Raw genomic sequence first — 55,603 nt, 5'->3', positions numbered from 1 at the left:
GCAGCCTGTTCGGCGACCATCACATGTACGGTCCGGAAGGCGTGCGTTTCTACACGCGCTCCAAGGCCGTGATGCAGCGCTGGCCGAACACGGCGAGCGCGGGCGCCGAGTTCGCCTTCCCGCAGATGAAGTAAGACGCGACGACAGGAAACGGCATGAATTGTTCATGCCGTTTTTTGTTTTTCCACACGGCGGGAGTTGCCGTTTGCTGGTGCAGCAATCGCAACATGTGGTGCAGCCGCTGAGGCACGCAGGCTAAAAATGCACCGCGATGTCGATGAAAAAATTTAAGCCCACGACTGGAGGGAAACGACGACAATCGCAAGGACGATATCCGCCCGCAAATACGGCGCCGATATCGCCGGCAGCAAAGAAAATCCGCATCGCCACCGCATGAACATACATCGGGGCAATGGAGCACGGATCGCAGCACCGCAGCAAAACAAAAGAGACATCGCATTTCACGGCCAGGAGGAGCCCGCCATGATCGTTCGCATCATGTCATGCCCGTTCGACCTCTCTTTATCCGCGATTTTCCGGCGGAGGAATCCGTTCGCCTTGCCGCCATGCCGGCGTCTCCTTGCGTTCGAATTTTCACTCTTGTTGGGCATGGAATTTGCGTTGAATGCCTTGAAGTTTTCACCGATGTCATCTGTCGATTTTTAATCCTGAGGGAGATGTGAATATGTTCAGTCGTCGCGATTTTCTGAAGCTGTCCGCACTGGCCGCGCCGGGGGCGCTGTCGTTCAACGAAGCGTTCGCGCAAGCCGATGCGATTTCATTCGGCTGCCCGGTGCCGATGTCGGGCCCGTTCGCGGCCAACGGCAAGTTCGCCGACATGGGCATGAAGCTGGTGCTGCAGAAATACGGCAAGGTGCTGGGCAAGAACACCAGCTACGTGACGCTGGACACCGAAGGCAAGCCGGCCACCGCGGTGCGCAAGATGCAGGAAACCATCGAGAAGGGCACGCGCTTCTTCGCCGGCGGCATCCTCTCCGGCGAAGCGCTGGCCATGGGCAAGGAAGCCGACAAGGCCGGCAGCATCTTCATCACCACCGCCGGCGCCGATGAAATCACCGGCACCGACTGCAACCGCTCTACCTTCCGCTGGTCGGTGCCGACCTTCGGCGCCATCGAGCAGACCGTGCGCCCGCTGCTGGAGAAGATGCCCAACGCCAAGCGCTGGTACACCATCACGCCGCAATACGTGTTCGGCGAAGGCCTGCTCTCCGCGGCCAAGAACATCTTCAAGGAAAAGGGCATCGAGCACGTCGGCAACAGCTACCACTCGCTGACCGAGAAGGAGTTCTCCGGCTACCTGACCAACGCCATGGCGGCCAAGCCTGACGTGCTGCTGCTGCTGAACTTCGGCTCGCAGTCGTCGGACACGCTGCGCCAGGCGGTCAGCTTCGGCATGAAGAACAACTGTACGATCCTGATGGCCTGGGCCTCGGGCCTGGAGCAGTTCGAGACCCTGGGCGCGGACATCTGCGACGGCGTCTACTTCGGCGCGCAGTACTGGCACGCGATCGATTCGCCGTTCAACAAGGAGTTCGTCAAGCTGGTCAACGACACGCTGAAGATCGACCCGAACTACAGCCTGGCCGGCTCCTACATCTGTACCAAGATCATGCTCGACGCCATCATCAAGGCTAACAGCACCGATCCCAAGGCGGTCATCGCGGCCATGGAAGGCATGAAGTACGAAGGCCTGACCGGCACCGAGGAAATCCGCAAGGGCGATCACCAGGTGATCAAGAATTACTACCTGTTGAAGGGCAAGGCGAAATCGAAGATGACCAACAAGAACGACTACGCAGACATCGTGTCTTCAGGGAAGTCGTTCCTGGCGTTGGACAAGACACAGTGCAAACTCTGAGCACGCATTAGTCCCTCCACCGTCGTCCCCGCGCAAGCAGGGACCCAGCGACGTTGACCGGCCGTCGAGACACAACGAAAGTCACTGGGTTCCCGCTTTCGCGGGAACGACGGGAAGGTGGTGGAAGGACAAGCGGCGGACCGGGCGACGGCGACGCCCGCTGCAAACCAAGCATTCCCGTATCGAGGTCCCATGAATATCTACCTGCTGCAGATCGCCAACGGCATCGGCATCGGCATGCTCTACTTCCTGTTGGCGGTAGGCCTGTCCATCGTGTTCGGCCTGCTGCGCTTCGTCAATTTCTCGCACGGCGCCTTCTTCCTGCTGGGCGCCTACCTGTGCTTCCAGATCGCCGACATGGGCATCAGCTTCTGGTGGTCGCTGCTGGTGGCGCCGCTGGTGGTGGGGCTGTTCGCCTGGGTGGTGGAGCGCTTCGTGCTGCGGCACGTGTATGCGCTGCCGCACCACTTCCATATCCTGTTTACGGTAGGTCTCGCGCTGGTGCTGCAGGAAGCCGTGATCTCTTACTGGGGGCCGCTGGGCAACAACGTCTCGCCGCCCGACATCCTGCAGGGCGTAGTGATGGCCGGCGGCTTCGTCTATCCCAAGTACCGCCTGTTCGTCATCGGCCTGACCGCGGTGATGGCGCTGATCCTGTGGTGGGTGCTGGAAGGCACGCGCCTGGGTTCCATCGTGCGCGCCGGCAGCGAGTCGACCGAGATGGTGTCGCTGCTGGGCCTGAACATCAACCGCATCTTCAGCCTGGTGTTCGCGCTGGGCGCGGCAACCGCGGGCCTTGCCGGCGCGCTGGCCGCGCCGATTCGCGGCGCCGATCCCTTCATGGGCGTGGAGGCGCTGGGCATTGCCTTCGTGGTGGTGGTGGTGGGAGGCCTGGGCAGCTTCTGGGGAGCGCTGATCGGCGGCATCCTGGTGGGCATCGTGCAAAGCGTGATGAGCACCGTGTGGTCCGAAGGCGCGCACCTGATGATCTATGTCGCCATGGCGGCGGTCATGCTGCTGCGGCCCAACGGCCTGCTCGGCCGGCCCGGCGCGGCGTGAGGAGGAACAGATGAAACAGATTGCGCATTTCCGCTATACCCTGCTGGCCGCCGCCGTGGCGCTGCTGCTGCCGCTGTGCCTGAGCTCGGGCACGCTGGCCACCGAGGTGCTGGTGTTCGCGCTGGCGGCGCTGGGCTGCAACCTGCTGCTGGGTTACACCGGCCTGATGTCGTTCGGCCAGGGCATCTTCTTCGGCGTGGGCAGCTACACCGCCGGCGTGGTGCTGCTGCAGCTGAAGCTGGCGCTGCTGCCGTCGCTGGCGCTGGCGGCGCTGGGCGGCGCCGTGGTGGCGCTGCTGGTGGGCTGGTTCTCGATCCGCCAGCGCGGCACCTACTTCGTGATGCTGACGCTGGCCTTCGCCCAGATGTTCTACTTCCTGGCCTACACCATGAAGAACGTCACCGGCGGCGACAACGGCCTGCTGGACATCCCGCGCCCGCCGCTCTCCGTGTTCGGCTTCACGCTGCTGCCGACCAATTCATCCTGGCAGTACTACACGGTGGTGGCGATCCTGTTCGTGCTGGTGTTCTGGCTGCTGCAGCGGGTGGTCGATTCGGTGCTGGGACGCACGCTGCTGGCGGTGCGCGACAACGAGGCGCGCGCCTCGGCGCTGGGCTATGACGTGCGCCTGCTGAAGCTGGCCGCCTTCGTGATCTCGGGCGCGGTGACGGGTCTGGCCGGCGGCCTGCACGCGATGATGACCGGCGTGGCGCCGCTGTCCAACATCGAATACCACACCAGCGAATCGATCCTGATCATGACCGTCATCGGCGGCACCGGCAACCTGTTCGCCTCGGTGCTGGGCGCGTCGTTCTACGTGCTGGCCGGCAACTGGCTCTCCAGCCTGTGGCCGCGCTGGCTGATGCTGCTGGGCTTCCTGCTGATCGCGGTCAGCCTGTACATGCAGAAGGGCCTGTTCGGCCTGGCGGTGAAACTGGTCGACGCGCTGCGTCCGGCCAGGGACGAAGCCGCCAAGGCCAAGGAAGTCATCGCCGAGGAGAAGCATTCATGAGCGCCCCCATCCTGCAGGCGGTGAACGTGACCAAGCGCTACGGCAAGTTCACCGCGGTCAACAACATCACGCTGGACATCATGCCCGGCACCGTGCACTCGGTGATCGGCCCCAACGGCGCCGGCAAGACCACGCTGTTCCACACGCTGACCGGCACCACGCCCATCACCGAAGGCAGCATTCGCGTCGAAGGCGAGGAGGTGGCGCACCTGCCCGGCTACAAGCGCGTGCAGAAAGGGCTGGCGCGCTCGTTCCAGGTGACCAGCCTGTTCCCCAACCTCTCGGTGCGCGAAAACCTGCGCCTGGCCGCGCAAGGCCGCGAGCCTCTGGCGGCCCTGAACCCGTGGCGGCGCGCCGAGCAGATCCATGCCGCCTGCGAACTGGCCGACGAGCTGGTGGCGCGCCTGTCGCTGCAGAACGTGGCGCTGCGGCCGTCGGCCGAACTCTCGCACGGGCAGCAGCGCCGCCTGGAAGTGGGCATGGCCATGGCGGGCCAGCCCAAGGTGATCTTCCTCGACGAGCCGACCTCGGGCATGGGCATCGACGACATCGCCGACATGAAGCGCCTGATCCACTCGCTGCGCGAGGACTACACGGTGGTGCTGATCGAGCACAACATGGATATCGTGATGGACATTTCCGACCGCATCACCGTGATGCAGCTGGGCCAGATCCTGGCGCAGGGAAAACCCGACGAGATCCGCAACGACGAGCGCGTGCGCCGCGCTTACCTGGGCAGCATGATTACCGGAGGCCGAGCATGATCCTGCAAGTGGAAGACGTTCACGGCTACTATGGCAAGAGCCACATCCTGCAGGGCGTGTCGCTGCAGGTGGATGCGGGCGAGGTGGTGACGCTGCTGGGCCGCAACGGCGCCGGCAAGACCACTACGCTCAAAAGCATCGTCGGCGTGGTGGCGCCGGCGCAGGGGCGCGTGCTGTTCGAGGGCAAACAGGTCAGCGGCCTGCCGCCGCACAAGATCGCCGCGCGCGGCGTGTGCCTGGTGCCCGAGCATCGCGGCATCTTCAAACTGCTGACGGTGGAAGAGAACCTGAAGATGGCCGCCCGCAAGGAGTCGGCCTGGGGCCTGGAGGACGTCTACAAGATCTTCCCGCGGCTCAAGGAGCGCCGCAAGAACGGCGGCGGCCAGCTCTCCGGCGGCGAGCAGCAGATGCTGGCCATTGCGCGCGCGCTGATGACGCATCCGCGCGTGATGATGCTGGACGAACCGGTGGAAGGACTGGCGCCGGTGATCGTCGACGAGATCGTGGCGCAGATCAGGCTGATCAAGGCCACCGGCATGTCCATCATCCTGGTGGAGCAGAACCTGGAAGTCTGCACCCAGCTGGCCGACCGCCATTACATCGTCGAGCAGGGGCGCATCGTCTACAGCGGCAGCAATGCCGCGTTCCTGGCCGACGACGGCATCAAGGACCGCTACCTGGGCGTGAACCTGGCGGCGTAAAAATCTCATGGCTCCCGTTCGACCTGAGTAGCTGCGCGGCAGCGTATCGAAGGCGCGCCGGCATCAAGGGCTGGAGAACCTCCGATACGGCCTGCGGCCTGCTCAGGCCGAACGGCAGTTGAAATATCGATCATCTGGTGTGAAGGAAAAACAATCATGGACATGAAAACCCAATCCGCCGCCCTGCGCATCGACGGCGACCGCCTCTGGAATTCGCTGATGGAACTGGGCAAGATCGGCGGCACCGCCAAGGGCGGCGTATGCCGCCTGGCGCTGACCGACCTCGACAAAGCGGGCCGCGACCTCGTCACCTCATGGGCGAAGGCCGAAGGCATGAGCGTGGTGGTCGACCAGATCGGCAACATCTTCATGCGCCGCGCCGGTCGCAACAACGCCCTGCCGCCGGTGATGACCGGCTCCCACATCGACACCCAGCCCACCGGCGGCAAGTTCGACGGCAACTACGGCGTGCTGTCGGGCATCGAGGTGATCCGCACGCTGAACCAGCACAACATCCAGACCGAGGCGCCCATCGAGGTCGCGGTGTGGACCAACGAGGAAGGCTCGCGCTTCGTGCCGGTGATGATGGGCTCGGGCGTCTTCTGCGGCGCCTTCACGCTGGAGCATGCGTACAACGCCACCGACATCGACGGCAAGAAGGTGAGGGATGAGCTGGAACGCATCGGCTACATCGGCGAGCAGACATGCGGCGACCATCCCATCGGCGCCTACTACGAGGCGCACATCGAACAGGGGCCGGTGCTGGAGAACGCCGACACCGTCATCGGCGTGGTGCCGGCGGTGCTGGGCCTGTCGTGGTACGACTGCACGGTGACCGGCTTCGAGTCGCATGCCGGCCCGACGCCCATGGAGATCCGCAAGGACGCGCTGCAGGTCTCGACCTACATCATGCAGGAGGTGGTGGCCATCGCCAACCGCTATCCACCCTATGGCCGCGGCACCGTCGGCCAGGTGCAGGTGATGCCCAACAGCCGCAACGTGATTCCCGGCCAGGTGAAGTTCTCGATTGACCTGCGCAACGTCAGCGACGAGACGCTCAACAAGATGCACGAAGACCTGGTGGCCTACCTGGAGGCGATGCGCCAGAAGACCGGCTTGTCGATCGAACTGGAGCGCGTGTCGTACTTCCCGCCCTGCCCCTTCCATCCGGATTGCGTGGGCAATGTGCGCGACGCCGCCGCGCAGCTCGGCTACAAGACCATGGACGTGGTCTCCGGCGCCGGCCACGACGCCATCTACGCCGCGCGCCTGGCGCCGGCGGGCATGATCTTCGTGCCGTGCAAGGACGGCGTCTCCCACAACGAGATCGAGGACGCCCAGCCGGCCCACCTGGAAGCCGGCTGCAACGTGCTGCTGCAAGCCATGCTGGCCAGCGCCGGCGTGGTCAACGAATAAAGCGACAAGGAATGCAATGAAGATCGTCATCGCCCGCATGAATCACGAGACCAATACCTTCTCGCCGATTCCCACCCCGCTCGAAGCCTTCGCCCCGCAATGGGACGAGGCCGCCTACCAGGACCAGAAGGGCGCGCGCACCGCGATGGGCGCCTTCCTCGACATCGCCGAAGGCATGGGCGCCGAGATCGTCACGCCGCTGGCGGCCTGGGCCAATCCCAGCGCCGCGGTGGCGGCCGACGCCTACACTGTGATGTGCGACGGCATCGTGCGCGCCATCGAACAGGGCTGCGACGCCATCATGCTCGACCTGCACGGCGCCATGGTGGCCGAGAACGCCGACGACGGCGAAGGCGCCCTGCTTGAACGCATCCGCAAGATCGCGCCCGCCACGCCGATGACGGTGGCGCTGGACCTGCACGGCAACGTGACGCAGAAGATGGTCGACAACGCCGACATCATCGTCAGCTTCAAGACCTATCCCCACATCGACATGTATGAAACGGGCGAGCACGCCGGCCGCCTGCTGGTCGAGCTGCTCAACGGAAAATCCAGACCGGTGGTGGCCTGGCGCCAGGTGCCGCTGCTCTCGGCCACGCTGACCAGCAATACCTCGGCCTCGGCCATGCAGCGCGCGGTGGAGGCTGCCAAGCAAGCCGAGAAGCAGGACGGCGTGCTGGCGGTGTCGGTGCTGGCGGGCTTCCCGCTGTCCGACTTTCGCGATGCAGGCATGTCGGTGGTGGTGGTGGCGGAGAACGACGCCGCGCTGGCCGACGTGGTGGCCGAACAGATCGGCCGCCAGATCTGGGCCGAGCGCGACGACTTCGTCTACGACAGCCTGCCGACCGGGGAGTCGCTGGCGCAGGCGAAACTGCGCAGCATCGGCGCCGGCAGCGGCCCGGTGCTGCTGCTGGACCACAGCGACAACGTGATGTCGGGCGGCACCTGCAACACCATGGACGTGCTGGAGGCGGCGCTGGAAGCCGGCCTGGACGGCATCGCGGTGGGCCCCATCAGCGACCCGGAGGCGGTGGCGCATATGGTGGAGGCCGGACTGGGCGCCACCGTCACGCTGGCGGTGGGCAACAAGGTGCAGCTGACGCAGCAGGGCATCAGCAAGGTGCCGCCGGTGCTGTCGGGCAAGGTGGCGGCCATCACCGACGGCAAATTCACCGTGACCGGGCCGATCTATACCGGTTCGACCATCAACATGGGGCGCAGCGTGCTGCTCGACATCGGCCGCGCCAGGATCGTGGTGACCGAGGAGCGCGTCGAACCCTATGACCTGGGCGTGTTCACCAGCCTGGGCCTGGATCCGGCGAAGGCATCCTTCCTGATCCTGAAGTCGCGCATGTACTGCCGCCCGGTGTTCGTGCCGATCAGCCGCGGGCTGGTGGAGTGCGACTCTGACAGCGGCGGCCCGACCAGCGCCAACCTGAAGCTGTTCCCCATCAAGAAGGTGCGCCGCCCGGTCTACCCGCTCGATAGCGCGATGAGCTGGTAAGCCTTTCATCAAAAAACAGATGCGGCCGTTCATCCGGCCCGCATCGGGAGACCATGCGCATGAGCGCCGCCCCGATTCCATCGACTCCGGCCCACGCTGCCCACGCCGGCCGTGCCCGCGCCTTGCTGTTGTTGCTGGGCGTGGTGTGGGGACTGAACTGGCCGGCGGTGAAGGTGGCGCTGTCGGGTGTTTCGCCCTGGGGCCTGCGCAGCATCGGCCTGGGAGCGGCCGCCTGCACCGTGTTCGCGCTGGGATTCGCGCGCGGCCGGCCGATGGCGGTGCGCGCCGGGCGCGACCGCCTGCACATCGCGGTGGCCGGCGTGCTCAACGTCGCCGCCTTCAACATCCTGCTGACCTTCGCCCAGCTGGGCGCGGCCACCTCGCGCGTGGCCATCATCACGTATTCGATGCCGCTGTGGGCGGTGCTGTTTGCGCGCATCGCGCTGGGCGAACGGCTGGACCGCGTGCGCGCCGCCGGCCTGCTGCTGGGCGCCTGCGGCCTGGCCGTGCTGCTGGCGCCGCTGGCCGAAGGCGGACTGCCGCGCGGCATCCTGTTCGCGCTGGCGGCGGCGCTGACCTGGGCCGCCGGCACCATCTACACCAAATGGGCGCGCATCTCGGTGGAGCCGCTGGCGGTGGCCGGCTGGCAGCTGCTGATCGGCGCGCTGGTGGCGCTGACCGGCCTGCTCAGTTTCGAGGGCATGCCGCACTGGCCGCAATGGAGCATGGTGCACCGCGAGGTGCTGGTGGCGGTGGCATATCACATCGTGTTCGGCATGGCGCTGGGCTACGTCCTGTGGTTCAACATCATCAACCGCATGCCGGCCGGCGTCGCCTCGCTGGGCACGCTGCTGGTGCCGGTGGTGGGCGTCACCGGCGCGGTGCTGCTGCTGGGCGAGCGGCCCGGCCTGTCCGACCTGGGCGGCTTCGCGCTGATCTTCTGCGCCGCGCTGTGCGTGCTGTTGCCCTCGGGCATCCCGCGACGCCGGCGCGCGCGCTGAGGCCGATACAACACATCCCCGCGCCACGCCGCATTGCGGCGTGCAAAGCGCCGGCGCTGTGTTAGGCTGGACGGCAGGCGGCGATATTGTTTATATCGTTGCCGCAATAACGATAGCTTGCGGATCATTGCATCAGGCGCGCCTACCTCCTCCAACAACAAACAAGACGGGCGCGCAGCCACGACAAAGGAGACGGGGATGAAGAACCTCAGGATAGGCGTGCGCCTTGGCATCGGTTTCGTTTCGCTGCTGGGGCTGATGGCCATCATGGTCGGGATCGCGATCTGGCGCCTGGAGGACATCGGCGACGCCACCGACGACATGGTGAGGGTGGCGCTGAAGAAGGAGCGCGACGCCGTGCAGTGGCACTCCACCATCAAGGAAAACGGGGTACGCACCTTCGCCGTGATGAAGAGCGACGACCCGGCATTCCAGCAATATTTCCAGAAGCAGATCGACGCCGAATCCAGCAAGGTCAGCCAGCTGCAAAAGCGCGTCGAGACCGCCATCTCCGATCCTGAAGAGAAGCGCCTGTTCGACGAGGTCGGCAAGCTGCGCGCGACCTATCGAGACACGCGGCAAAAGATCTTCGACATGAAGAAGGCCGGCGATGCCGAGCGCGCGCGCGAGATGACCGACTCCACGCTGGTGAAGATGATGGATGCCTATTCCGACAGCGTGCTGCGCTACGCGGACTTCCAGAAGAAGTTCATCGACGACGCCGCCGCCAGCATCGACAACAACTACCGCTCGGGCCGCACCCTGCTGCTGGCGCTGGGCTTGATCGAGCTGCTGCTGGGCGCGGCGCTGGCATGGATGCTCACGCGCAGCATCACGCGCCCGCTGAACCAGGCGGTGGCGATTGCCGAGACGGTGGCCGCCGGCGACCTGACCTCCACCATCACCAGCGACGCGCGCGACGAAACCGGCAAGCTGCTGGCGGCGCTGCGCACGATGAACGGCAACCTGCTCGACATCGTCGGCCGCGTGCGCAACGGCACCGACACCATCAGCAACGCCTCGCGCGAAATCGCCAGCGGCAACCTCGACCTGTCGGCGCGCACCGAACAGCAGGCCGGCTCGCTGGAAGAAACCGCCTCGGCGATGGAGCAGCTGACCTCGACGGTGAAGCAGAACGCCGACAACGCGCGCCAGGCCAACCAGCTGGCGGCGTCGGCCTCGGAGGTCGCGCTGCAGGGCGGCAACGTGGTCGGCCAGGTGGTGGAAACCATGGGCGCGATCCACGCCTCCTCGCAAAAGATCGCCGACATCATCAGCGTGATCGACGGCATCGCCTTCCAGACCAACATCCTCGCGCTCAACGCCGCGGTGGAAGCCGCGCGCGCCGGCGAGCAGGGTCGCGGCTTCGCGGTGGTGGCCTCGGAAGTGCGCTCGCTGGCGCAGCGCTCGGCGGCGGCGGCCAAGGAGATCAAGCAGCTGATCGACGATTCGGTGCAGAAGGTGGGCGACGGCAGCCGCCTGGTGGAACAGGCCGGCAGCACCATGAACGAGGTGGTGACCAGCGTGGCGCGCGTGACCGACATCGTGCGCGAGATCACCGCGGCCAGCCAGGAGCAGAGCGACGGCATCGAACAGGTCAACCTCGCCATCACCCACATCGACGAGGCCACGCAGCAGAACGCCGCGCTGGTGGAAGAAGCGGCGGCCGCCGCCAAGGCCATGCAGGATCAGGCCGCGTCGCTGACCGAAGCGGTCAGCGTGTTCCGCCTCGACAACGGCCCCCGCGCGCCGGCGCTGCCGGGCGCGTGAGCCGGCGCAGGAGCGGCCCCATCGGCGGCGCCCGCGCGCATCAGCGCGGGACGTCGCCCTCCACGGTGGTGCGGTAGAGCGTGCGGCGCAGGTGTTGCGGCGTGATCGCGGCGTAGTGCTGGGTGCTGCGGTTGTCCCAGAACACCATGTCGTGCGGCTGCCACTTGTGGGTGTAGACATTCTCCGGGCGCGTGATGTGTTCGTGCAGCTCCTTGAGCAGCGCGTCGCTCTCGTCGCGGGGAATGCCGACGATGTGCGACGTGAAGCCTTCGCTGACGAACAGGATCTTGCGCCCGCTCTCCGGATGCGTGGTGATGACGGGATGCTCGACCGGCGGCACTTCGTCGATCTGCTTTTGCGTCAGCTCCGGGCGCCACGGCGACAGCTTGCGCAGGCGCTCGTAGCGGTACACGTAGGAGTGCACGGCGCGCTTTCCCTGCAGCAGGGTCTTCACTTCGGCCGGCAGGCTGTCGTAGGCGTCGGCCGTGTTGGCGTACAGCGTGTCGCCGCGCTCGGCCGGCAGCTCCTGCGAATGCAGCAGCGCGCCCAGGCTGGGCCTGGGCATGTAGGAGAGATCCGAGTGCCAGTCGGCGCCGGCATCGACCAGGCCGATGGGCTTGCCGTCTTCCACCACGTTGGACACGATCAGGATCTCGGGATGGCCCTGCAGATGGAAGCGGTTGAGCACGTGCACCTGCAGCGGGCCGAAGCGGCGGCTGAACGCGATGTGCTGCTCGGGCGTCACGCGCTGGTCGCGAAACACCACCACGCCATGCCTGACGAAGGCGCTGCGGATGCGCGCCAGTTCGTCGTCGGCCAGCGGCAGGTTGAGGTCGAGCCCGACCACTTCCGCGCCCAGCGGGCCGCCGAAGGGACGGATTTCAAAGGATTGGCGCGCGGCCCGGGCGCGTTCCAGGGTATCAAGCGACATGTCTGCTCCTGAGCTTGCATCGAGGCTGCCGACGGTCCTTGCAAACAAGGCCGGCAGCGAAAAACATTGATTACACTCCCGGCGCCTCATGCCAACAACGAATAAGAACGCATATCCATATGCGGCCGGCGCGCAAGGCCGCGTACGCGGCGCCGTCGGCCGGGCCAGCATATAAAATGTGCAACATGGACAAACCCGCAAACGACAACAAACCGGAGCAAGAAGACCGCCCACAGCGCGTGCTGCCGCCTCGCCCGTCGTGGACGGCGCTGTCGGCGGAGCAAATCGCGGCCAGGAAGCTGGAGCAGGAGCGCCGGGATGCGCAGGTGCGCGGCGTGTCTTCCATACAGGAGATGCGCGATGCGATCCGGCAGGCCAGCCGCGGGCTGCCCGCCATCGCTTCGGTGCCGCGCATCGCGGCGCCGGGCGCTGCGGCGTTTCGCGCACAGGCGGCGCGCGGGTTGCCCTTCGTGATGACGGGCACGGTGGGCAAGTGGCCGCTGTCGGCCCTCACGCCGCAAACCCTGCGCGAGCACTTCGGCCGGCTGGCCGTGCGGGCGCGGGTGGGCGACTACATCAACACCGCCTTCGCGCCCGACCGGGCGATGGAGGACATGTCGCTGCTGGAATATCTCGACCGCGTCGCCGCCGAGGCCAGCGGGCTGCCGCCCTATCTCGGCAACCTGGAGCTGCGCGAGCTCAACGCGCTGTGCCACTGGCCGGGCTATTTCGACAAGATGGGGCCGCCGCGCTTCTGGATCGGCCCGGCCGGAACGGTGACGCCGCTGCATTGCGACTACGACGACAACATCTTTGCGCAGATCTGGGGCACCAAGCGCATCTGGCTGGCGCCTGCGCATCACGACGAGTTTCTCTATCCGAAGGAGGCCAACGCCATCCTGTTCGGCTCGCCCTTCGACCCCGACCGGCCCGACTACGAACGCTTTCCGCTGGCGCGCCAGGCGGCGCTGGTCGAATGCGTGATGCAGCCCGGCGAGATGCTGTACCTGCCGGCGGGCTGGTACCACCAGGTCCGCTCGCTGAGCTTTTCGCTGTCGGCCAACCGCTGGGCGCGGGGGATCCCGCTGGCGCTGGGCGCCACGGGGGCCACTGCCTGAGCGGCGAGGCCGCGCCGGCCGCCTGATTTTTCCTGCATCCTTATCTGAATTTTGCGCAGCACGGTCTGCGCCGGTGTTCTACACTGCGTTGGCGTTTCATCGGGTCACCTGTTTCATCAATGAGAAAACCAAGGAGAAGATCATGGCCGGAACCAGGACTGTACGCAGCGCATTGCTGGCTGCCTTGTTGTTGAGCGGCGCGGCGGCGATGGCGCAGACCGCCAGCGTCGAACTGAAGGGCGGCAGCGAAGTGCCCGCCAACGACTCGGGCGCGAGCGGCAGCGGCAGCATCAGCGTGGCGCCCGACAAGAGCGTCAGCGGACGCATCACCACCACCGGCATCGAAGGCCGGGTGGCGCATATCCATACCGGGGCGGCCGGCGCCAACGGCCCGGTGATCGTGCCGCTGGCCAAGGACGGCGACAACGCCTGGACCGTGCCGGCGGGCGCAAAGTTATCCGATGAACAATACGCGGCCTACGTGGCCGGCACGCTCTACGTCAACGTGCACAGCGCCGCCCATCCCGGCGGCGAGATCCGCGGGCAACTGCAGCCGAAGTAACGCCGGCGCAACAACCGGGCAATGGGCCACAGGGCCGCCGTCGATGATGGCGGCCTTTTTCATGGGCGAAGGCGCCGCCCGGCGGCCTGCGCGCATCGGATCTACAATAGCGCCTCTGCCCGGCGCGATTGCCCGGCGCCCGCCACACATGAGGTGCATGACCATGAACAAAGCCCTGAAGATCGACTTCGTCTCCGATATCGTCTGCCCCTGGTGCGCCATCGGGCTGGCGGGCCTCAATACGGCGCTCGAGCGCATCGGCCCGGAGGCGCGCGTCGAACTGGCCTTTCATCCGTTCGAACTCAATCCCGGCCTGCCCGCTGCCGGCCAGGTGCACCTCGAACACATCACCGAGAAATACCGCATCAGCGCCGACCAGGCGCGCATCAACCGCGAGCAGATCCGGGCGCGCGCCGCATCGGTCGGCTTCACCATGAACCGCGACGACGCCAGCCTCGTCTACAACACCTTCGACGCCCATCGCCTGATCGTCTGGGCCGGCGAACAGCATGCCCAGGCGGCGCTCAAAGCCGCGCTGCTGAAGGCCTATTTCACCGACGGCAAGAACATCGCCGAGCACGCCGTGCTGGCGGACATCGCCGCGCAGTGCGGCCTGGACGGCGCCGAGGCCGCCCAGGTGCTGGCCTCGGACCGCTTCGCGCAGGAGGTGCGCGATGAAGAAACGCTGTGGGCCCAGCGCGGCATCAACAGCGTGCCGGCGGTGGTGGTCAACGACCGCTACCTGATCTCGGGCGGGCAACCGCCGGAGGTCTTCGAGCAACAGCTGCGGGCGATCCTGGCCGACGAAGCGGGCGCCTGAGCTGACTGCGCCTGCAAGAAAAAAGCCCGCTGCAGCGGGCTTTTTTTTGGTCGCGCGGATCAGCCGGCGCGATCAGTCGAGCTTGAACTGCCCCACCAGCTGCGCCAGGTTGCCGGCCTGCCCCTTCAACGAGTCGGCCGCGGCGGCCGCCTGCTCCACCAGCGCCGCGTTCTGTTGGGTGGTCTGGTCCATCTGCGTGATCGCGCGGCTGACCTCGTTGATGCCGCTGCTTTGTTCCTGCGTGGCGGCGGTGATTTCGCTGACGATGTCGGTCACGCGCTTCACGCTGGCCACCACCTCGTTCATGGTCGACCCGGCCCGCTCCACCAGCTGGCTGCCGGCGCCGACCTTCTCCACCGAGTCGTCGATCAGTTCCTTGATTTCCTTGGCCGCCGCCGCCGAGCGCTGCGCCAGCGAGCGCACCTCGGAGGCCACCACGGCAAAGCCGCGCCCCTGTTCGCCGGCGCGCGCCGCTTCCACCGCCGCGTTCAGCGCCAGGATGTTGGTCTGGAAGGCGATGCCGTCGATCACGCTGATGATGTCGGCGATCTTGCGCGAACTCTGGGTGATGCCCTCCATGGTCTGCACCACCAACCCCACCACTTCGCCGCCCTGGCCGGCGATCTCGGAGGCCGATACCGCCAGCTGGTTGGCCTGGCGCGCGTTGTCGGCGTTCTGCCTCACCGTCGAGGTCAGTTGCTCCATCGCCGAGGCGGTCTCTTCCAGCGAGCCGGCCTGCTGCTCGGTGCGCGAGGACAAATCGAGGTTGCCGGTGGCGATTTCCTGCGAGGCGGTGCTGATGGTCTCGGTGCCGTGGCGCACCTCGCTGACGATGCCGCGCAGGCCTTCGCTCATCACGCGCAGGGCTTCCATCAGGCGGCCGGTCTCGTCGCGGCCGGCGGCGCGGATGCGCACCGTCAGGTCGCCCCGGGCCACGCGCTGCGCGACATCGACGGCGTCCTTCAGCGGGCGCGACACATTGCGCCCCACCACGACCGCAAACGCCGAGCCGATCAGCACGGCCGCGGCCAGCATGCCGAAGATCCACACCTGCGCCACGCCGAACACGTGCTCGGCGGCCTGGTCGGCCTGGGCGCTGCCGGCGCCGTTGATCTTCACGATGGCGTCGAGGTTGGCGACCATGCTGCGGTACAGCTTGCCGGAGTCGCCGTTGAACAGGGCGCGCGTCTCGTCGTATTGCTGGTTGGCGGCCATCTCGGCCAGCTGCTTGTCGAGTTCCACATACGCCGCCAGGCTCTTGGAGAACTGCGCGTACTGCGCCTTCTCCTCGGGCTGCGACATGCGCTTCTCATAGGCGGCGCGCTGCTTGGCGAGAATGTCCAGGCGCGCCTTGATGGCCTTGTTGGCGGCGTCGCGCTCGGACGGCTGCACCGCGGTCACCAGCTCCAGCTCGGCGATGCGCACCAGCGGCAGCGAGCCCTGTATCTCGCGCGCGGCGTCCATGGCCGGCATCCAGCGGCTGACGATCTCGGACGAGGCCTTGTTCACTTCCTTGAGCTGGGTGACGGCGAACAGGCCCAGCATCACGGTCAGGGCGATCACGACGGCGAAGGAAAAGGCCAGCTTTCTTGCGATGTTCAGATTGTGAAACCAGCTCATGTCGTCCTCGAATTCCGATTTATCTTGTTGGCGTGTGCTTCCGACTGCTAGGGCGTTCGCCATATCGAAATGCATATCGGCGCCGCCCGCGTCGAACCGGCACGCGCGCGTGGAAGCACGCGCCGAACCGGGTTCGAACGAAATCAGCATTTACGGCAGGGACAGGAAGAAGAGCCCGGGACCGACGCGAAACGCGGCCACGGATGCGAAGCAGGCCGCGATCCCGCGCCGGCCTGCGGCGCCCGCGGAATCCGGCTCCCAAGGCCGGAGGCGCTGCGCCGGAACATAGTCAACCGATGAACGAAGCGTCTTGCGCGCCCGCGCCCACCACTCCCTCATTCAACTGATGCAAGTAAATGGGCTGAATATTAAATAGTCGGCCATGGCGTTTCCAATGAATTAAATCGCGGGCGCAATCCGCTATTTGATATCAGTCGGCAACATGCGGGGCGCGTGCGCACCGCACGCCGCACACGACATGTTGTACAAGGTGCAAAGAAAAAAGGCCGCATCCGGAGATGCGGCCTTTCGCCTGCGGCAAACGGAAATGCGGCGATCAGCCCGCCAGCTTCTTGCGCAGCAGTTCGGTCAGCTGCGCCGGGTTGGCCTTGCCGCGCGTGGCCTTCATGGCCTGGCCGATCAGGGCGTTGATGGCCTGCTCCTTGCCGGCGCGGAATTCGGCCACCGACTTCTCGTTGGCGGCCAGCACCTGGTCGACGATGGCTTCCAGCGCGCCGCTGTCGGAGATCTGCTTCAGGCCCTTGGCTTCGATGATGTCGTCGGCCAGGGTTTCCTTGTCGGACCTGGCTTCCCACATGCCGGCGAAGACTTCCTTGGCGATCTTGTTGGAGATGGTGCCGTCGGCGATGCGCTTCAACAGCAGCGCGAACTGCACGGCGCCAACCGGGGCGTTGGCGATGTCGGTGTCCTCGCGGTTCAGGGTCGAGGCGACGTCGCCCATCAGCCAGTTGGCGGCGGGCTTGGCCTGTTCGCGGCCGGCGGCAGCGACCACCGCTTCGAAGTAGGACGCCATGCCCTTGGATTGGGTCAGCACCATGGCGTCGTATTCCGGCAGCGCATAGTCGGCCACGAAGCGCTCGCGCATCGCGCCGGGCAGCTCGGGCATGGTGGCCTTGACGCGCTCGATCCACTCCTGGGCGATGGCCAGCGGCGGCAGGTCGGGGTCGGGGAAGTAGCGGTAGTCCTGCGCGTCTTCCTTGCTGCGCATGGAGCGGGTTTCCTTCTTGTCCGGATCGTAGAGGCGGGTTTCCTGCACCACGGTGCCGCCGTCTTCGATCAGTTCGATCTGGCGGCGCACTTCGTAGTTGATCGCCTCTTCCAGGAAGCGGAAGGAGTTCAGGTTCTTGATCTCGCAGCGGGTGCCGAATTCCTTCTGGCCGACCGGGCGCACCGAGACGTTGGCGTCGCAACGGAACGAGCCTTCCTGCATGTTGCCGTCGCAGATGCCCAGCCACACCACCAGCGAGTGCAGCGCCTTGGCGTAACCGACCGCTTCGGCGGCGCTGCGCATTTCAGGCTCGGTGACGATTTCCAGCAGCGGCGTGCCGGCGCGGTTCAGGTCGATGCCGGTCATGCCCTGGTAGTCCTCGTGCAGCGACTTGCCGGCGTCTTCTTCCAGGTGGGCGCGGGTCAGGTTGATGGTCTTGAGTTCGGTCTTGCCGTCCTTCTCGACGGCGAAGGTCATGGTGCCGCCCTGCACGACGGGGATCTCGAACTGGCTGATCTGGTAGCCCTTGGGCAGGTCGGGGTAGAAGTAGTTCTTGCGCGCGAACACCGAGCGCGGCGCGATGGTGGCGCCGATGGCCAGGCCGAACTGGATGGCGCGTTCGACCGCGCCGCGGTTCAACACCGGCAGCACGCCCGGCAGCGCCAGGTCGACCGGGCTGGCCTGGGTGTTGGGTTCGGCGCCGAACTGGGTCGAGCTGCCGCTGAAGATCTTGGATAGTGTCGAAAGCTGCGTGTGCGTTTCGAGGCCGATGACGACTTCCCACTGCATGATGATGTCCTTGCTGATTCTGCGTTGATGTTGACTAAGGCGCGCGGCTTATGCCGGTTCGCGCAGGTGCCAGTCGGTCGCTTGCTGGAACTGGTGCGCCACGTTCAGCAGGCGGGCTTCGTCGAAATAATTGCCGATGATCTGCAGGCCGACCGGACGCTTACCGTTCTTCTCGCCCTGGCCGAAGCCGCAGGGGATCGACATGCCGGGCAGGCCGGCCAGGCTGGTCGACAGCGTGAAGATGTCGGCCAGGTAGTTGGCCACCGGGTCGTTGGTCTTGTCGCCCAGATCCCAGGCGACGGTGGGCGCGACCGGGCCCATGATGACGTCGCACTGGCGGTCCGGCCCTTCGAGCGCGCGCTGGAAGTCCTGCGCGATCAGGCGGCGGATCTTCTGCGCCTGCAGGTAGTAGGCGTCGTAGTAGCCGTGCGAGAGCACGTAGGAGCCGACCAGGATGCGGCGCTTCACTTCTTCGCCGAAGCCTTCTGCGCGCGACTTCTTGTACATGTCGGCCAGGTCCTTGTAGTCCGCGGCGCGATGGCCGTAGCGCACGCCGTCGAAGCGCGACAGGTTGCTTGACGCCTCGGCCGGGGCGATCACGTAATACACCGGGATCGACAGCTCGGTCTTGGGCAGCGAGATGTCCACCAGCGTGGCGCCCAGCTTCTCGAACTCGGAGAGCGCGGCGCGCACGGCCTGCTCGACGTCGGCGGCCAGGCCGGCGCCGAAGAATTCCTTGGGCACGCCGATGCGCAGTCCCTTGAGGCTGTCGTTCAGGGAGCGGTTGAAGTCTTCCTTCGGGCGCTGCAGGCTGGTGGAGTCGCGCTCGTCGAAGCCGGTCATGGCGTTGAGCAGCAGGCCGCAGTCCTCGGCGGTCTTGCCGATCGGGCCGCCCTGGTCCAGCGAGGAGGCGAAGGCGATCATGCCGAAGCGCGAGACGCTGCCGTAGGTCGGCTTGATGCCGGTCACGCCGCACAGCGCCGAGGGCTGGCGAATCGAGCCGCCGGTGTCGGTGGCGGTGGCCGCCGGCGCCAGGCGCGCGGCCACGGCAGCGGCGGAACCGCCCGAGGAGCCGCCGGGCACGGCCAGCGTGTCCCAGGGGTTCTTCACCGGGCCGTAGAACGAATTCTCGTTGCCCGAACCCATGGCGAATTCATCGCAGTTCACCTTGCCCAATGTAACAGTGCCGGCATTGTTGAACTGTTCCACCACGGTCGCATCGAAGGGGCTTACGTAGTTTTGCAGCATCCTGGAGCCGGCGGTGGTGCGCCAGCCGCGCGTGACGAAGATGTCCTTGTGCGCGATCGGGATGCCGGTCAGAGGACCGGCGTCATTGCCCGCCAGGCGCGCATCGGCGGCGCGGGCCTGGGCCAGTGTCAGGTCGCGATCCACGTGCAGGAAGGCGTTGAGGTCGCTGGCCTCGATACGGTCGAGGAACAGCGTCGCCAGTTCGGCGGCGGAAATCTTGCGCGCTTGCAGTTGCAAGGACAGTTCTTTGAGTGTGAGCTTGTGCATGGAGTTGTATTCGCTGCAGGTCGTACTGTGTTCTGGGTGCTTCTTGCGGTTCGGCCGGCGGCCGGCTTATTCGATGACCTTGGGCACCAGGTACAGGCCGTCCTGGGTCGCCGGGGCCGGTTGCTGGTAGTCTTCGCGGCGATTGGATTCGGTGACCTTGTCCTCGCGCAGGCGCAGCGCCAGCGCCGGTTCGATGGCGGCGATCGGGTGCGACAGCGGCTCCACGCCGGAGGTGTCGACGGCTTTCATCTGCTCCACCAGGGCGAAGATGCCGTTGAGCTTTTCCAGCGTTTGCTCGGCCTGGGCGTCGGTCAGCTCCAGGCGGGACAGGTTGGCGATGCGTTTGACGTCGGAAAGGGCTAGGGACATGGTCGAAAGGGCGCGCCGGGCGCGCTGCATGAAGTTGAATGGAGTCCGGCGCGGGCCGGCGCCGGGAGGAAGAGGGTTTCCGGTCGCCGCTGCGACCGCGAAAGCCTTCTTGCGGGAATAGTCTCCGGGGCCGGCGGCCTTGCAGTCGAAAAGACGGCAAAACCGCGCCAAATGGCCGCCAAATGGCCCCAAAGGGCTGGAATTTTTGGCGGTTCCGCGTGCTGGTTTCTGTGGAATTATAAGGTAGAATGTCGGATTAATGCCTTGCTGGCGCCGGTTTTTCGCGTCGCCGCGGTCATAAGCGGACACCCCCCCTATCAAAAAGCTAGGCGCCCCGTGAGGGCGCATCAGGACAATTCATGTTTGGATTTTTACGTAGTTATTTCTCGAACGACCTGGCGATCGACCTCGGTACCGCGAACACGCTGATCTACGCGCGCGGCCATGGCATCGTGCTGGACGAACCTTCGGTCGTCGCGATCCGCCAGCAAGGCGGTCCCAACGGCAAGAAGACCATCCAGGCCGTCGGCAAGGAAGCAAAGCAGATGCTGGGCAAGGTGCCCGGCAACATCGAGGCGATCCGCCCGATGAAGGACGGCGTGATCGCCGACTTCACCGTCACCGAGCAGATGCTGAAGCAGTTCATCCGCATGGTGCACGACTCCAAGCTGTTCCGCCCCTCCCCGCGCATCATCATCTGCGTTCCCTGCGGCTCGACCCAGGTCGAGCGCCGCGCGATCCGTGAATCGGCGCTGGGCGCCGGCGCCTCGCAGGTCTACCTGATCGAGGAACCGATGGCAGCCGCCATCGGCTCCGGCCTGCCGGTCTCGGACGCCACCGGCTCGATGGTGGTCGACATCGGCGGCGGCACCACCGAAGTGGGCATCATCTCGCTGGGCGGCATGGTCTACAAGGGTTCGGTGCGCGTGGGCGGCGACAAGTTCGACGAAGCCATCGTCAACTACATCCGCCGCAACTACGGCATGCTGATCGGCGAACAGACCGCCGAAGCGATCAAGAAGGAAATCGGCTCGGCCTTCCCGGGTTCGGAAGTCAAGGAAATGGAAGTCAAGGGCCGCAACCTGTCCGAAGGCATCCCGCGTTCCTTCACCATCTCCAGCAACGAAATCCTGGAAGCGCTGACCGACCCGCTGAACAACATCGTGTCGGCCGTCAAGAACGCGCTGGAACAGACCCCGCCGGAACTGGGCGCCGACATCGCCGAAAAGGGCATGATGCTGACCGGCGGCGGCGCGCTGCTGCGCGACCTGGATCGCCTGCTGATGGAAGAGACCGGCCTGCCGGTGATCGTGGCCGAAGACCCGCTGACCTGCGTGGTGCGCGGCTCGGGCATGGCGCTGGACCGTATGGACAAGCTGGGCTCGATCTTCTCGGCCGAATAAGTTGAACGCGGGCAGCCGTCAAGGCTGCCCGCGGTGCATTTACTCAAGCGGTTTGCTGTTGTCGAGCTCGCCGGCCGCCAGCGCTTCGGCGCAGGTCCGGTGGTAGGCGGCGGCGGTGAGCCGGTCCTGCTGATTGAAGGCGGCGTAGAACGCGACGGACTTGCCTTCGACGACCCGGGTGTAGTCGTAGCATTCGCCCGTGCCGTTCAGGATGCGCGTCTTGCGTTGCGGTTGCCCCGCCCTGGCCAATACCCTGGCCTTGGTGGGATCGGCATCGTAGGCGCCGGTGGCGTAGCCGTCGCGCAGCAGTGCCTTGTCTGCGGCGGTGAAGCATCCGCCCAGCGCCAGCAGGGCGACAAGCAGGACAGCCGAAGGTAGTACGGTTTTTTTCAAGAATTTCTCCAGGGTTTCGATTTCAAGGCGCCGGACACTTACCGGGCGCGCGATTTCGATGCAATTTGACGGCGCCTATTGCCAGGCGGCCGAAAATCTCCGGAAATTCGCGATATTTCTAAGATCAGACTGGAATGAAGGGTTGGTAGGCCTGCGCCAGCCGGATGCTCACGCATTGCGGCGCACCTGATGCGTTTATGGAAATTCCACCACTTTTCAAGCAGGGCGCCTCGGCCCGCGTACGCGTCACGATTTTCGCCCTTCTCTCCATCGTCATGCTGGTCGTCGACGCCCGCATGCACGTGCTGGGCACTATCCGCCAGGGCATCGGCGCGGCGCTCTATCCGTTCCAGACCGTGGCCATGGTGCCGCGCGACGCGGCCGCGAGCGTGGCCGACTACTTCACCTCGGTGTCGGCGCTGCAAAAGGAAAACCAGGGCCTGCGCCAGCAGCAGATCGTCAACTCCCAGCTGATGCAGCAGGAGCGCCAGCTGGCCGCTGAAAACGCGCAGCTGCGCAAGCTGCTGGACATGCAGCAGAAGGTGCCGGTCAAGTCCATCGTCGGCGAGATCCTGTACGACGCGCGCGATCCCTTCACCCGCAAGATCATCCTCAACCGCGGCTCCCAGCAGGGCGTGACCGCCGGCCAGCCGGTGATCGACGAGGTCGGCATCGTCGGCCAGGTCACGCGCGTGTTCCCGTTCACCTCCGAAGTCACGCTCCTGACAGACAAGGACCAGGCAATCCCCGTGCAGGTGCTGCGCAACGGCCTGCGCAGCGTGGCCTACGGCCGCGGCCAGACCGGCGCGCTGGACCTGCGCTTCATGCCGGCCAACGCCGACATCCAGAAGGGCGATACGCTGGTGACCTCGGGCATCGACGGCGTCTATCCGCCGGGCCTGTCGGTGGCCACCGTGGTGCTGATGGAAACCCGCTCGGCCGACTCCTTCGCGCGCATCGTGTGCCAGCCGCTGGCCGGCATCGACCGCCATCGCCAGCTGCTGATCCTGCTGGTGGAACAAACCCTGCCGCCGCGCCCGGAGCCGGAAGCCGTCGATGAGAAGTCGGCCAAGCTGTTCAAGCGCCGCCTGCGCGACAGCACCCGCGACACCTCGGCCGACGACGCCAACGCCACGCCCAAGGACAAGCCCGCCGACGAGCGCAAGGGCGCCGCCAACGTGACGCCGCCGGCCGCCAAGGAATCCGCACGATGAACGATCATTACATCCTCCTGCCGGCCAATCCGCTGTTCATCGCGTTCAGCCTGGTCATTGCCTTCCTGCTCAACCTGATGCCCTGGGGCCAGATGGTCGGCGTGCCCGACTTCGTGGCGCTGGCGCTGGTGTTCTGGAACATCCACCAGCCGCGCAAGGTCGGCATCAGCGTGGCCTTCCTGATGGGCCTGCTGATGGACGTCAATGAGGCCACCCTGCTGGGCGAGAATGCACTGGCCTATACCCTGCTCTCCTATTTCGCGATCATGATCCACCGCCGCGTGCTGTGGTTCCCGCTGCGCACCCAGGCGCTGCACGTGCTGCCGCTGCTGCTGCTGGCGCAGGCGGTGCAACTGGTGGTGCAGCTGCTGGTGACGGGCAAGTTCCCGCACTGGTTCTATTTCAGCGAAAGCCTCGTCTCGGCGGTGCTGTGGCCGCTGGTGAGCCTGCTGCTGCTGGCGCCGCAGCGCCGTGCGATCGACCGTGACGAAAACCGCCCCATCTGAGCATGACCGAGTTCAAGAACACCGCGCATGAGCTGAAGCTCTTCAGGCTGCGGCTGGTCGCCGTCAGCATGCTGGTGCTGATCTGCTTCAGCCTGCTGCTGGCGCGTTTCCTGTGGCTGCAGGTGGTGCGCCACGACGCCTACGCCGCGCAGGCCGAGGAAAACCGCATTTCGGTGGTGCCCATCGTGCCCAACCGCGGCCTGATCCTGGACCGCAACGGCGTGGTGCTGGCGCGCAACTACTCCGCCTACACGCTGGAAATCACGCCCTCCAAGATCAAGAACAACATCGACGACCTGATCGACGAGCTGGGCACGCTGGTGGAGATCCAGCCGCGCGACCGCCGCCGCTTCCGCCGCCTGCAGGACGAATCCAAGAATTTCGAAAGCGTGCCCATCCGCACCCGCCTGACCGACGAGGAAGTGGCCAAGTTCACCGCCCAGCGCTACCGCTTCCCGGGCGTGGAGGTGCAGGCGCGCCTGTTCCGCCAGTACCCCTACGGCAAGACGGCGGCGCACGTGATCGGCTACATCGGCCGCATCAGCGCGCGCGACGCCGAGCGCATCGCCGACTCCGACGACGAGGCCAACTACAACGGCACCGACTACATCGGCAAGGAAGGCCTGGAAAAGAGCTACGAGACCCAGCTGCACGGCACCACCGGCTACGAGGAAGTGGAAATCTCGGCCAGCGGACGCGCGGTGCGCTCGCTCTCGCGCACCCCGGCCACGCCGGGCAAGAACCTGATCCTCTCGATCGACATCGAGCTGCAGAAGGTGGTGGAAGAAGCCTTCGGTGACCAGAAGGGCGCGCTGGTGGCGATCAACCCGGCCACCGGCGACATCCTGGCCTACGTCTCGCAGCCGTCCTACGATCCCAACCTGTTCGTCGAAGGCATCGACCAGCAGAGCTGGGACGAGCTGAACAAGTCGCCCGACAGGCCGCTGCTGAACCGTCCGCTGTCGGGCACCTATTCGCCCGGCTCGACCTACAAGCCCTTCATGGCGCTGGCGGCGCTGGAGTTGGGCAAACGGCGGCCGCAGGATTCCATCCGCGACCCGGGCTTCTTCGTGCTGGGCAACCACCGCTTCCGCGACGACAAGGAAGGCGGCCACGGCGTGGTCGACATGTACCGCTCCATCGCCATTTCCTGCGACACCTATTACTACATGCTGGCCAACGACATGGGCGTGAACGCGATCCATGATTTCATGAAGCCCTTCGGCTTCGGCCAGATCACCGGCATCGACCTCGAGCACGAGAAGCGCGGCATCCTGCCCTCCACCGAGTGGAAGCGCACCGCCTTCCGCAAACCCGAGCAGAAGCGCTGGATCGCCGGCGACACCGTCTCGCTGGGCATCGGCCAGGGCTACAACAGCTTCACCCCGCTGCAGCTGGCGCAGGCCACGGCGATCCTGGCCAACAACGGCGTGGTGATGAAGCCCCACCTGGTCAAGATCATCGAGGACGGCGTGACCCACGAGCGCACCGAGACCGTGCCCAAGGAAAGCTACCGCATCCCGCTGAAGCAGGAGAACGTCGACTTCATCAAGCGCGCCATGGTGGGCACCGTCAAGGAAGGCACGGCGCGCGCCGCGTTCGCCGGCGCTCCCTACGACTCGGGCGGCAAGACCGGCACCGCGCAGGTGGTCAACATCGCCAAGAACCAGAAGTACGACTCCAAGAAGCTCTCGCGCATCTACCACGACAACGGCCTGTACATCGGCTTCGCGCCGGCCGACGCGCCGCGCATCGCCATCGCCGCGGTGGTCGAGAACGGCGGCTGGGGCGCAGGCGTGGCCGCGCCGCTGGTGCGCAAGGCGATGGATTACTTCATGCTGGGCAAGAAGCCCAACGAGCCGATCAAGTCGGTCGCCCCGAACGAAGCCGTCACCTCGGACGCGCCGGTCGAAGGACCGACTTCCGACGACAGCGGCAACACCCCCACCGTCCAGCCGGACGTGCAGGAGTGACGGTGCGATTCGTTTATCATTCCGGTGCGCGGCGCATGGCCGCCGGCGCACATGACCAGACCTGGGAGCCGGCATGAGCCTGCAACGTCCCCCTCTGTGGCAAATCATCAAGCCGCACCTGACGGTGTTCGACGGCGCGCTGTCGCTGATCGTGTTCCTGATCCTGTCGGTGGGCATCGTCACGCTGTATTCGGCCGGCATGAACTTCCCCGGCCGGGTCGAAGACCAGCTGCGCAATATCCTGATCGCCTTCATCGTGATGTGGATCGCGGCCAACGTCTCGCCGCAATTGCTGCTGCGGCTGGCGGTGCCGGTCTATACGATAGGAGTGACGCTGCTCATCGCGGTGGCGCTGTTCGGCATCATCAAGAAGGGGTCGCGCCGCTGGCTCAACATCGGCGTGGTGGTGCAGCCGTCGGAGATCATGAAGATCGCCATGCCGCTGATGCTGGCCTGGTATTTCCAGAAGCGCGAGGGCATGCTGCGCTGGGACGCCTTCCTGGTAGCCACGCTGCTGCTGGTGATCCCGGGCTTCCTGATCATCCGCCAGCCCGACCTGGGCACCGGCCTGCTGGTGCTGGGCGCGGGCTTCTACGTGATCTTCTTCGCCGGCCTGCCGTGGAAGATCCTGGTGGGCCTGTTCGTCGCCGGCGCGGCCAGCCTGCCGGTGGTGTGGTCCTTCATGCACGACTACCAGCGCCAGCGCATCATGATGCTGATCGACCCGACCTCCGATCCGCTGGGCAAGGGCTTCCACATCATCCAGTCGACCATCGCCATCGGCTCCGGCGGCGTCGCCGGCAAGGGCTGGCTGATGGGTACGCAAACCCACCTGGAATTCATTCCCGAGCGCACCACCGACTTCATCTTCTCGGTCTACTCCGAAGAGTTCGGGCTGATCGGCAACGTGGTGCTGCTGGTGCTCTACCTGCTGCTGATCGGCCGCGGGCTGATGATCGCCGGCAACGCGCCGACGCTCTTCACGCGCCTGTTGGCCGGCGCCATCACGATGATGTTTTTCACTTATGCCTTCGTCAACATGGGCATGGTCAGCGGCATCCTGCCGGTGGTCGGCGTGCCGCTGCCGTTCATGAGCTACGGCGGCACCGCGCTGGTCACGCTGGGCCTGGGCGCGGGGATCCTGATGAGCATCCAGCGCCATCGCAAGCTGGTGCAGACCTGAGGCGCTGCGCACACCGCCGCGCGGCGGCGGTGAACTTGCGCCACTGACGAGTTGTCAGCCATGCGGCGATGCACTCTGGTATCGTTGCGAAAAAATTCCGGCCGGATACAGCGGCCGCATTGCTTAGGACTGCGGATGCGACCATTATCAATCGAACAATACGGCAAGACGCTGCGCCTGGCGGCACTGGCAATCCCGGTGCTGCTGGCCGCCTGCAGCACCACCCCGCCGCCGGCGCGCCAGAGCGCGCAAGCGTCGACGCCGACCAAGGCGACCGGCTCCAGCCGTCCCAACAATGCGCCGGCGCTGCCGGCGGCGGGCTCGGGACGCGGCGGCTACTACAAGGATGACGGCCCGGGCGATCACATCCCCGACGGCCTGCTCGACGTGGCCGACGCCGAACCGCAGGTGGAGCCGCTCTCCAGGGCCGCCAGCAAACCCTATGTGGTGTTCGGCAAGACCTATGTGCCGGTCACCGACAACCAGCCCTTCATCCAGCGCGGCATCGGCAGCTGGTACGGCAAGAAATTCCACGGTCAGAAGACCTCGTCCGGCGAGCTGTACGACATGTACAAGATGACCGCCGCGCATCCCACGCTGCCCATTCCCTCGTACGCCCGCGTCACCAACCTGAAGACAGGCAAGCAGGTGATCGTGCGCATCAACGACCGCGGCCCCTTCCATTCCAGCCGCATCATCGACCTCTCCTACACCGCGGCCCTGAAGCTGGGCTACCTGAGCTCGGGCAGCAGCGAACTGGAAGTCGAACGCATCCTGCCGGAAGAAGCCCAGCGCATGGCCGATGCCCGCCGCAACGGCACCCAGCTGGCCGCCGCCGATCCGATCAACAACGCCGCGGAAGCCGGCGCCGGCGTGTCCACCGGCGCGGTGGCGATCAACTCGGTGAACGCGCAAAACCTGCCGCCGCAACCGACGGTGGCGGCGGTGCAGCCGATCAACGCCACCACCTCCAGCTCGGCCGACGGCGCCGGCATGGCGGGTGGCGGCGGCATCATCAATGCCGTGGCCAGCGGTTCGGCGCCGTCCCCGGCGCTGCCCCAGGCGGTGCCGCTGTCGGCCGGCTACTACCTGCAGTTCGGCGCCTATTCGCAGGAGACCAATGCCCTGCAGGCGCGCGACAAGCTGCTGCCCAGCCTGTCGGGCATCATCGACAACCTGCAGGCGATCCAGGTCAACGGCCTCTACCGCCTGTACGCCGGCCCCTACCCGACCCGCCCGGCCGCGCAGAATGCCGCGCTGCTGGTGCGCCAGCGCAGCGCCGGCACGCCGTTCGTGGTCGAGCGCTGATCCCCTTCTTTCCGGCGCGCCGCACGCGCGGGCGCCGGATTCCCGGATCCTCGGATTCCCGCCTGCCGTGCGTTGCCGATGTTCGCCGCGTTCGGAGCCGTCCCACCTTCATTCTCCGCGGAGCAAGCACATGCATCCTTATCTCGCCCTGGGCATCGCCATCGTTTCCGAAGTCATCGCCACCTCCGCGCTGCGCGCCTCGGACGGTTTCTCGCGCCTGTGGCCGTCGCTGATCGTGGTGGCCGGCTACGGGCTGGCGTTCTTCTTCCTGTCGGTGACGCTGAAATCGATTCCGGTGGGCATCGCCTATGCGATCTGGTCCGGGTTGGGCGTGGTGCTGATCTCGCTGGCGGCGTGGGTGCTGTTCGGCCAGAAGCTGGATGCGGCGGCCGTGATCGGCATGGGGCTGATCGTGGCCGGCGTGGTGGTGTTGAACGTGTTCTCGAAGTCGTCAGCGCACTGAGGCGCCGACGCGGGCGGGCGCCTCAGGCGCCGTCCTTGATTTCCAGCGCGCGGTCGTAGAGCGCGTTCTTCTTTTTTCCGGTGATCTGCGCGGCCAGCGAAGCGGCCTGCTTGACCGGCAACTCTTCCAGCAGGATGCGCAGCACGCGCTCGGCGTCGGCCTCGTCGCCATCGGTGGCCGGCGCGCCTTCCACCAGCACCACGAATTCGCCGCGCTGGCGGTTGGCGTCCTCTTCCAGCCAGGCCGGCGCTTCGCCCAGTGCGCAGCGATGGATGCTCTCGAACAGCTTGGTCAGCTCGCGCGCCAGCACCACGCGGCGCTCGGGGCCGAACACCTGCAGCATGGCCTGCACCGTCTCGACGATGCGGTGCGGCGCTTCGTAGAACACCAGCGCCGCCCGCATCGCGGCCAGCTCCTGCAGCGCCGTTTCGCGCTGGCGCGCCTTGCTCGGCAGGAAGCCGGCGAAATGAAAACGCTCGTCCGTCAGGCCCGAGGCCGACAAGGCCGTGACCGCCGCCGAGGCGCCGGGCAGCGGCACCACTTGCAGGCCGGCGGCGCGCACCGCATCGACCACGCGCGCGCCGGGGTCGGACACGGCCGGCGTGCCGGCGTCCGACACCAGCGCCACGCGCTGGCCGGCGCGCAGGCGCTCGACGATCTTGTCGGCGGCCTCGCGCTCGTTGTGCTCGTGCGCCGCCACCAGCTGCTTGGACAGGCCGTAGCGCTGCAGCAGCTGGCTGGTGTTGCGGGTGTCCTCGCAGGCCACGGCGTCGGCGATGGCCAGCACGTGGAGCGCGCGCAACGTAATGTCGCATGCGTTCCCGATGGGCGTGGCCAGCACATATAATGCCGACACCGGATAGTTTTGCTGGGCGGCATCAGACAGGATGGAAGCGGCTACGCTCGAATTCTGATTCATTGGAGGAGGCGGAATGTTCACTGGATTCAAAAAAATGGCCGCGCTCGGGGGCGTGCTGGGCGGACTCTGGTTCGCGGCATCGCCTGCGTCGGCAGCCGACAGTGTACCCCTGCTGGCCCAGGCCGCGCCGGTGATCCAGGCTCCGGCCGCCGATCCGGCGCCGCCGGCCGGGCCCGACGCGACGCAACCGCCGATGCAGCAGGCCGCCGCCGCGCCCGCGCCGGTCCGCATGGCGCTGCTGCTGCCCAACCGCGGCGGCATGTTCGGCGCCGCCGCCGACGCGGTGCGCACCGGCTTCCTGACCGCCTATTCGCGCCAGAAGGACAACATCCAGCTGGCCATCATCGAAACCGGCGACTCGGTGCCCGACATGCAGCGCGCCTACGACGACGCCTCGGCCAGGTTCGACATCCTGATCGGCCCGCTCTCGCGCAGCGCCGTCACCGCCGTGGCCCAGAGCGGTCGCGTCACCAAGCCCACCATCGCGCTGGCGCAGCCCGACCTGCCCGGCGAGACCGAGGCGCAGCTGCCGCCGATGATGCTGACGGTGGGCCTGTCCATCGACGACGAGGCGCGCCAGGTGGCCAACTGGGTCGAGAAGGAAAAGGCGCCCGGCAAGATCTTCGCCATCGCCACGCCGGTGGCCTGGCAAAAGCGCGCGGCGCGTTCCTTCCAGGCGCGCGCCCGCCAGCTCGGATTGCAGGCCGAGACGCTGGAGCTCTCCACGCCCGGCAATGCGCTGTCGGCGCCCGGCCTGGCGCAACTGGCCAAGCGCATCGAACAGGAAAAACCGGCGCTGATCTTCGCCGCGCTGGACGCATCCCAGGTGGTGCAGCTGCGCAGCGCGGTCGGCACCGAGCTGCCGATCTACGGCACCTCGCAGATCAATCCCTTCACCCTCAGCCGCGACAACCCCAACGACAAGCTGCCCGAACTGGAGGGCGTGAGGCTGATCGACATCCCCTGGCAGCTGGAGCCGGACAACGTCGCCGTCTCGCGCTATCCGCGCCCGGCCGGCAATGAAAACGACCGCCCCAATCCCGATCTGGCGCGCCTGTATGCGCTGGGCATCGACGCCTACCGCATCGCCCACGAAATCGCCCAGCGCCGCTCCGGCTTCGACCTGGACGGCGTCACCGGACGGCTGAACGTCAACATGATCGGCGGCGGCGCCACCTACTTCCAGCGCCAGGAAACCCAGGCGGTGTTCCAGAACGGCCTGCCCGTTCCCACCGCCGACCAGTACTGAGCGGTTGCGACGATGGGCTTGCTGGACGCCTGGCGACGCTCCCCGGCAGGGCGGGCAGACGATGCGGGCGACGCCCGCACCGGCCGCCAGCGCACCGGCGACGCGGCCGAGGATGCCGCGCTGGCGCACCTGCGCCGGCATGGCCTGGAGTTGGTGGAGCGCAATTTCCGCTGCAAAGGCGGCGAGATCGACCTGATCATGCGCGACGGCGCATCGCTGGTGTTCGTCGAGGTGCGGGCCCGCGCCGGCCGCACCTACGGGGGCGCCGCGGCCAGCGTGACGCCGGCCAAGCAGCGCCGCCTGATCGTGGCGGCGCAAACCTTCCTGCAACGCTACGGCTCGCCGCCGGCCTGCCGCTTCGACGTGGTCGGCTTCGACGGCGCCGGCCTGGAATGGCTGCGCAACGCCATCGAAAGCTAGGCCCGGGATGCGGCAAAAGCTCGTGCCGCGCGGCCCGCAGCGGTATCATGTCGGGGTCGCCGGCCCGAAACCTTTCTTTACGATTTGTACGGGCTGAGCCCGGTCCAACTCAACTATAATCCCAGCCACTATGACGAATCCTCGTATCCTCGCCCATTTCCAGGAAAGCGCCGACCTGAAGATGAAAGCAGCCAATGTGCTGGCGCAACCCATCGAGCAGGCTATTGAACTTATGTTCACGGCGCTGTCGAATGGCAACAAGATCCTTGCCTGCGGCAACGGCGGATCGGCCGCCGACAGCCAGCACTTCGCCGCTGAACTGGTCGGCCGGTTCGAACGCGAACGCCTGCCGCTGCCGGCCATGGCGCTGACCACCGACAGCTCCATCCTTACCGCGGTCGGCAACGACTACAGCTACCAGGAAATCTTCTCGAAGCAGGTCCAGGCCTTCGGCCAGGCGGGCGACGTCTTGCTGGCGTTTTCCACCTCGGGCAATTCGGGCAACATCCTGGCCGCCATCGACGTGGCGCACGAACGCGACATGCGCGTGGTGGCGCTGACCGGCAAGGGCGGCGGCAAGATCGGCAAGGTTCTGACTGACGCCGATGTACATATCTGCGTGCCGCATGAACGTACCGCGCGCATCCAGGAAGTGCATCTGGTGACCCTGCACTGCATTTGCGACGGCATCGACGTCGCGCTTTTTGGAGATGATGCGAATGAGTGAAGCACGATCGTTGTTGACAAGGATGCGCCGCCCGCTGGCGGCCGTGGCGCTGGGCGGCATGCTCGCCGTGAGCCTGCAGGGCTGTTTCGCGGTGTTCGCCGGCGGTGCGCTGGCCACCACCTTCGCGGCCACCGACCGCCGCACGCTGGGTGCGCAGACTGAAGACAAATCGATCGTGGTCAAGGGCGAGAACCGTATTCCGGGCGTTGTGGCCGCCGGCTCCCACGTCAACGTGACCGCCTTCAACCGCAGGGTGCTGCTGTCGGGCGAAGTGCCTGACGAGGCCTCCAAGGCCGCCGCCGAACGCGAAGTCAAGGGCATCGAGAACGTTGACACCGTGTACAACGAACTGGAAATCGCCCCCTCGTCGAGCTTCTCCTCGCGCTCCAGCGATGCGCTCACCACCAGCAAGGTCCTGGCCAGCCTGGTGGACGACAAGACGCTGTACTCCAGCGCCTTCAAGGTCACCACCGAGCGCGGCATCGTCTACATGATGGGCCGCGTGACCCAGCGCGAAGGCCAGCTGGGCGCCAAGATCGCCAGCGGCGTGTCGGGCGTGCAAAAAGTGGTCACCCTCTACGAGTACATCTCGGAAGAAGAGCTGAAGGATTACCAGCGCAAGCCGGCCAGCGAGAACAAGTCGACCAGCTGAGCGAACGTTCCTTCACCTGATGCAAGTCAAACCGCCGGCCCGTCCGGCGGTTTTCATATCCGGCCGCCGCCCGCAGGATCCGGCCGGGACGGCTATAATGGCCGGGTTTCCCGTCATGCCGCCGTGAGCGTATCCTGCGGCAGGACATCACCGTCTTCGGAGCCAACCCATGCAAGCACAGGCAACCTCCCCGCGCAGCGGCCTCTGGATCAAGCTGGCCGGCCTGGCCGTGGTCGCGGTCATCGCCGCGGTCGCCTTCTTCAAGGTCAACGCCGGCAATGCCGCGCCCGACGTCACCTTCACCAAGCTCGATGGCGAGCGCGTGGCGCTCAAGGACCTGCGCGGCAAGGTCGTGATGGTCAACTTCTGGGCCACCAGCTGCACCACCTGCGTGGGCGAGATGCCGCAGATGATCGAGACCTACAACAAGTTCAAGGACCGCGGCCTGGACTTCGTGGCCGTGGCCATGAGCTACGACCCGCCGAACTACGTGCTGAACTACACCGAAACCCGCAAGCTGCCCTTCAAGGTGGCGCTGGACACCCAGGACAAGCTGGCCAACGCCTTCGGCGACGTCAAGCTGACCCCGACCACTTTCGTGATCGGCAAGGATGGCAACATCATCAAGCGCTATGTCGGCGAGCCGCAGTTCACCGAGCTGCACCAGCTGCTGGAAAAAGCCCTGGCCGCGGCCTGAAGCTTGCCGCCCTGACATCGAACGCCGGCCATCGCCGGCGTTTTTTTATGGCCGCGCAGCATCGGAAAGATTTCCCCGCGGACACTTCCGAGGAACATCGCCGGCGCCACGGCAGTCCAACCGGCTCAGCTTGCCTGGATGGCAAGCCCTCTCACCGCAATGCCGCAATTGCGTGCCTGCAAACAAACCCACAACAGGAGGCTGCAATGAGATTCCGAACCGTTTTCCTGATCGTATTGCTGGTGCTGGTCGCCATCTTCGCCGCGGTCAACTGGACCGCCTTCACGGCACCCACCACGCTGTCGCTGATCTACTCCGACTTCCAGGCGCCGCTGGGCGCGGTGATGCTGGGCGTGGTGGTGGTGCTGACCGCCTTCTTCCTGCTCTACATCCTGGCGCTGCAGACCAGCGTGATGCTGGAAAGCCGGCGCCTGACCAAGCAGCTGGAGGCGCAGCGCGATCTGGCCGACCAGGCCGAGCACTCGCGCTTCAATGAGCTGCGCGGCTTCCTGAAGGCCGAACTGGAACAGCTGGCGCGCCGCCAGACCGAGCAGCAGACCCTGCTGGCGCAGCGGCTGGACGGGCTGCAAAAAGACCTGAGCCTGCGCGTGGAGCAGACCGAGAACGCCGTGGCGGCCCAGGTCGGCGAGCTGGACGACCGCCTGCAGCGCCACAGCGTGGCCGGCGTGATCAAGCCGCTCTGAATCCCGCTGCGGCGCGAAAAACAAAAAGGGCTGCATCTCCGGATGCAGCCCTTTTGCCTGAATCGCCCGGCATCGCCTGGCGCTTGCAGTGGATCAGACGCCGTAGCGCGTGCGGTAGGCGGCCACCGCATCCTTGTACTGGCTCAGGCGCGCATCGCCGCCGTTGGAGATGTACTCGAACAGGTCATTCAGGTTGCCGATGGAGATCACCGGCATGCCGTATTCCTTGGCCACTTCCTGCACCGCCGAATGCTCCGACAGCGCGCCGTCCTTGCCCGAGCGCTCCATGCGATCCAGCGCGATCAGCACCGCGCAGGGCGTGGCGCCGGCGGCGCGGATCATGTCCACCGACTCGCGCACCGAGGTGCCGGCCGAAATCACGTCGTCGATGATGACGACCTTGCCGGCCAGCTTGGCGCCGACGATGGTGCCGCCCTCGCCGTGGTCCTTGGCTTCCTTGCGGTTGAAGGCGAAGGGCACGTTGCGGCCCATGCCCGCCAGCGCGACGGCGGTGGCCGACGCCAGCGTGATGCCCTTGTAGGCGGGGCCGAACAGCATGTCGTATTCGATGCCGGAGTCGGCCAGCGTCTGCGCGTAGAAGCGCGCCACCTGGGCCAGCGTCGCGCCTTCGGAAAACAGGCCGGCGTTGAAGAAATAGGGCGAGGTACGGCCCGCCTTGGTGACGAACTCGCCAAAGCGCAGCACGCCGGCCGACACGGCGAATTCGATGAATTCTTGTCTCAAGTTGCTCAAAATGCATTCCCGGGGAAAAGTGTAACGAAGGCTGGCGCAGCGCATGCTTACCTGCCGGCAAGCACGGCGCGCAGCGAAATCAGACCGATATTTTAAATGAAACGCCCTATCGGTTATGCTACCGGCCTTACTTTGCAGGATCAGACCATGCCAAAAATCGTCTCCGCCAATCTCAACGGCATCCGCTCCGCGGCCAAAAAAGGCTTCTTCGAATGGCTGCAGAAGGAGTCGCCCGACTTCGTCTGCGTGCAGGAACTGAAGGCCCAGGCGGCCGACATGACCGAACAATTCCTGACCCCGCCCGGCTACGTCGGCCACTTCCACTATGCGCAGAAGAAGGGCTATTCCGGCGTCGGCGTCTACAGCAAGCGCGAGCCGGATGCGGTGCGCATCGGCTTCGGCAATACCGAGTTCGACGACGAAGGACGCTATGTCGAATGCGACTACGGCGACCTCACCGTGATCTCGCTGTACGCGCCCTCGGGCTCCTCCAGCGACGAGCGCCAGCAGGCCAAGTTCCGCTTCATGGAGGTGTTCCTGCCGCACCTGGTGGAGCTGGAAAAGAGCGGCCGCGAGATCGTGATCTGCGGCGACTGGAACATCGCCCACAAGGAAATCGACCTGAAGAACTGGAAGAGCAACCAGAAGAACTCCGGCTTCCTGCCGGAAGAACGCGCCTGGATGACACGCATCTTCGACGAGCTCAAGCTGGTCGACGTCTACCGCCTGCTGCATCCGGACACCACCGGCGACGCCTACACCTGGTGGAGCAACCGCGGCCAGGCCTGGGCCAACAATGTGGGATGGCGCATCGACTATCACGTGGCGACCCAGGGCATCGCGGGGCGCGCGCAGAGCGCGGCCATCTACAAGGAAGCGCGCTTCTCGGACCACGCGCCGCTGACTGTTAACTACGCGGGCTGAGCGCAGCCGCTCGGTCGCTACGGCCGCCAACGACGCTGGCTCCCCGCTTTCGCGGGGACGACACTGAGGCAGCGACCGATACATCCGTCGCAAGGACTGCCCCACTACCGTCGTCGCCGCGAAAGCGAGAACCCAGCGACGTTCGTCATGCATCAACCGCCGTTGCGCCACCCATGAAAAAACCCTCGCGATTCGCACCGCGAGGGTTTTCTCTTTGGGGAGCAGCCAGACTCAGGCGCTGGCCGTCTTCTTGGCCACCGCCTTCTTCAGCGGCGGCTTCTTCGCCGCAGCCGGTTTCTTGGCGGCAGCGGCCTTGGGCTTGGCTGCGGCCTTCTTCACCGGCTTGGCCGCGGCCTCGTCGGCGCCGCCTTCAGCGTCGGCTGCTGCAGCCTTGCTCTTGGCAGGCGCCTTGGCCTTGCGCTCCTCGAACTCGAAGCCGATCTTGCCGTCCTTGCCGCGCACCAGGAAGGCCTTGAACGGCCGGCGGGTACGCTGCGAGATGAAGCCCGGCAGCAGGTCGGTCTTGCCGTCGTTGAGCAGCTTGGCCATCTGCTCGGGCAGGATCTCCTGCTGCAGGATGATGCGGCTGCTGCGGAAGTCGCAGGCCTTGGGCTTGGCGACCGTCTTTTCGCAGACATAGGCCAGGCCCATCTCGTAGACGCCGGAAGCGCACTTCGGGCAAGGACCCAGCGGCGTCTGTTCGCTGAAGTCGACCGGCTCGCCGCCCTCGCCTTCGCCGTCGTTCTGGCCGAAGTCGAACTCCAGCTTGAAGTTCTTGATCTCTTCGTCGCGCGAAATCTTCAGGATCGCGGCGAACGGACGGCCCATCTTGGAGCGGAAGCCCTGCAGCGGACCGATGGTGCGGTTCTTCAGCAGCTCCTCCACCTCGGCGATCTCGAACTGGCGCCCGCCGGGCACCTTGGTCATCGAGAATTCGCACTTGGTGCAGGCGAAGCGGCGATAGTTTTCCTTCACCACGCCGCCGCAGTTCGGACATGGCGTGTGCAGCGTCGCGTAGTCGCCGGGGATGGTGTCGTTGTCGTATTCCTTGGCGCGCTTGACGATGATCTGGGTCATCTGCGCGATCTCGCGCATGAACTCTTCACGGCTGATCTTGCCGCGCTCCATCTGCGACAGCTTGTGCTCCCACTCGCCGGTCAGTTCGGGCTCGGTCAGTTCGTCCACGCCCAGGCCGTGCAGCAGCGTCATCAGCTGGAAGGCCTTGGCGGTGGGCATCATCTCGCGGCCTTCGCGCAGCAGGTACTTTTCGTTCAGCAGGCCTTCGATGATGGCCGCGCGCGTGGCCGGCGTGCCCAGGCCCTTGCCGGCCATCGCTTCGCGCAGCTCGTCGGAATCGACCAGCTTGCCCGCGCCTTCCATGGCCGACAGCAGGGTCGCTTCGGAATAGCGCGCAGGCGGCTTGGTGACCAGGCCGTTGGCGACGACCTTGTCGGTCTTGACCTTCTCGCCCGGCGCCACGGCGACCAGGTTGCCGCCGCCTTCCTTGTCCTTGTCATCTTCCTCGACCTGCTTGCCGTAGATGGCCAGCCAGCCGGGGTTGATCATGACCTTGCCTTCGCTCTTGAACTGGTGGCCCGACACTTCGGTGAAGCGGGTGGTCACCTGGAACTCGGCGGCCGGGAAGAACACCGCCATGAAGCGGCGCGTCACCAGGTCGTAGAGTTTCTGTTCCGGCTCCGACAGGTTCTTGGGCACCTGGGTGGTCGGGATGATGGCGAAGTGGTCGCTGATCTTGGTGTTGTCGAAGATGCGCTTGTTGGGCTTGACCCAGCCCTGCTTGAGGATCTGCTTGGAGAACTGGTGGTAATTATTGTTCTCCGACAGCGCCTCCATCGTGTCCTTGACGGTCTGCAGGTAGTCTTCCGGCAGGTGGCGCGAATCGGTACGCGGGTAGGTCAGCACCTTGTGCTTTTCATACAGCGCCTGCGCCAGGCCCAGGGTGTTCTTGGCCGAGAAGCCGAAGCGCGAGTTGGCCTCGCGCTGCAGGCTGGTCAGGTCGAACAGGCCGGGCGCCATCTGCGTGGTCGGCTTGGACTCTTCGGTGACGTTGCCGATCTTGTCGCGGCAGGCCGCCACGATGGAGTCGGCCGCCGCCTTGGCCCACAGGCGCTCGGGGCGCTTTTCGGGATCGTTCTCGTCCTTCTTGTGCGAGCGGTCCAGCCAGCGGCCCTTGTAGACGCCGGCGGCGCACACGAACTCGGCGTGCACTTCCCAGTAGTCGCGCGGGACGAATTTCTTGATCTTCTCTTCGCGCTCGACCACGATCGACAGGGTCGGCGTCTGCACGCGGCCCACGGTGGTCAGGTAGAAACCGCCTTCCTTGGAGTTGAAGGCGGTCATGGCGCGCGTGCCGTTGATGCCGATCAGCCAGTCGGCCTCGCTGCGGCAGCGGGCGGCATTGGCCAGCGGCATCATCTCGTCGTCGTCGCGCAGCTGCTTGAAGCCGTCGCGGATCGCGCCCGGCGTCATCGACTGCAGCCACAGGCGCTTCACCGGCTGCTTGGCCTTGGTGTATTGCGCGATCAGGCGGAAGATCAGCTCACCTTCGCGGCCCGCGTCACATGCGTTGATCAGGGTGGTGACGTCCTTGCGCTTGATCAGCTTGGAGAGCACCTTCAGGCGCGACTCGGTCTTGGCGATCGGGTTGAGCGCGAAGTGCGGCGGAATCATCGGCAGGTGCGTGAAGCTCCATTTGCCGCGCTTGACGTCGTATTCCTCGGGCACCGCGATTTCCAGCAGGTGGCCGACGGCGGACGACAGGATGTAGTCGTCGGATTCGAAATACTCATCGTGCTTGGTGAAGCCGCCGAGCGTCTTCGCGATGTCGTTCGCGACAGATGGCTTCTCGGCAATGATGAGGGTCTTGCTCATAGGTATGGGTCTCTAGAGAGAGGTCGGTTGCTGGAGTGCGTCGATGAATCGTCAGGCCCATCTGGGGCCGGGACCTCCCGAAACAACTCCATGTCGCCCGAAGCGCGCGAAAACCCTGCCTGCAGCCCGCGTGGCGTGCTGCCAGCGCTTTCATTGCTTCTGAACAACGGAATTTTTATATAGTAGCCAATATCGGGCCGATGCGGGGGAATGATAAGCGTGATGCAAATGAAACGGCAAGCCCGAAGGCTTGCCGGATCAGCGTTTCATGCAAGTTTATGTGGACAGGCTGGCAACGCTGCCCCAAATGCGCCGTTCAGTGCAGCAGGCGCGGTTCGTTCTCGTCCTCGTCGAGGAAGAGCTCTTCGAACATCAGGCCGTCCGGCTCCTTGCCCTGGCTCCACAGCACCATCAGCACGATGACCTTGAGCTTTTCGAGCGTGATCGGCACTTCGCCGGCCGCCAGCGCGCGTTCGACCACGATCTCGCGCTGCATGGCGTCGAGCATCTTGGCCGATTCGAGGAATTGGATGAAACCGATGGCTTCCACGCCCAGCACGTCGGTCTCCTGGCGCGCGTAGATGCGGGTGCCGAAAGAAAAAGCGGTTTGCTGGGGGTAGCTGTCGGCAAATTCGTGGTTGGCGACTTCAAGATCGGTCAGCCATCCGAGCGCCTGCGAGATTTCTTCTTCTTCAAAACCTATCGCGGACAACTTCTTGACCAGGGCCTCCGGTTCGGGGCAGGCATCCGGGCGATAGTAGGTTTCGTACAGGTAAACGAGGACATCAAACATAGGTCTACTCTATCGCGAAGGGTGTGAATACACAAGTCGGCGAGTCCAGTATGGCAGGATTTCGCCGATCGCGGTGCATAAATTTGATCACCCCAGGCGGCGGTAGCGCCCTCCCGGCAACACCTCGATCCGGCCCTCCAGCTCCAGCATCAGCAGCAGTCCTGAAAGCCGCGCCGCGTCAAGCTTGCAGCGCAACGCCAGGGTGTCGGAATCGACCGGGTCGAAGCCCATTGCATGCATGACAACTGCCGCTTCCGCATCGCCGTTTTCGACGCCCTTTTCGATGCCGGAACGACAAGCCTGAACCTCATCCGTTGCCATTGCAGCAACCGCAGGAATTCTCCGCGCCACCGGCATTTCTTCGAGGATGTCCTGCACGGTCTCGACCAGCTTGGCGCCCTGGCGGATCAGCTGGTGGCAACCCTTGGCCAGCGGTGAATGGATGGAGCCCGGAATGGCGAACACGTCGCGCCCCTGCTCGGCCGCCATGCGCGCGGTGATCAGCGAGCCCGATTGCGCCGCCGCCTCCACCACCAGCACCGCGCGCGCCAGGCCCGAGATCAGCCGGTTGCGACGCGGGAAATTGGCCGCCAGCGGCGGCATGCCCAAAGGGTATTCGCTGACGATGCAGCCCTGCTGCGCGATGCGCTGCGCCAGCGCGCGGTTGCGCAGCGGATAGTCGATATCGATGCCAGTGCCGATCACGGCCACGGTCGAGCCCGGGCCGCGCAATCCGCCCTCATGCGCCGCCGCGTCGATGCCCAGCGCCAGGCCGGAGACGATCGCCAGGCCGGCGCGGCTGGCCTGTTCCGAAAAGCGCTCCGCATGCGCCTGCCCCTGCGCGGTGGCATTGCGGCTGCCGACCACCGCCAGCGCCTCGGCGCGCAACAGCGCCGCGTTACCCCTCACGTAGAGCAGCAGGGGCGGATCGGCGATGTTGAGCAGGGACGACGGATACTGCGGATCGGCCAGCGTCACGATGGCGTGGCCGGGCTGCTGCGCCCAGGCCAGCGTGGCGGCGATGCGGGCCCGCTGCACGGCGCCGGGCGTGCCCAGCAACGCCGCTGCCGCGCGCGGCGTGACGACGGCTTCCAGCGCGGCGCGCCCGGCCTTCAGGACATGGCCTGGCAGGCCAAACGCGGCCAGCAGGCGACGTCCGCCCTCGGGGCCGATGCCGTCGGCCAGCGTCAGTCTCAGCCAGGCCTCAAGACTGGCCGGATCCCGGTCGTCGGCGCCGTGTTCATGCTGCGAAGAAATGTCCATACGCTGGTCCTCGATCTGTCGCGGCGGCATCAATTCCGGCGGCGGTGCAGGTCGCCGCTGTTGCCTGCCAGCGCCGCCGCAGGAGCCGAACGGCGGGAACGGCGGGAAAAGGGCCGTGCTGTGCTAAACTTTTTCATGCTTTCGGGGAAAAAAATCCAAGCACCCGCGCCTTGGCCGACATGCGGCTGCGACCGGGAACTGGGCACTGAATCGGATTGAATCGGATTGCCGCATGACAATCCGGCGGCAAAGCCGGTAATTCTGCCGCTGCCGCGCTTGAAGCGGCATCAACCAGCCCTATTTAAGAATCATTCCCGAAACGAATTTTCCAGGCTGCTCGCAAAACCGCGAGCGCCCATGCGGCGGAGCGCGAAGCGCTCCCCGGTTTTCCAAGATCGACACCGAGATTTACGCGTATGGCCCTGCTCAACATCCTCCGTTACCCCGACCCGCGCCTGCACAAGGTCGCCAAGCCCGTCACCGTGTTCGACGAGCGCATCAAGAAGCTGGCCGCCGACATGGCCGAGACCATGTATGCCGCGCCCGGCGTCGGCCTGGCGGCGACCCAGATCGATGTGCATGAGCAGGTCATCGTCATCGACGTCTCCGACGGCGGCAACGAGCTGCGCGTGTTCATCAATCCCGAAGTGCTGTGGGCCAGCGAAGAAAAGCGCGTCTACGACGAAGGCTGCCTGTCGGTGCCGGGCATCTATGACGGCGTGGAGCGTCCGGCGCGCGTGAAGGTGCGCGCCTTCGACGCCGACGGCAAGCCGTTCGAAGTGGAAGCCGACGACCTGCTGGCGGTTTGCATCCAGCACGAGATGGATCACCTGAAGGGCAAGGTCTTCGTCGAATACCTGTCGCCGCTGAAGCGCAACCGCATCAAGACCAAGCTGCAGAAGGAAGAGCGCGAGCTGAAGAAGAGCGCGGCCAACGGCTGACGCTTCTTCCTCGTCAAAAACGAAACGCCGGACATGTCCGGCGTTTTTTTATTGGGCCCGGGCGCTGCCCGGCGCGCATCGCTCAGGCGGCGACGAACCGGTAGACCTCATCCTCGCCCAGCACGCGCTTCAACGCGCCGTCGTACCAGAGCTTGTGCAGATGCGCGACCGCCTCGCCCAGCGCGAACGAGAGCTGGTGCGTGTCCAGCGGACGCTTGAACAGCACCGGCAGGATGTCCACGCCCGACTGCGGCGTCGCGCAGGCTTCCAGCACTTCTCCCAGGCGCAGGCGATGATGCTCGTCGAGCTGGGCGATGCGCGTATGCAGTCCGCGGAAAGGCTTGCCGTGCGACGGCAGCACCAGCGCGTCGGCCGGCAGGTGCGCGTATTTCTTCAGCGAGTCGAGGAACTGCTGCACCGGGTTGGCCTCGGGCTCGATGGCGAACACCGAGACGTTGGTCGAGATCCGCGGCAGCACCATGTCGCCCGAGATCAGCACGTTGGCGTCGCGGCAGTAAAGCGAGACATGCTCGGGCGAGTGGCCGAAGCCGGTGATGATTTCCCAGTCGCGCCCGCCGATGCGCACCGCATATTCCTCCTGCAGGCGGCGATAGGAGGACGGCACCGCCGGCACCAGATCGGGGTAGTAAGTATTGCGGCCGGCCAGCTTGGCGATGGTGTCCGGATCGGTCAGGCCGTGGCGGCGGAAATGCGGCGCGGCCGACGGCCCTTCGGCGCCGGGCAGCGCGGCCGACATCACGCGCGCGAACGCATAGTCGCCCGCGCTCATCAGCAACGGCGCCTGCCAGCGCCGGCACAGCCAGTCGGCCAGGCCGACATGGTCCGGATGGCAATGCGTGACCAGCACGCGCACGATCGGCAGGCCGCCGAGCTCGTCGGCGAAAATGCTCTCCCAGGCGTCGCGCGTGGCGTCGGTGGCGATGCCGCAATCGACCACGGTCCAACCGCGGCGCGGGCCCTGCGGCGTCTCGACCTCGTCTTCCAGCAGCCACAGATTGATGTGGTTCAGCGCGAACGGCAGCCCCATGCGCAGCCAGCGGATGCCCGGCGCGACCTCCATGGTGCGGCCGGTGTCGGGCATGGCGTCGCCGTAGGCGTAGTCGAGCTGGGATTCAAGAGCGTTCATGAAATACCTGGGCTATTGCTGCAAACGTGAAAACGGATCCGCCGGACATTGCTCCGGCGACAACAAGACATCCGGCCATCAAGGCTTGTGCATTTTCCGCTGGACGGACGGGCACAATATACTTTACGTTAACGTAAAGTGCCAGTTCCCGGAAGCAGATCTGCGCATCCGTTCCGCGCAGAGAGACATGCGCGGAACGGATGCGCAGATGACCGATGGAACCAGCTTAACCAATATTCCCGTTCGACGCAGACCAGGCCCACGTCCATGCCCACCTACACCATCACCGAACTGGCGGAAGAATTCGAGATCACGCCGCGGGCGATCCGCTTCTACGAGGACCACGGCATCCTCAATCCCAAGCGCGAAGGCGCGGGCGGGCGCAACCGCGTCTACCCCGCGCGCGAACGCACGCGCCTGAAGCTGACGCTGCGCGGCAAGCGACTGGGCTTCACGCTCTCGGAGATCAAGGACCTGATCGACATGTACGAGTCGCCCAAGGACACGGAAGTCCAGCTGCAGAGTTTTCTCGGCGTGCTGCGCCAGCATCGCGAAAAGCTGGAGCGCCAGCGCGAAGACCTGGAGCTGACGCTGGCGGAGATCGCCGCGCATGAGGACGAATGCCGGCGCCTGCTGGCCGACGGCAGGATCGAACCGAAGAAGAACGGCGCCGCCGGCAAGCCGCGGCGCAAGGCGGCATGAGGGCGATGCCCTCCGGCCGCCGCGATTGACGTAAACGTCAAATGCATCATCCATAACGGCACCAGACCAAGACAAACCCAATGAGGAGACAAGCATGATCCACCTGCCAGGCCTGAGCTTCGACCACGGCGAAGACATCGACGCGCTGCGCGCCACCGTGGCCGAATTCGCCAAGACCGAAATCGCCCCGCGCGCCGCCGAGATCGACCGCAGCGACCAGTTCCCGATGGACCTGTGGAAGAAGATGGGCGACCTGGGCGTGCTGGGCATCACCGCCAGCGAGGAATACGGCGGCGCCGACATGGGCTATCTGGCGCATATCGTGGCGATGGAGGAAATCTCGCGCGCCTCGGCCTCGGTGGGCCTGTCCTACGGCGCGCACTCCAACCTGTGCGTGAACCAGATCAAGCGCAACGGCAACGACGCGCAAAAGAAGAAATACCTGCCCAAACTGATCTCCGGCGACTTCATCGGCGCGCTGGCGATGTCGGAACCCAACGCCGGCTCGGACGTGGTCAGCATGAAGCTGCGCGCCGACAAGAAGGGCGACCGCTACGTGCTCAACGGCAGCAAGATGTGGATCACCAACGGCCCCGACGCCGACGTGCTGGTGGTGTACGCCAAGACCGACCTGGAAGCCGGCGCGCGCGGCATGACCGCGTTCCTGGTGGAGAAGGGTTTCAAGGGCTTCTCGGTGGCGCAGAAACTGGACAAGCTGGGCATGCGCGGCTCGCACACGGGCGAACTGGTGTTCCAGGATTGCGAGGTGCCGGAAGAGAACGTGCTGGGCGGCATCGGCCGCGGCGTGAACGTGCTGATGTCGGGCCTGGATTTCGAGCGCACCGTGCTCTCCGGCGGCCCGCTGGGCATCATGCAGGCCTGCATGGACGTGGTGGTGCCCTATGTGCACGACCGCAAGCAGTTCGGCCAGGCCATCGGCGAGTTCCAGCTGATGCAGGGCAAGCTGGCCGACATGTATTCCACCATGATGGCCTGCAAGGCCTACGTCTACGCGGTGGGCCAGGCCTGCGACCGCGCCGGCTCTCCCGAGAAGGTGCGCGCGCTGCGCAAGGACGCCGCCGGCGCCATCCTGTACTCGGCCGAGAAGGCCACCTGGATGGCCGGCGAGGCGATCCAGTCGCTGGGCGGCAACGGCTACATCAACGAATACCCGGTCGGCCGCCTGTGGCGCGACGCCAAGCTCTACGAGATCGGCGCCGGCACCAGCGAGATCCGCCGCATGCTGATCGGCCGCGAGCTGTTCGCCGACACGCTTTGACTCCACAGGACGAGGCCATCACACCATGAGCAATCCCATCGACTTCTACTTCGACTTCAGTTCGCCCTACGGCTACTTCGGCGCCGTCGAGATCGGCAAGCTGGCCGAGAAACACGGCCGCCAGGTCAACTGGCATCCGATTCTGCTGGGCCCGATCTTCAAGCAGATCGGCACCAACTCGCTGGTGCTGATCCCGGTCAAGGGCGAGTACTCGCGCCACGACATGGGTCGCACCGCGCGCTTCCACAACATCTACTTCAAGGAACCCGGCAACTTCCCCATCGGCACGCAGGTCGCCGCGCGCGCCGCGCTGTGGGTGCAGGAGCAGCAGCCGGCCAAGGCGGTCGACTTCATCCGCACCGTCTACAGCGCCTACTTCACCGAGGACATCGACATCAGCGTGGCGGCCAACGTGCTGCGCATCGCCGGCGACCTCGGCATCGACGCCGGGGCGTTGGAGGCGGCGCTTAGCACGCAGGAGATCAAGGACAAACTGAAGCAGGCCACCGAAGACGCGGCCCGCGCCGGCGTGTTCGGATCGCCCTTCGTGATCGTGGACGGCGAAGCCTTCTGGGGCTTCGACCGCTTCACGCAGCTGGACGCATTTTTACAAAACGGAAAGATCTGATGAGCAACAAGAAAGACAAGGCCGGCGCCGCATGCCCTTGCGGCAAGGGCGCATTCGCCGCCTGCTGCGGCCGCTTCATCTCGGGCGCGGAAGTCCCGGCCACGGCCGAGCTGCTGATGCGCTCGCGCTACAGCGCCTACGCGCTGCGCGACGAGGCCTACCTGCGCGCGACCTGGTTCCCCGAGACCCTGCCGGAAGAAGAGCTGACCGGCGAAACCGACGTCAACTGGATCGGCCTGGACATCAAGAAGCAGACCCACGTGGCCGGCAGCGACGAGGCCACGGTGGAATTCGTGGCGCGCTTCAAGGTCGGCGGCAAGGCGCACCGGATGCACGAGGTCAGCAACTTCGTGCGCCAGCCGGACGCCCAAGGCACGCCGCGCTGGTACTACGTCGACGGCGAATTCCCGGGCGACCGCTAGGCCGCCAGACCGGTCCTTGACGCCGGCAGCAGACAAAAGAAACTGAAGAGAGAGACGACATGCCGCAGATCGAAAGCAAGCTCAACCCGCGCAGCGAGGATTTCCAGAACAACCGCGAAGCCATGCAACGCATCGTCGACGACCTGAAGCAGAAGGTCGCGGCGATCGCCGAAGGCGGCGGCCAGGCCGCGCGCGACAAGCACATCGCGCGCGGCAAGCTGCTGCCGCGCGAGCGCGTGCAGATGCTGCTGGACCCCGGCACGCCCTTCCTCGAATTCTCGCAGCTGGCGGCCTACGGCATGTACCGCGAGAAGGACCGCGACGGCCACCTGAAGGACGCCGCGCCCTCCGGCGGCATCATCACCGGCATCGGCCGCGTGGCCGGGCAGGAATGCGTGATCGTGTGCAACGACGCCACGGTCAAGGGCGGCACCTACTATCCGATGACCGCCAAGAAACACTTGCGCGCGCAGGAAATCGCCGAGTTCAACCACCTGCCCTGCATCTACCTGGTCGACAGCGGCGGCGCCAATCTGCCCAACCAGGACGAGGTGTTCCCCGACCGCGACCACTTCGGCCGCATCTTCTTCAACCAGGCCAACATGTCGGCCAAGGGCATCCCGCAGATCGCGGTGGTGATGGGCTCCTGCACCGCCGGCGGCGCCTACGTGCCGGCGATGAGCGACGAATCCATCATCGTCAGGGACCAGGCCACCATCTTCCTGGCCGGGCCGCCGCTGGTGAAGGCGGCCACCGGCGAGGTGGTCACGGCCGAAGAACTGGGCGGCGGCGACGTGCATACGCGCCTGTCTGGCGTGGCCGACCACCTGGCGCAGGACGACACCCACGCGCTGGCGATCGCGCGCGGCATCGTCGGCCACCTGAACCGCACCAAGCCGCAACAGCTGGCGCTGCGCGAAGCCGTGGCGCCGAAGTATCCGGCGCATGAGCTGTACGGCGTGATCCCTACCGACACGCGCAAACCCTTCGACGTGCGCGAGGTGATCGCGCGCATCGTCGACGGCAGCGAGTTCGACGAGTTCAAGGCGCGCTACGGCACCACGCTGGTGTGCGGCTTTGCCCACCTGCACGGCATGCCGGTGGGTGTGATCGCCAACAACGGCATCCTGTTTTCAGAAGCGGCCGAGAAAGGCACGCACTTCATCGAGCTGTGCTGCCAGCGCAAGATCCCGCTGATCTTCCTGCAGAACATCACCGGCTTCATGGTCGGCAAGAAATACGAGAACGAAGGCATCGCCCGCCACGGCGCCAAGATGGTGACGGCGGTCTCCACCGCCAAGGTGCCCAAGCTGACCGTCATCATCGGCGGCAGCTTCGGCGCCGGCAACTACGGCATGTGCGGCCGCGCGTTCTCGCCGCGCTTCCTGTGGATGTGGCCCAATGCGCGCATCTCGGTGATGGGCGGCGAGCAGGCCGCCAGCGTGCTGGCCACCGTCAAGCGCGACGGCATCGAAGCGCGCGGCGGCAGCTGGAGCGCCGAGGAGGAAGCCGCGTTCAAGGATCCGATCCGCGCGCAGTACGAAACGCAGGGCCATCCCTACTACGCCTCGGCGCGCCTGTGGGACGACGGCGTGATCGACCCCGCCGATACGCGCACGGTGCTGGCGCTGGGACTGTCGGCCGCGCTCAATGCGCCCATCGAAGAGACGAAGTTCGGCGTCTTCCGCATCTGACGCCCGCGGCAAGAGAACAAGAGGAGACAACATGATCCATAAAATCCTGATCGCCAATCGCGGCGAAATCGCCTGCCGCGTGGCGGCCACCGCGCGCCGCATGGGCATCGCGACCGTCGCCGTGTATTCGGACGCCGACGCCGGCGCCAAGCACGTGCAGGCCTGCGACGAAAGCGTGCGCCTCGGTCCGGCGCCGGCCAAGGAGAGTTACCTGTGCGGCGACAAGATCATCGCCGCCGCGCTGGCCACCGGCGCGCAAGGCATTCATCCCGGCTACGGCTTCCTGTCGGAGAACGCCGACTTCGCCCAGGCCTGTGCCGACGCCGGCCTGGTCTTCATCGGCCCGCCCGCCTCGGCGATTCGCGCCATGGGCTCCAAGTCGGCCGCCAAGGCGCTGATGGAAAAGGCCGCGGTGCCGCTGGTGCCGGGCTATCACGGCGAGCGCCAGGAGAGCGAGTTCCTGCGCGGCGAAGCCGATCGCATCGGCTATCCGGTGCTGCTCAAGGCCAGCGCCGGCGGCGGCGGCAAGGGCATGCGCGTGGTCGAACGCTCGGAAGACTTCGCCGCCGCCCTGGCGTCGTGCAAGCGCGAGGCGATCTCCAGCTTCGGCGACGACCGCGTGCTGGTCGAGAAATACCTGACGCGGCCGCGCCATATCGAGATCCAGGTGTTCGCCGACACGCACGGCAATTGCGTCTACCTGTTCGAGCGCGACTGCTCGGTGCAGCGCCGTCACCAGAAGGTGCTGGAAGAAGCGCCGGCGCCCGGCATGACGGCCGAGCGTCGCGCCGCCATGGGCGAAGCGGCGGTAGCGGCGGCGCGCGCGGTGGGCTATGTCGGCGCGGGCACGGTGGAATTCATCGCGGACTATAGCAACGGCGAGGACGGCAGCTTCTACTTCATGGAGATGAACACGCGCCTGCAGGTGGAGCATCCGGTGACCGAGATGATTACCGGCCAGGACCTGGTCGAGTGGCAATTGCGCGTGGCCTCGGGCGAACCCCTGCCGTTGAAGCAGGACCAGTTGCGCATCGCCGGCCACGCCATCGAGGCACGCATCTATGCAGAAAATCCGGAGAAGGGTTTCCTGCCCTCGATCGGCACGCTGGCGCGCATGCGCACCGCGAGCGCCGTCGAGTTTCGCCTGCACCAGGGCGACGTGTCGCAGCCGGCCGCCGTGCGCATCGACTCCGGCGTGCGCGAGGGCGACGCCATCTCGCCCTTCTACGACCCGATGATCGCCAAGCTGATCGTCTGGGGCGCCGACCGCGAGGCCGCGCTGCGCAACATGTCGCGCGCGCTGGCGCAATACCAGGTGGTGGGCCTGGCCACCAACATCGGCTTCCTGCAGCGGCTGGTGGCGGGCGCCGCGTTCTCGCAGGCCGACCTCGACACCGGCCTGATCGAGCGCCATCACGAGACGCTGTTCCCAGCGCCCGCCGCGCCTGCGCTGGAGACGCTGGCGTTCGCCGCCGTCGCGGTGCTGAACGAAGAAGGCAGCAAGAGCGACAAGGCCGATCCATGGTCCTCGGCCAACGGCTGGCGCATGAACGGCAAGCTGCTGCGCGCGCTGGAGTTCGCCGGCGACGCCGGTGCGGCCAGACTGCAGCTGGAATACGCCGGCGACGGCAACAGCTGGACCTTGCTGACAGGGGGCGCATCGCACGCGTTGCGCATCGAGTCGGTGACGTCCGGTGCCTGCAGCATCACGCTCGACGGCCGCCTGCTGCGCGCCGACGTGGTGCGCGAGGGCGAACTGCTGCACGTGTTCGACGGCCGCGCGCAGCGCAGCCTGCGCTATGCGGATCCGATGGCGCACGCCGGCCACAGCGAGGCCGAAGGCGGCCGCCTGACCGCGCCGATGCCGGGCAAGATCGTGGCGGTGCTGGTCGAGAAAGGCGGCAGCGTCGACAAGGGCGCGCCGCTGCTGATCATGGAGGCGATGAAGATGGAACACACCATCGCCGCGCCCGCCGACGGCACCGTCGAAGACCTGCTGTACGCGGTCGGCGACCAGGTGGCCGAAGGCGCGCAGCTGCTCGAATTCAAAGCGGCCTGAAGTCCATGAACGCGCCCGCGCTGCAGGTGCCGCCGTCCATCCATGTGCTCGAGCGCGGCTGGCTGTCGTCCAACAATGTGCTGCTGTTCGGCCGCGACGAGGTGGCGCTGATCGACAGCGGCTACGTCTCGCACGCCGAACAGACGCTCACGCTGGTGCGCCACGTGCTGCGCGAGCGCGGCCGCGCCAAGCTGGACCTGCTGGTCAACACCCATCTCCACTCCGACCATTGCGGCGGCAACGCCGCGCTGCAGATTGCCTACGGCTGCCGTACGGCCATCCCGGCGGCGGAGGCGGACAAGGTGCGGCAATGGGATGAAGAAGCGCTGAGCTACCGCGCCACCGGCCAGCGCTGTCCGCGCTTTGGCTTCAGCGAGACGGTGCGCGACGGCCAGGTGCTGCGCCTGGGCGAGCTCGACTGGCATGCGCTGGCCGCGCCCGGCCACGATCCGCATTCGCTGGTCTTCTTCTGCCCGCAGGAGGGCATCCTGATCTCGGCCGACGCGCTGTGGCGCAACGGCTTCGGCATCATCTTCCCGGAGCTGGACGGCGAGACCGGTTTCGCCGAGGCGCGCGCCACGCTGGAGCTGATCCGCACGCTGGATGCGAAGCTGGTCATCCCCGGCCACGGCGCCCCGTTCACCGAGGTCGGCGATGCACTGGAGAAGGCCTTCTCGCGCCTCGATTACCTGGAGGCCGATGCGCTGCGCAACGCGCACAACGGCATCAAGGTGCTGGTGAAGTTCCTGCTGCTGGAGCGGCAGCGCATCCCGCTGGAAAAGCTGCCGGCGATGATGCGCGAGATCCCGCTGCTGCGCACGGCCAACCGGCGCTTCATGCACATGGCCGACGAGGAACTGGCGCGCTGGACGGTGGCGCAGCTGGAGCGCGCGGGCGCGGCCCGCAGCGACGGCGTGTTCCTGCTGGACGCATGAGCCCGCGCATGGCCGGCCATTCGCCGTCAGATGTCGATCGCATGCCCGGGCTCGCGCCAGAACGACGCGGCGGGGATGGGGCCCATGCCTGCGGCCGCGTTGTCGCGCATGTGTTCGGGACGCGCGGTGCCGGGAATGGCGCAGGTGACGGCCGGATTGGCGAGGATGAACTTGAGCAGCAGCTGCGCCCAGCTGGTCGCGCCGATCTCGGCGGCCCACGGCGGCAGCGGCTTGCCGCGCGTGCGCCCCAGCAGCCCGCCGCCGCCGAAGGGCCGGTTCACCAGCACCGCCATGCCGCGTTCGGCGGCCAGCGGCAGGATGCGTTTTTCCGCCTCGCGCTCGTCGAAGGAATAATTGATCTGCAGGAAATCCAGCTGCTCGGCGCGCATGACCGCCTCCAGCTCGGCGTAGGCGCCGGCGGTGTAGTGCGTCACGCCGATGTAGCGGATCAGCCCCTGCGCCTTCCACTCGCGCAGCGTCTGCAGGTGGATGCGCCAGTCGAGCAGGTTGTGGATCTGCATCAGGTCCAGCTTTTGCACGCCGAGCAGGCGCATCGATTGCCGCATCTGGGCGATACCGGCCTCGCGCCCGGCGGTCCACACCTTGGTGGCGAGAAAGGCCTGCCTGGCCTTGCCCTCGGCGGCCAGCAGTTCGCCGGTGGTGCGCTCGGCGCGGCCATACATGGGCGAGCTGTCGAACACGGCGCCGCCGGCGGCCAGCAGCGCATCGACCACGCCCGGCAGGCGCCGGTACTCTTCGCTTCCCGGCGCGACGTCGAAACCGATATAGGTGCCGCAGCCGATGACCGGCAGGGACTCCGCGCCCGAGGCAATCCTGCGTTGTTGCATCCTGTCCTCCGCCATCGCCGGCGCTGCCGGCAAACCCGCGGCCAGCGCCGCTGCCAACCCGGCCTGCAACACCTGCCGGCGCCCGCTCCTGTCGTCGTTGCGCATCGCCTGCTCCCGCCCGTTGACCAAGGCGCCCACTATAGCGCGCCGCGCCAAAACAGGCAGGGCGGGCATGCTGCTATCATTTTGGGCTTGTTCCATCGTCCCCTTTTGTCCTCTTTTATCGCCATGAACGACGCCGCCTCCGCCGCCCTGCCCTCTTCCGCCCAACGCGTATCCGACCTGCTGGCGCAGATCGGCCATGACAAGCCCGTGGTAATGCTGCCGGCGACCGGCCGCACTTCGGCCGAGGCGGCCGCAGGCCTGGGCTGCAGCGTGGCCGAGATCGCCAAGTCCATCATCTTCCGTCGCCTCAGCGACGATGCGCCGGTGCTGGTCATCGCCAGCGGCGGCAACCGCGTCGACGAAGCCAAGGTGACCGCGCTGGTGGGCGCGCTGGGCAAGGCCGACGTCAGGTTCGTGCGCGAGTCCACCGGCTACGCGATTGGCGGCGTGTGCCCGATCGGGCATGTGGTCAAGCCGGTGATGCTGATCGACCGCGACCTGTTCAATTTTTCCAGCGTGTGGGCCGCGGCCGGCCATCCGCATGCCGTGTTCAACCTGACCGCCGCCCAGCTCGAGAAGATGACCGGCGGCGCCGTCGCCGACGTGCGCCAGGATCCGGCGCCCGCGGCCGCCTGAATGTGACGGCCGGGCACGCGGCAGCGGCCCGGCTGATATGATCGACCATCGCCAGACACCAACCAGAACAACCGGAGACCAGCCAGATGAGCCTGCCCAGGAAAGTCAAAATCGTCGAAGTCGGACCGCGCGACGGCTTGCAGAACGAAAAGGAAACCATCTCCGCCGAGGTGAAGATCGAGCTGGTCAACCGCCTCACCGCGGCCGGCTTTCCCAACGTCGAGGCGGCCTCCTTCGTCTCGCCCAAGTGGGTGCCACAGATGGCCACCTCCAGCGAGGTGATGCACGGCATCGCGCGCAAGCCGGGCGTGGTGTATTCGGCGCTGGTGCCCAACATGAAGGGCTTCGAAGCCGCGCTGGAAGCCGGCGTGGATGAGGTGGTGATCTTCGGCGCCGCCTCCGAGGCCTTTTCGCAGAAGAACATCAACTGCTCCATCGCCGAGTCGATCGAGCGTTTCCGCGAGGTGGCCAAGGCCGCCAAAGAACATCGCAAGCGCCTGCGTGCGGCGGTCAGCTGCGCCTTCGGCTGTCCCTACCAGGGCGAGGTGCCGCTGGCGTCGGTGGCCGACGTGGTGCGGCGCTTCCGCGAGCTGGGCTGCGACGAGATCGACATCGCCGACACCATCGGCGTGGCCACGCCGGACAAGGTGCGGCCGGTGATGGAAACGGCGATCCGCGAGTTCCACATCGAAGGCTTGTCGGGCCACTTCCACGACACCTACGGCCAGGCGCTGGCCAACATCTACGCCAGCCTGCAGGCCGGCATCACGATCTACCATTCATCGGTGGCGGGACTGGGCGGCTGCCCCTACGCCAAGGGCGCGACCGGCAACGTGGCCTCGGAAGACGTGCTGTACATGATGAAGGGACTGGGCATCGAGACCGGGGTCGACCTCGACGCGGTGGTCGAGGCCGGCCAGTTCATCTCGCAGCACCTGGGCCGCAAGTCGGTCAGCCGCGCCGGCAACGCCATCGCCGCCAAGCGCGGCTGATCGCACAACGCACAACGCGCGCGCCGGCGGGTGCGCGCGCTTTTCTCCCTGACGCTTTTCTCAGAACTCTTCCCAGTCAGCTTCGCCGCTGCGGGCGGTCTGCTTCGCCGCGGGCGCCGTTGCCGCTTTTGGCTTGGCGGCCGCCAGTTTGGGCGCGGCGGCCGGCGCCGGTTTGGCCACCGGGTTGGCTACCGATTTGGCCGCCGGCCTGGCGACCGGCCTGACACTCTCGGCCTGCCTGAGCGGCGCCGCCGCCGTCGGCGCGCTGCCGTCTTCGGTCAGCTTGAACACGGACACATCCTGCATCAGGCTGTCGGACTGCTCGCGCAGGCTGCCGGCGGCGGCCGCGGCCTCTTCGACCAGCGCCGCGTTCTGCTGCGTGATGGCTTCCATCTGGTTGATGGCGTCGTTGACCTGGGCGATGCCGGCGCTCTGCTCCTCGCTGGCGGTGGTGATGTCGTGCATGATGCCGGCCACGTGACGCACGGCGTTGACGATCTCGTCCATGGTCACGCCGGCCTGGTCGACCAGCTTGCCGCCGGCGTCGACCTTTTCTACCGAGTCGCCGATCAGCTCCTTGATCTCCTTGGCGGCGGTGGCCGAGCGTTGCGCCAGCGAGCGCACCTCCGACGCCACCACCGCGAAACCGCGGCCCTGCTCGCCGGCGCGCGCGGCTTCCACCGCGGCGTTCAGCGCCAGGATGTTGGTCTGGAAGGCGATGCCGTCGATCACGCTGATGATGTCGGCGATCTTGCCCGAGCTGGCCTTGATCGACTCCATGGTCTGCACCACGTTGCCCACCACTTCGCCGCCGCGATTGGCCAGTTCGGAGGCCGAGTTGGCCAGCTGGTTGGCTTCGCGCGCGTTGGCCGCGTTCTGCTGGACGGTGGTGGTGAGCTCTTCCATCGAGCTGGCGGTTTCTTCCAGGCTGGAGGCCTGCGACTCGGTACGGGACGAGAGATCCATGTTGCCGGTGGCGATCTCGCGGGCGGCGACGTTGATGGTCTCGGTACTGTGGCGCACGGTCGAGACCACGCGCGCAAGGCCCTGGCCGATGCCGTTGATGGCGCCCATCAGGCGGCCGATCTCGTCGTCGCGCTCCACCGCCAGCGTCACGCGCAGGTCGCCGGTGGCGAGCTGCTCTGCGGCCTTCGAGCCACGCTCGAGCTGGCTGCGGATCAGCACGAAGAGGAAGTACAGCGTCGCCATCGACAGCAACAGCATCAGGGCCAGCATCACCAGGCAGGCGGTGAAGGCGGTGCGACTGCTGCGGTCGGCGGCGTCGAGGTCGCCCCGGGTGCGCGCGTCCATCAGCGCCACGAACTCGCCCACGGGCTTGAGGATCTGGGCCACCTTGCCTTCATATGCGTCATCGTGCACCAGCTTGCGCGCCAGCTCGAGGTCAGGGTCGCCTTTTTTGGTGAATTTCCCGGCGCCGTCGTCGAACTCGCCCTTGACCGCGTGCATGGCGATTTCCTCGGTCTTGACCAGCGCGATCGACAGGTCCTGGGCCTGCTTGAGCTTGGCGAACTCGGCGTCGGTGAAGCCGGCTTCCTTCATCTGGTCGAGCAAGGCGCCTTTGCTGCCGTCGGGCCTGGCCTTCTTGCCCGAGTTCATGTCGATGACTTCGTAGTAGCGCGCCTCGTATTTCGGATTGCCGGTGACGACGTAGCTGCGCACGGCCGTGGTCAGGTCGGCGGAATCCTGCGCCAGCACCTGCGCCAGCTGGTAGGACCGATAGCGTGTTTCGCTGGTGCGTTCGACCCGCAGCTCGGCCTGCCGCATCATCTGCACCGCGCCGTACAGCAGCAGCGCGAGCACCACCAGCACCAGTCCGAACAGCGCAAAACTGCGCTTGAGCGTCAGCAACTTCTTCATCTTGCCCCCTTGTGAGACGACTACGTCGTGAATACGTAATGCGACAGCCGATGCCGCGCGGCAATGGCCGCGGGTGGCCGTGGCCGGGCTCGCGGCCCATCTGCGAAAGATGGCCGCGTCACCCGGATGAAGAAGGTCGAGCGCGTACGGGCGCCTTGCCGAAGAAGGCGTCGGATGCTCCCGCTACGCTGGGAGCCGGTAAGCGAAAAGGGGATTCAGTGACGGTATCGGCGCAAGCCACGCACGTAGCGTTTGTCGGTGGTGACGACGGCTTTCTTCAATGCACGGTGATGGAGCACAGCGCACAAGACCAGCCCGGCGCCTGCAACGGCGATGATGGCGATATTGACGAGATCGAAGGTTTCCATGATTTCCCCCACTACGGCACTTGCGATTCGGAGCCTTGCCCGATGCCCCGGCCGGTAGCCGGAACAAGACCGCGCGCCCCGTGGCGCGGCCCATGAGATCCATTACGGCAGGCTGATAAAAAACATAACATGCCGCTCGCATGGGACAGAAAATTTTCTAAACAATTTCGGAGAAAATTCACGTTCGCGCAACAAAAAGCACGACCGTAATATTTTTATCCTATAATCGTCGAACAAATTCCGGCCCCGCGCCTTTACATAAAGACAACCGACGAGAGACAAGCCATGCCCCAGCCTGCTTACCCGAAAGCCTTGCAAGATCTGCGCCTGCCCATCATCTGCTCGCCGATGTTCATCGCCAGCGGCCCGGCCCTGGTGGCCGCCCAGTGCAAGGCCGGGCTGGTGGGCTCGTTCCCGGCCCTGAACGCGCGGCCGGCCGAGCAGCTGGACGTCTGGCTGACCGAGCTGCAGGCGG

The 55,603-nt window shown here is 66.1% G+C and carries 53 protein-coding genes (2 of these 53 cut by a window edge); 38 read left to right on the top strand and 15 right to left on the bottom strand.

All coding sequences use genetic code 11. The features are described from left to right. From CEJ42_RS14200 to CEJ42_RS14150, 10 genes are all read left to right on the top strand, one after another. Positions 1–134, top strand: partial view of a CoA-acylating methylmalonate-semialdehyde dehydrogenase gene (locus CEJ42_RS14200; protein WP_079217592.1) — the 3' end only. The gene continues 1,360 nt to the left of window position 1, outside the view; the window shows 134 of its 1,494 coding nt (coding positions 1,361–1,494); the start codon falls outside the window, past its left edge; the stop codon is at positions 132–134. Positions 135–685: 551 nt separating this feature from the next. After that, positions 686–1,879, top strand: a complete 1,194-nt coding sequence (locus tag CEJ42_RS14190) for an ABC transporter substrate-binding protein (RefSeq protein WP_088751511.1) — start codon at positions 686–688, stop codon at positions 1,877–1,879. A gap of 192 nt (positions 1,880–2,071) precedes the next feature. Next, on the top strand, positions 2,072–2,938 hold the full coding sequence (locus tag CEJ42_RS14185) for a branched-chain amino acid ABC transporter permease (protein WP_079217589.1): 867 nt from the start codon (positions 2,072–2,074) through the stop codon (positions 2,936–2,938). A 10-nt stretch (positions 2,939–2,948) separates the two neighbouring features. After that, positions 2,949–3,950: a branched-chain amino acid ABC transporter permease gene (locus CEJ42_RS14180; RefSeq protein WP_088751510.1), complete on the top strand. Its 1,002-nt coding sequence runs from the start codon at positions 2,949–2,951 to the stop codon at positions 3,948–3,950. Continuing rightward, positions 3,947–4,714, top strand: coding sequence for an ABC transporter ATP-binding protein (locus tag CEJ42_RS14175; RefSeq protein WP_079217587.1), 768 nt, complete (start codon positions 3,947–3,949; stop codon positions 4,712–4,714). Before CEJ42_RS14180 ends, CEJ42_RS14175 begins: the two co-directional genes overlap by 4 nt. Next, the gene (locus CEJ42_RS14170) at positions 4,711–5,415 is read left to right on the top strand and encodes an ABC transporter ATP-binding protein (protein WP_079217586.1); all 705 of its coding nucleotides are present in this window, start codon (positions 4,711–4,713) and stop codon (positions 5,413–5,415) included. Before CEJ42_RS14175 ends, CEJ42_RS14170 begins: the two co-directional genes overlap by 4 nt. Positions 5,416–5,571: 156 nt before the next feature. Next, positions 5,572–6,831, top strand: coding sequence for a Zn-dependent hydrolase (locus CEJ42_RS14165; RefSeq protein WP_088751509.1), 1,260 nt, complete (start codon positions 5,572–5,574; stop codon positions 6,829–6,831). 16 nt (positions 6,832–6,847) lie between these two features. After that, on the top strand, positions 6,848–8,335 hold the full coding sequence (locus CEJ42_RS14160) for a M81 family metallopeptidase (protein ID WP_088751508.1): 1,488 nt from the start codon (positions 6,848–6,850) through the stop codon (positions 8,333–8,335). Between the two features lie 59 nt (positions 8,336–8,394). Next, a complete protein-coding gene (locus tag CEJ42_RS14155; RefSeq protein ID WP_088751662.1) occupies positions 8,395–9,336 on the top strand; it encodes a DMT family transporter in 942 nt (313 codons plus the stop codon). A gap of 198 nt (positions 9,337–9,534) precedes the next feature. Further along, positions 9,535–11,106 carry a methyl-accepting chemotaxis protein gene (locus CEJ42_RS14150; protein ID WP_088751507.1) on the top strand — a complete coding sequence of 524 codons (1,572 nt, stop codon included), beginning with the start codon at positions 9,535–9,537 and terminating at the stop codon, positions 11,104–11,106. A 40-nt stretch (positions 11,107–11,146) separates the two neighbouring features. Here CEJ42_RS14150 and CEJ42_RS14145 read toward each other — a convergent pair whose 3' ends face one another. Then, a complete protein-coding gene (locus CEJ42_RS14145; RefSeq protein WP_088751506.1) occupies positions 11,147–12,037 on the bottom strand; it encodes a TauD/TfdA dioxygenase family protein in 891 nt (296 codons plus the stop codon). A 185-nt stretch (positions 12,038–12,222) separates the two neighbouring features. Here CEJ42_RS14145 and CEJ42_RS14140 point away from each other — a divergent pair, with 185 nt between their 5' ends. The 3 genes from CEJ42_RS14140 to CEJ42_RS14130 all read left to right on the top strand — a co-directional run bounded on the left by CEJ42_RS14140 (position 12,223) and on the right by CEJ42_RS14130 (position 14,537). Next, positions 12,223–13,155 carry a cupin-like domain-containing protein gene (locus tag CEJ42_RS14140; protein WP_088751661.1) on the top strand — a complete coding sequence of 311 codons (933 nt, stop codon included), beginning with the start codon at positions 12,223–12,225 and terminating at the stop codon, positions 13,153–13,155. 142 nt (positions 13,156–13,297) lie between these two features. Further along, on the top strand, positions 13,298–13,717 hold the full coding sequence (locus CEJ42_RS14135; protein ID WP_088751660.1) for a CHRD domain-containing protein: 420 nt from the start codon (positions 13,298–13,300) through the stop codon (positions 13,715–13,717). Positions 13,718–13,880: 163 nt separating this feature from the next. Further along, on the top strand, positions 13,881–14,537 hold the full coding sequence (locus CEJ42_RS14130) for a DsbA family oxidoreductase (RefSeq protein ID WP_088751659.1): 657 nt from the start codon (positions 13,881–13,883) through the stop codon (positions 14,535–14,537). 72 nt (positions 14,538–14,609) lie between these two features. Here CEJ42_RS14130 and CEJ42_RS14125 read toward each other — a convergent pair whose 3' ends face one another. The 4 genes from CEJ42_RS14125 to gatC form a co-directional block, all read right to left on the bottom strand. Beyond that, positions 14,610–16,157, bottom strand: a complete 1,548-nt coding sequence (locus CEJ42_RS14125) for a methyl-accepting chemotaxis protein (protein ID WP_088751505.1) — start codon at positions 16,155–16,157, stop codon at positions 14,610–14,612. A gap of 556 nt (positions 16,158–16,713) precedes the next feature. Next, positions 16,714–18,174: an Asp-tRNA(Asn)/Glu-tRNA(Gln) amidotransferase subunit GatB gene (gatB, locus tag CEJ42_RS14120; RefSeq protein ID WP_079217580.1), complete on the bottom strand. Its 1,461-nt coding sequence runs from the start codon at positions 18,172–18,174 to the stop codon at positions 16,714–16,716. Positions 18,175–18,222: 48 nt separating this feature from the next. Next, positions 18,223–19,689 (bottom strand): Asp-tRNA(Asn)/Glu-tRNA(Gln) amidotransferase subunit GatA, encoded by a 1,467-nt coding sequence (gene gatA, locus CEJ42_RS14115; RefSeq protein WP_088751504.1) that lies wholly within the window; start codon positions 19,687–19,689, stop codon positions 18,223–18,225. 66 nt (positions 19,690–19,755) lie between these two features. Continuing rightward, positions 19,756–20,058 (bottom strand): Asp-tRNA(Asn)/Glu-tRNA(Gln) amidotransferase subunit GatC, encoded by a 303-nt coding sequence (gatC, locus tag CEJ42_RS14110; protein WP_079219260.1) that lies wholly within the window; start codon positions 20,056–20,058, stop codon positions 19,756–19,758. Between the two features lie 359 nt (positions 20,059–20,417). Between gatC and CEJ42_RS14105 the strand changes: the two genes are divergently transcribed. Further along, complete coding sequence (locus CEJ42_RS14105) at positions 20,418–21,461, top strand: rod shape-determining protein (protein ID WP_006465688.1); 1,044 nt, start codon at positions 20,418–20,420, stop codon at positions 21,459–21,461. A 39-nt stretch (positions 21,462–21,500) separates the two neighbouring features. Here CEJ42_RS14105 and CEJ42_RS14100 read toward each other — a convergent pair whose 3' ends face one another. Beyond that, entirely contained in the window at positions 21,501–21,854 is a 354-nt protein-coding gene (locus CEJ42_RS14100; RefSeq protein ID WP_088751503.1) for a hypothetical protein, read from the bottom strand. Between the two features lie 197 nt (positions 21,855–22,051). Between CEJ42_RS14100 and mreC the strand changes: the two genes are divergently transcribed. The 6 genes from mreC to CEJ42_RS14070 all read left to right on the top strand — a co-directional run bounded on the left by mreC (position 22,052) and on the right by CEJ42_RS14070 (position 28,501). Continuing rightward, positions 22,052–23,068 carry a rod shape-determining protein MreC gene (gene mreC, locus CEJ42_RS14095; protein ID WP_088751502.1) on the top strand — a complete coding sequence of 339 codons (1,017 nt, stop codon included), beginning with the start codon at positions 22,052–22,054 and terminating at the stop codon, positions 23,066–23,068. Beyond that, positions 23,065–23,574, top strand: a complete 510-nt coding sequence (gene mreD / locus CEJ42_RS14090; RefSeq protein WP_079217576.1) for a rod shape-determining protein MreD — start codon at positions 23,065–23,067, stop codon at positions 23,572–23,574. The genes mreC and mreD overlap by 4 nt, the downstream gene beginning before the upstream one ends. 2 nt (positions 23,575–23,576) lie before the next feature. Further along, positions 23,577–25,547 carry a penicillin-binding protein 2 gene (mrdA, locus tag CEJ42_RS14085; protein ID WP_079217575.1) on the top strand — a complete coding sequence of 657 codons (1,971 nt, stop codon included), beginning with the start codon at positions 23,577–23,579 and terminating at the stop codon, positions 25,545–25,547. A gap of 73 nt (positions 25,548–25,620) precedes the next feature. Beyond that, on the top strand, positions 25,621–26,730 hold the full coding sequence (gene rodA / locus CEJ42_RS14080; protein WP_079217574.1) for a rod shape-determining protein RodA: 1,110 nt from the start codon (positions 25,621–25,623) through the stop codon (positions 26,728–26,730). A 135-nt stretch (positions 26,731–26,865) separates the two neighbouring features. Next, positions 26,866–28,038 carry a septal ring lytic transglycosylase RlpA family protein gene (locus CEJ42_RS14075; protein ID WP_088751501.1) on the top strand — a complete coding sequence of 391 codons (1,173 nt, stop codon included), beginning with the start codon at positions 26,866–26,868 and terminating at the stop codon, positions 28,036–28,038. 130 nt (positions 28,039–28,168) lie between these two features. Continuing rightward, positions 28,169–28,501, top strand: a complete 333-nt coding sequence (locus tag CEJ42_RS14070; RefSeq protein WP_079217572.1) for an SMR family transporter — start codon at positions 28,169–28,171, stop codon at positions 28,499–28,501. 22 nt (positions 28,502–28,523) lie between these two features. Here the strand turns inward: CEJ42_RS14070 and rsmI are convergent, their stop codons facing one another. Then, entirely contained in the window at positions 28,524–29,420 is an 897-nt protein-coding gene (rsmI, locus tag CEJ42_RS14065; RefSeq protein WP_088751500.1) for a 16S rRNA (cytidine(1402)-2'-O)-methyltransferase, read from the bottom strand. Positions 29,421–29,433: 13 nt separating this feature from the next. Between rsmI and CEJ42_RS14060 the strand changes: the two genes are divergently transcribed. The 6 genes from CEJ42_RS14060 to CEJ42_RS14035 all read left to right on the top strand — a co-directional run bounded on the left by CEJ42_RS14060 (position 29,434) and on the right by CEJ42_RS14035 (position 33,869). Then, the gene (locus tag CEJ42_RS14060; protein WP_088751499.1) at positions 29,434–30,669 is read left to right on the top strand and encodes a penicillin-binding protein activator; all 1,236 of its coding nucleotides are present in this window, start codon (positions 29,434–29,436) and stop codon (positions 30,667–30,669) included. 12 nt (positions 30,670–30,681) lie between these two features. Further along, a complete protein-coding gene (locus tag CEJ42_RS14055) occupies positions 30,682–31,089 on the top strand; it encodes a YraN family protein (protein ID WP_088751498.1) in 408 nt (135 codons plus the stop codon). 130 nt (positions 31,090–31,219) lie between these two features. Beyond that, complete coding sequence (locus tag CEJ42_RS14050; RefSeq protein ID WP_088751497.1) at positions 31,220–31,816, top strand: phosphoheptose isomerase; 597 nt, start codon at positions 31,220–31,222, stop codon at positions 31,814–31,816. Then, positions 31,809–32,468, top strand: coding sequence for a BON domain-containing protein (locus CEJ42_RS14045; RefSeq protein ID WP_079217567.1), 660 nt, complete (start codon positions 31,809–31,811; stop codon positions 32,466–32,468). The genes CEJ42_RS14050 and CEJ42_RS14045 overlap by 8 nt, the downstream gene beginning before the upstream one ends. Before the next feature lie 169 nt (positions 32,469–32,637). Next, the gene (locus CEJ42_RS14040) at positions 32,638–33,165 is read left to right on the top strand and encodes a TlpA family protein disulfide reductase (protein WP_088751496.1); all 528 of its coding nucleotides are present in this window, start codon (positions 32,638–32,640) and stop codon (positions 33,163–33,165) included. Positions 33,166–33,371: 206 nt separating this feature from the next. Continuing rightward, positions 33,372–33,869 carry a Signal transduction histidine kinase gene (locus CEJ42_RS14035; protein WP_079217565.1) on the top strand — a complete coding sequence of 166 codons (498 nt, stop codon included), beginning with the start codon at positions 33,372–33,374 and terminating at the stop codon, positions 33,867–33,869. A 93-nt stretch (positions 33,870–33,962) separates the two neighbouring features. On the opposite strand, the gene pyrE is transcribed toward CEJ42_RS14035, so the two are convergent. After that, the gene (pyrE, locus tag CEJ42_RS14030) at positions 33,963–34,622 is read right to left on the bottom strand and encodes an orotate phosphoribosyltransferase (RefSeq protein WP_079217564.1); all 660 of its coding nucleotides are present in this window, start codon (positions 34,620–34,622) and stop codon (positions 33,963–33,965) included. 147 nt (positions 34,623–34,769) lie between these two features. Between pyrE and CEJ42_RS14025 the strand changes: the two genes are divergently transcribed. Then, positions 34,770–35,546 (top strand): exodeoxyribonuclease III, encoded by a 777-nt coding sequence (locus CEJ42_RS14025; protein WP_079219259.1) that lies wholly within the window; start codon positions 34,770–34,772, stop codon positions 35,544–35,546. A 231-nt stretch (positions 35,547–35,777) separates the two neighbouring features. Here CEJ42_RS14025 and CEJ42_RS14020 read toward each other — a convergent pair whose 3' ends face one another. The 3 genes from CEJ42_RS14020 to dprA form a co-directional block, all read right to left on the bottom strand. Continuing rightward, positions 35,778–38,438, bottom strand: coding sequence for a DNA topoisomerase III (locus CEJ42_RS14020; protein WP_088751495.1), 2,661 nt, complete (start codon positions 38,436–38,438; stop codon positions 35,778–35,780). A 316-nt stretch (positions 38,439–38,754) separates the two neighbouring features. Continuing rightward, a complete protein-coding gene (locus CEJ42_RS14015; RefSeq protein ID WP_079217562.1) occupies positions 38,755–39,231 on the bottom strand; it encodes a Smg family protein in 477 nt (158 codons plus the stop codon). An 87-nt stretch (positions 39,232–39,318) separates the two neighbouring features. Continuing rightward, the gene (gene dprA / locus CEJ42_RS14010) at positions 39,319–40,494 is read right to left on the bottom strand and encodes a DNA-processing protein DprA (protein WP_088751658.1); all 1,176 of its coding nucleotides are present in this window, start codon (positions 40,492–40,494) and stop codon (positions 39,319–39,321) included. A gap of 416 nt (positions 40,495–40,910) precedes the next feature. Here dprA and def point away from each other — a divergent pair, with 416 nt between their 5' ends. Then, on the top strand, positions 40,911–41,435 hold the full coding sequence (gene def, locus CEJ42_RS14005) for a peptide deformylase (protein WP_079217561.1): 525 nt from the start codon (positions 40,911–40,913) through the stop codon (positions 41,433–41,435). 82 nt (positions 41,436–41,517) lie between these two features. On the opposite strand, the gene CEJ42_RS14000 is transcribed toward def, so the two are convergent. After that, positions 41,518–42,582: an MBL fold metallo-hydrolase gene (locus tag CEJ42_RS14000; protein ID WP_079217560.1), complete on the bottom strand. Its 1,065-nt coding sequence runs from the start codon at positions 42,580–42,582 to the stop codon at positions 41,518–41,520. Between the two features lie 267 nt (positions 42,583–42,849). Between CEJ42_RS14000 and CEJ42_RS13995 the strand changes: the two genes are divergently transcribed. From CEJ42_RS13995 to CEJ42_RS13965, 7 genes are all read left to right on the top strand, one after another. Further along, positions 42,850–43,284, top strand: a complete 435-nt coding sequence (locus CEJ42_RS13995) for a MerR family transcriptional regulator (RefSeq protein ID WP_079217559.1) — start codon at positions 42,850–42,852, stop codon at positions 43,282–43,284. Between the two features lie 94 nt (positions 43,285–43,378). Beyond that, the gene (locus CEJ42_RS13990) at positions 43,379–44,563 is read left to right on the top strand and encodes an isovaleryl-CoA dehydrogenase (RefSeq protein WP_079217558.1); all 1,185 of its coding nucleotides are present in this window, start codon (positions 43,379–43,381) and stop codon (positions 44,561–44,563) included. Between the two features lie 25 nt (positions 44,564–44,588). Then, positions 44,589–45,191, top strand: a complete 603-nt coding sequence (locus CEJ42_RS13985; RefSeq protein ID WP_088751494.1) for a 2-hydroxychromene-2-carboxylate isomerase — start codon at positions 44,589–44,591, stop codon at positions 45,189–45,191. Next, positions 45,191–45,613 (top strand): YchJ family protein, encoded by a 423-nt coding sequence (locus CEJ42_RS13980; protein WP_088751493.1) that lies wholly within the window; start codon positions 45,191–45,193, stop codon positions 45,611–45,613. Before CEJ42_RS13985 ends, CEJ42_RS13980 begins: the two co-directional genes overlap by 1 nt. A 59-nt stretch (positions 45,614–45,672) precedes the next feature. Further along, the gene (locus CEJ42_RS13975) at positions 45,673–47,307 is read left to right on the top strand and encodes a carboxyl transferase domain-containing protein (RefSeq protein ID WP_088751492.1); all 1,635 of its coding nucleotides are present in this window, start codon (positions 45,673–45,675) and stop codon (positions 47,305–47,307) included. A 31-nt stretch (positions 47,308–47,338) separates the two neighbouring features. Continuing rightward, on the top strand, positions 47,339–49,366 hold the full coding sequence (locus CEJ42_RS13970; protein ID WP_088751491.1) for an acetyl/propionyl/methylcrotonyl-CoA carboxylase subunit alpha: 2,028 nt from the start codon (positions 47,339–47,341) through the stop codon (positions 49,364–49,366). Positions 49,367–49,371: 5 nt separating this feature from the next. Continuing rightward, positions 49,372–50,301: an MBL fold metallo-hydrolase gene (locus CEJ42_RS13965; RefSeq protein WP_088751490.1), complete on the top strand. Its 930-nt coding sequence runs from the start codon at positions 49,372–49,374 to the stop codon at positions 50,299–50,301. 26 nt (positions 50,302–50,327) lie between these two features. On the opposite strand, the gene CEJ42_RS13960 is transcribed toward CEJ42_RS13965, so the two are convergent. Beyond that, positions 50,328–51,254 carry an aldo/keto reductase gene (locus CEJ42_RS13960; RefSeq protein WP_088751489.1) on the bottom strand — a complete coding sequence of 309 codons (927 nt, stop codon included), beginning with the start codon at positions 51,252–51,254 and terminating at the stop codon, positions 50,328–50,330. A 123-nt stretch (positions 51,255–51,377) separates the two neighbouring features. On the opposite strand from CEJ42_RS13960, the gene CEJ42_RS13955 reads away from it, so the two are divergent. Both CEJ42_RS13955 and CEJ42_RS13950 read left to right on the top strand, forming a co-directional pair. Next, complete coding sequence (locus CEJ42_RS13955; protein WP_088751488.1) at positions 51,378–51,890, top strand: YbaK/EbsC family protein; 513 nt, start codon at positions 51,378–51,380, stop codon at positions 51,888–51,890. 86 nt (positions 51,891–51,976) lie between these two features. Beyond that, complete coding sequence (locus CEJ42_RS13950) at positions 51,977–52,882, top strand: hydroxymethylglutaryl-CoA lyase (RefSeq protein ID WP_088751487.1); 906 nt, start codon at positions 51,977–51,979, stop codon at positions 52,880–52,882. Positions 52,883–52,942: 60 nt separating this feature from the next. On the opposite strand, the gene CEJ42_RS25385 is transcribed toward CEJ42_RS13950, so the two are convergent. Together CEJ42_RS25385 and CEJ42_RS25050 are read right to left on the bottom strand one after the other, a co-directional pair. Next, entirely contained in the window at positions 52,943–54,760 is a 1,818-nt protein-coding gene (locus CEJ42_RS25385) for a methyl-accepting chemotaxis protein (protein ID WP_276329111.1), read from the bottom strand. 215 nt (positions 54,761–54,975) lie between these two features. Beyond that, on the bottom strand, positions 54,976–55,128 hold the full coding sequence (locus tag CEJ42_RS25050) for a hypothetical protein (protein ID WP_165774438.1): 153 nt from the start codon (positions 55,126–55,128) through the stop codon (positions 54,976–54,978). Between the two features lie 285 nt (positions 55,129–55,413). On the opposite strand from CEJ42_RS25050, the gene CEJ42_RS13940 reads away from it, so the two are divergent. Next, a protein-coding gene (locus CEJ42_RS13940) for an NAD(P)H-dependent flavin oxidoreductase (protein WP_088751486.1) crosses the window boundary here: on the top strand, positions 55,414–55,603 show its start. 782 nt of this gene lie beyond the right edge of the window; 190 of the gene's 972 nt are visible here — the first part of the coding sequence; the start codon lies at positions 55,414–55,416; its stop codon lies off the right edge, out of view.

The sequence above is a fragment of the Herbaspirillum robiniae genome (assembly GCF_002213415.1).
GTDB lineage: Bacteria > Pseudomonadota > Gammaproteobacteria > Burkholderiales > Burkholderiaceae_D > Herbaspirillum > Herbaspirillum robiniae.
Note: the sequence above shows the minus strand (reverse complement) of the source record. Positions and strands in the feature narration are given on the sequence as shown.

Bases quoted from the DNA above. Each gene is read 5' to 3' on its own strand.
- CEJ42_RS14190 (WP_088751511.1), top strand. From the start codon at position 686: ATGTTCAGTCGTCGCGATTTTCTGAAGCTGTCCGCACTGGCCGCGCCG.
- CEJ42_RS14185 (WP_079217589.1), top strand. From the start codon at position 2,072: ATGAATATCTACCTGCTGCAGATCGCCAACGGCATCGGCATCGGCATG.
- CEJ42_RS14180 (WP_088751510.1), top strand. From the start codon at position 2,949: ATGAAACAGATTGCGCATTTCCGCTATACCCTGCTGGCCGCCGCCGTG.
- CEJ42_RS14175 (WP_079217587.1), top strand. From the start codon at position 3,947: ATGAGCGCCCCCATCCTGCAGGCGGTGAACGTGACCAAGCGCTACGGC.
- CEJ42_RS14170 (WP_079217586.1), top strand. From the start codon at position 4,711: ATGATCCTGCAAGTGGAAGACGTTCACGGCTACTATGGCAAGAGCCAC.
- CEJ42_RS14165 (WP_088751509.1), top strand. From the start codon at position 5,572: ATGGACATGAAAACCCAATCCGCCGCCCTGCGCATCGACGGCGACCGC.
- CEJ42_RS14160 (WP_088751508.1), top strand. From the start codon at position 6,848: ATGAAGATCGTCATCGCCCGCATGAATCACGAGACCAATACCTTCTCG.
- CEJ42_RS14155 (WP_088751662.1), top strand. From the start codon at position 8,395: ATGAGCGCCGCCCCGATTCCATCGACTCCGGCCCACGCTGCCCACGCC.
- CEJ42_RS14150 (WP_088751507.1), top strand. From the start codon at position 9,535: ATGAAGAACCTCAGGATAGGCGTGCGCCTTGGCATCGGTTTCGTTTCG.
- CEJ42_RS14145 (WP_088751506.1), bottom strand. From the start codon at position 12,037: ATGTCGCTTGATACCCTGGAACGCGCCCGGGCCGCGCGCCAATCCTTT.
- CEJ42_RS14140 (WP_088751661.1), top strand. From the start codon at position 12,223: ATGGACAAACCCGCAAACGACAACAAACCGGAGCAAGAAGACCGCCCA.
- CEJ42_RS14135 (WP_088751660.1), top strand. From the start codon at position 13,298: ATGGCCGGAACCAGGACTGTACGCAGCGCATTGCTGGCTGCCTTGTTG.
- CEJ42_RS14130 (WP_088751659.1), top strand. From the start codon at position 13,881: ATGAACAAAGCCCTGAAGATCGACTTCGTCTCCGATATCGTCTGCCCC.
- CEJ42_RS14125 (WP_088751505.1), bottom strand. From the start codon at position 16,157: ATGAGCTGGTTTCACAATCTGAACATCGCAAGAAAGCTGGCCTTTTCC.
- gatB (WP_079217580.1), bottom strand. From the start codon at position 18,174: ATGCAGTGGGAAGTCGTCATCGGCCTCGAAACGCACACGCAGCTTTCG.
- gatA (WP_088751504.1), bottom strand. From the start codon at position 19,689: ATGCACAAGCTCACACTCAAAGAACTGTCCTTGCAACTGCAAGCGCGC.
- gatC (WP_079219260.1), bottom strand. From the start codon at position 20,058: ATGTCCCTAGCCCTTTCCGACGTCAAACGCATCGCCAACCTGTCCCGC.
- CEJ42_RS14105 (WP_006465688.1), top strand. From the start codon at position 20,418: ATGTTTGGATTTTTACGTAGTTATTTCTCGAACGACCTGGCGATCGAC.
- mreC (WP_088751502.1), top strand. From the start codon at position 22,052: ATGGAAATTCCACCACTTTTCAAGCAGGGCGCCTCGGCCCGCGTACGC.
- mreD (WP_079217576.1), top strand. From the start codon at position 23,065: ATGAACGATCATTACATCCTCCTGCCGGCCAATCCGCTGTTCATCGCG.
- mrdA (WP_079217575.1), top strand. From the start codon at position 23,577: ATGACCGAGTTCAAGAACACCGCGCATGAGCTGAAGCTCTTCAGGCTG.
- rodA (WP_079217574.1), top strand. From the start codon at position 25,621: ATGAGCCTGCAACGTCCCCCTCTGTGGCAAATCATCAAGCCGCACCTG.
- CEJ42_RS14075 (WP_088751501.1), top strand. From the start codon at position 26,866: ATGCGACCATTATCAATCGAACAATACGGCAAGACGCTGCGCCTGGCG.
- CEJ42_RS14070 (WP_079217572.1), top strand. From the start codon at position 28,169: ATGCATCCTTATCTCGCCCTGGGCATCGCCATCGTTTCCGAAGTCATC.
- rsmI (WP_088751500.1), bottom strand. From the start codon at position 29,420: ATGAATCAGAATTCGAGCGTAGCCGCTTCCATCCTGTCTGATGCCGCC.
- CEJ42_RS14060 (WP_088751499.1), top strand. From the start codon at position 29,434: ATGTTCACTGGATTCAAAAAAATGGCCGCGCTCGGGGGCGTGCTGGGC.
- CEJ42_RS14055 (WP_088751498.1), top strand. From the start codon at position 30,682: ATGGGCTTGCTGGACGCCTGGCGACGCTCCCCGGCAGGGCGGGCAGAC.
- CEJ42_RS14050 (WP_088751497.1), top strand. From the start codon at position 31,220: ATGACGAATCCTCGTATCCTCGCCCATTTCCAGGAAAGCGCCGACCTG.
- CEJ42_RS14045 (WP_079217567.1), top strand. From the start codon at position 31,809: ATGAGTGAAGCACGATCGTTGTTGACAAGGATGCGCCGCCCGCTGGCG.
- CEJ42_RS14040 (WP_088751496.1), top strand. From the start codon at position 32,638: ATGCAAGCACAGGCAACCTCCCCGCGCAGCGGCCTCTGGATCAAGCTG.
- CEJ42_RS14035 (WP_079217565.1), top strand. From the start codon at position 33,372: ATGAGATTCCGAACCGTTTTCCTGATCGTATTGCTGGTGCTGGTCGCC.
- CEJ42_RS14025 (WP_079219259.1), top strand. From the start codon at position 34,770: ATGCCAAAAATCGTCTCCGCCAATCTCAACGGCATCCGCTCCGCGGCC.
- CEJ42_RS14020 (WP_088751495.1), bottom strand. From the start codon at position 38,438: ATGAGCAAGACCCTCATCATTGCCGAGAAGCCATCTGTCGCGAACGAC.
- CEJ42_RS14015 (WP_079217562.1), bottom strand. From the start codon at position 39,231: ATGTTTGATGTCCTCGTTTACCTGTACGAAACCTACTATCGCCCGGAT.
- dprA (WP_088751658.1), bottom strand. From the start codon at position 40,494: ATGGACATTTCTTCGCAGCATGAACACGGCGCCGACGACCGGGATCCG.
- def (WP_079217561.1), top strand. From the start codon at position 40,911: ATGGCCCTGCTCAACATCCTCCGTTACCCCGACCCGCGCCTGCACAAG.
- CEJ42_RS14000 (WP_079217560.1), bottom strand. From the start codon at position 42,582: ATGAACGCTCTTGAATCCCAGCTCGACTACGCCTACGGCGACGCCATG.
- CEJ42_RS13995 (WP_079217559.1), top strand. From the start codon at position 42,850: ATGCCCACCTACACCATCACCGAACTGGCGGAAGAATTCGAGATCACG.
- CEJ42_RS13990 (WP_079217558.1), top strand. From the start codon at position 43,379: ATGATCCACCTGCCAGGCCTGAGCTTCGACCACGGCGAAGACATCGAC.
- CEJ42_RS13985 (WP_088751494.1), top strand. From the start codon at position 44,589: ATGAGCAATCCCATCGACTTCTACTTCGACTTCAGTTCGCCCTACGGC.
- CEJ42_RS13980 (WP_088751493.1), top strand. From the start codon at position 45,191: ATGAGCAACAAGAAAGACAAGGCCGGCGCCGCATGCCCTTGCGGCAAG.
- CEJ42_RS13975 (WP_088751492.1), top strand. From the start codon at position 45,673: ATGCCGCAGATCGAAAGCAAGCTCAACCCGCGCAGCGAGGATTTCCAG.
- CEJ42_RS13970 (WP_088751491.1), top strand. From the start codon at position 47,339: ATGATCCATAAAATCCTGATCGCCAATCGCGGCGAAATCGCCTGCCGC.
- CEJ42_RS13965 (WP_088751490.1), top strand. From the start codon at position 49,372: ATGAACGCGCCCGCGCTGCAGGTGCCGCCGTCCATCCATGTGCTCGAG.
- CEJ42_RS13960 (WP_088751489.1), bottom strand. From the start codon at position 51,254: ATGCGCAACGACGACAGGAGCGGGCGCCGGCAGGTGTTGCAGGCCGGG.
- CEJ42_RS13955 (WP_088751488.1), top strand. From the start codon at position 51,378: ATGAACGACGCCGCCTCCGCCGCCCTGCCCTCTTCCGCCCAACGCGTA.
- CEJ42_RS13950 (WP_088751487.1), top strand. From the start codon at position 51,977: ATGAGCCTGCCCAGGAAAGTCAAAATCGTCGAAGTCGGACCGCGCGAC.
- CEJ42_RS25385 (WP_276329111.1), bottom strand. From the start codon at position 54,760: ATGAAGAAGTTGCTGACGCTCAAGCGCAGTTTTGCGCTGTTCGGACTG.
- CEJ42_RS25050 (WP_165774438.1), bottom strand. From the start codon at position 55,128: ATGGAAACCTTCGATCTCGTCAATATCGCCATCATCGCCGTTGCAGGC.